This window comes from Streptomyces sp. NPDC030995 (assembly GCF_055571215.1).
Genome location: NZ_JBVIFS010000007.1, coordinates 233,306 through 290,684 on the forward strand (window position 1 = coordinate 233,306; position 57,379 = coordinate 290,684).

The 57,379-nt window shown below is 72.0% G+C and carries 49 protein-coding genes (2 of these 49 cut by a window edge); 32 read left to right on the forward strand and 17 right to left on the reverse strand.

Features of this window, described 5'->3' with window-relative positions:
• Positions 1-550, reverse strand: the start of a protein-coding gene (locus ACZ45T_RS14640; protein WP_468441023.1) for a type III PLP-dependent enzyme domain-containing protein. Its footprint begins 794 nt before the window's first position; only the first 550 of its 1,344 coding nucleotides appear in the window; it begins with the start codon at positions 548-550; its stop codon lies beyond the left edge, outside the window.
• A gap of 104 nt (positions 551-654) precedes the next feature.
• Between ACZ45T_RS14640 and hutU the strand changes: the two genes are divergently transcribed.
• The 8 genes from hutU to ACZ45T_RS14680 all read left to right on the forward strand — a co-directional run bounded on the left by hutU (position 655) and on the right by ACZ45T_RS14680 (position 10,579).
• Positions 655-2,319, forward strand: a complete 1,665-nt coding sequence (hutU, locus tag ACZ45T_RS14645) for a urocanate hydratase (protein WP_468441025.1) — start codon at positions 655-657, stop codon at positions 2,317-2,319.
• An 86-nt stretch (positions 2,320-2,405) separates the two neighbouring features.
• Positions 2,406-3,596: an allantoate amidohydrolase gene (locus tag ACZ45T_RS14650; protein ID WP_468441147.1), complete on the forward strand. Its 1,191-nt coding sequence runs from the start codon at positions 2,406-2,408 to the stop codon at positions 3,594-3,596.
• The gene (locus ACZ45T_RS14655; RefSeq protein WP_468441027.1) at positions 3,587-4,927 is read left to right on the forward strand and encodes a formimidoylglutamate deiminase; all 1,341 of its coding nucleotides are present in this window, start codon (positions 3,587-3,589) and stop codon (positions 4,925-4,927) included. The genes ACZ45T_RS14650 and ACZ45T_RS14655 overlap by 10 nt, the downstream gene beginning before the upstream one ends.
• A gap of 202 nt (positions 4,928-5,129) precedes the next feature.
• Positions 5,130-6,308, forward strand: a complete 1,179-nt coding sequence (gene hutI, locus ACZ45T_RS14660) for an imidazolonepropionase (protein ID WP_468441029.1) — start codon at positions 5,130-5,132, stop codon at positions 6,306-6,308.
• 113 nt (positions 6,309-6,421) lie between these two features.
• Positions 6,422-7,099: an LPXTG cell wall anchor domain-containing protein gene (locus tag ACZ45T_RS14665; RefSeq protein WP_468441031.1), complete on the forward strand. Its 678-nt coding sequence runs from the start codon at positions 6,422-6,424 to the stop codon at positions 7,097-7,099.
• 17 nt (positions 7,100-7,116) lie between these two features.
• Entirely contained in the window at positions 7,117-8,163 is a 1,047-nt protein-coding gene (locus ACZ45T_RS14670; protein WP_468441033.1) for a COG1470 family protein, read from the forward strand.
• Positions 8,160-9,269 carry a neocarzinostatin apoprotein domain-containing protein gene (locus tag ACZ45T_RS14675; RefSeq protein WP_468441035.1) on the forward strand — a complete coding sequence of 370 codons (1,110 nt, stop codon included), beginning with the start codon at positions 8,160-8,162 and terminating at the stop codon, positions 9,267-9,269. Before ACZ45T_RS14670 ends, ACZ45T_RS14675 begins: the two co-directional genes overlap by 4 nt.
• Before the next feature lie 14 nt (positions 9,270-9,283).
• The gene (locus tag ACZ45T_RS14680) at positions 9,284-10,579 is read left to right on the forward strand and encodes a hypothetical protein (RefSeq protein WP_468441036.1); all 1,296 of its coding nucleotides are present in this window, start codon (positions 9,284-9,286) and stop codon (positions 10,577-10,579) included.
• A gap of 97 nt (positions 10,580-10,676) precedes the next feature.
• Here ACZ45T_RS14680 and ACZ45T_RS14685 read toward each other — a convergent pair whose 3' ends face one another.
• Positions 10,677-12,194 carry a peptide MFS transporter gene (locus ACZ45T_RS14685; protein WP_468441037.1) on the reverse strand — a complete coding sequence of 506 codons (1,518 nt, stop codon included), beginning with the start codon at positions 12,192-12,194 and terminating at the stop codon, positions 10,677-10,679.
• 491 nt (positions 12,195-12,685) lie between these two features.
• On the opposite strand from ACZ45T_RS14685, the gene ACZ45T_RS14690 reads away from it, so the two are divergent.
• On the forward strand, positions 12,686-13,363 hold the full coding sequence (locus ACZ45T_RS14690) for a response regulator transcription factor (protein WP_468441039.1): 678 nt from the start codon (positions 12,686-12,688) through the stop codon (positions 13,361-13,363).
• 28 nt (positions 13,364-13,391) lie between these two features.
• Positions 13,392-14,663 carry an ATP-binding protein gene (locus ACZ45T_RS14695; RefSeq protein ID WP_468441041.1) on the forward strand — a complete coding sequence of 424 codons (1,272 nt, stop codon included), beginning with the start codon at positions 13,392-13,394 and terminating at the stop codon, positions 14,661-14,663.
• A 190-nt stretch (positions 14,664-14,853) separates the two neighbouring features.
• On the opposite strand, the gene ACZ45T_RS14700 is transcribed toward ACZ45T_RS14695, so the two are convergent.
• On the reverse strand, positions 14,854-15,399 hold the full coding sequence (locus tag ACZ45T_RS14700) for a GtrA family protein (protein WP_468441042.1): 546 nt from the start codon (positions 15,397-15,399) through the stop codon (positions 14,854-14,856).
• Positions 15,400-15,607: 208 nt separating this feature from the next.
• On the opposite strand from ACZ45T_RS14700, the gene ACZ45T_RS14705 reads away from it, so the two are divergent.
• From ACZ45T_RS14705 to ACZ45T_RS14720, 4 genes are all read left to right on the forward strand, one after another.
• Complete coding sequence (locus ACZ45T_RS14705) at positions 15,608-16,726, forward strand: 5-(carboxyamino)imidazole ribonucleotide synthase (RefSeq protein ID WP_468441149.1); 1,119 nt, start codon at positions 15,608-15,610, stop codon at positions 16,724-16,726.
• Positions 16,723-17,259, forward strand: a complete 537-nt coding sequence (purE, locus tag ACZ45T_RS14710) for a 5-(carboxyamino)imidazole ribonucleotide mutase (RefSeq protein WP_468441044.1) — start codon at positions 16,723-16,725, stop codon at positions 17,257-17,259. Before ACZ45T_RS14705 ends, purE begins: the two co-directional genes overlap by 4 nt.
• Positions 17,256-18,467, forward strand: coding sequence for a dipeptidase (locus tag ACZ45T_RS14715; RefSeq protein ID WP_468441046.1), 1,212 nt, complete (start codon positions 17,256-17,258; stop codon positions 18,465-18,467). The genes purE and ACZ45T_RS14715 overlap by 4 nt, the downstream gene beginning before the upstream one ends.
• A 130-nt stretch (positions 18,468-18,597) precedes the next feature.
• Positions 18,598-19,650, forward strand: coding sequence for a membrane dipeptidase (locus ACZ45T_RS14720; protein ID WP_468441048.1), 1,053 nt, complete (start codon positions 18,598-18,600; stop codon positions 19,648-19,650).
• Positions 19,651-19,976: 326 nt separating this feature from the next.
• Here the strand turns inward: ACZ45T_RS14720 and ACZ45T_RS14725 are convergent, their stop codons facing one another.
• The gene (locus tag ACZ45T_RS14725) at positions 19,977-21,320 is read right to left on the reverse strand and encodes a UDP-glucose dehydrogenase family protein (protein WP_468441050.1); all 1,344 of its coding nucleotides are present in this window, start codon (positions 21,318-21,320) and stop codon (positions 19,977-19,979) included.
• A 207-nt stretch (positions 21,321-21,527) separates the two neighbouring features.
• Between ACZ45T_RS14725 and ACZ45T_RS14730 the strand changes: the two genes are divergently transcribed.
• The 3 genes from ACZ45T_RS14730 (at position 21,528) to manB (ending at position 24,782) form a co-directional block, all read left to right on the forward strand.
• Positions 21,528-22,685, forward strand: a complete 1,158-nt coding sequence (locus tag ACZ45T_RS14730; RefSeq protein ID WP_468441052.1) for an acyl-CoA dehydrogenase family protein — start codon at positions 21,528-21,530, stop codon at positions 22,683-22,685.
• 292 nt (positions 22,686-22,977) lie between these two features.
• Complete coding sequence (locus tag ACZ45T_RS14735) at positions 22,978-23,622, forward strand: hypothetical protein (protein WP_468441054.1); 645 nt, start codon at positions 22,978-22,980, stop codon at positions 23,620-23,622.
• Between the two features lie 77 nt (positions 23,623-23,699).
• Complete coding sequence (manB, locus tag ACZ45T_RS14740) at positions 23,700-24,782, forward strand: mannose-1-phosphate guanylyltransferase (RefSeq protein ID WP_468441056.1); 1,083 nt, start codon at positions 23,700-23,702, stop codon at positions 24,780-24,782.
• Positions 24,783-24,847: 65 nt separating this feature from the next.
• Here the strand turns inward: manB and ACZ45T_RS14745 are convergent, their stop codons facing one another.
• Positions 24,848-26,143: an LCP family protein gene (locus tag ACZ45T_RS14745; protein WP_468441058.1), complete on the reverse strand. Its 1,296-nt coding sequence runs from the start codon at positions 26,141-26,143 to the stop codon at positions 24,848-24,850.
• 106 nt (positions 26,144-26,249) lie between these two features.
• Between ACZ45T_RS14745 and ACZ45T_RS14750 the strand changes: the two genes are divergently transcribed.
• Entirely contained in the window at positions 26,250-26,786 is a 537-nt protein-coding gene (locus tag ACZ45T_RS14750; RefSeq protein ID WP_468441060.1) for an acyl-CoA thioesterase, read from the forward strand.
• A gap of 42 nt (positions 26,787-26,828) precedes the next feature.
• On the opposite strand, the gene ACZ45T_RS14755 is transcribed toward ACZ45T_RS14750, so the two are convergent.
• Complete coding sequence (locus tag ACZ45T_RS14755) at positions 26,829-28,298, reverse strand: LCP family protein (RefSeq protein WP_468441062.1); 1,470 nt, start codon at positions 28,296-28,298, stop codon at positions 26,829-26,831.
• A gap of 153 nt (positions 28,299-28,451) precedes the next feature.
• On the opposite strand from ACZ45T_RS14755, the gene ACZ45T_RS14760 reads away from it, so the two are divergent.
• Complete coding sequence (locus ACZ45T_RS14760) at positions 28,452-29,477, forward strand: glycosyltransferase family 2 protein (protein ID WP_468441063.1); 1,026 nt, start codon at positions 28,452-28,454, stop codon at positions 29,475-29,477.
• 78 nt (positions 29,478-29,555) lie between these two features.
• Here ACZ45T_RS14760 and ACZ45T_RS14765 read toward each other — a convergent pair whose 3' ends face one another.
• The 4 genes from ACZ45T_RS14765 to ACZ45T_RS14780 form a co-directional block, all read right to left on the reverse strand.
• A complete protein-coding gene (locus ACZ45T_RS14765) occupies positions 29,556-31,271 on the reverse strand; it encodes an LCP family protein (RefSeq protein WP_468441065.1) in 1,716 nt (571 codons plus the stop codon).
• Positions 31,272-31,331: 60 nt separating this feature from the next.
• Positions 31,332-33,053: an LCP family protein gene (locus ACZ45T_RS14770; protein WP_468441067.1), complete on the reverse strand. Its 1,722-nt coding sequence runs from the start codon at positions 33,051-33,053 to the stop codon at positions 31,332-31,334.
• Positions 33,054-33,276: 223 nt separating this feature from the next.
• Positions 33,277-34,542 (reverse strand): LCP family protein, encoded by a 1,266-nt coding sequence (locus tag ACZ45T_RS14775; protein ID WP_468441069.1) that lies wholly within the window; start codon positions 34,540-34,542, stop codon positions 33,277-33,279.
• Positions 34,543-34,742: 200 nt separating this feature from the next.
• A complete protein-coding gene (locus tag ACZ45T_RS14780) occupies positions 34,743-35,492 on the reverse strand; it encodes a TIGR03089 family protein (RefSeq protein WP_468441071.1) in 750 nt (249 codons plus the stop codon).
• A gap of 139 nt (positions 35,493-35,631) precedes the next feature.
• On the opposite strand from ACZ45T_RS14780, the gene ACZ45T_RS14785 reads away from it, so the two are divergent.
• Positions 35,632-37,062, forward strand: coding sequence for a peptidoglycan recognition protein family protein (locus ACZ45T_RS14785; RefSeq protein ID WP_468441073.1), 1,431 nt, complete (start codon positions 35,632-35,634; stop codon positions 37,060-37,062).
• Positions 37,063-37,194: 132 nt separating this feature from the next.
• Here ACZ45T_RS14785 and ACZ45T_RS14790 read toward each other — a convergent pair whose 3' ends face one another.
• From ACZ45T_RS14790 to ACZ45T_RS14800, 3 genes are all read right to left on the reverse strand, one after another.
• Complete coding sequence (locus tag ACZ45T_RS14790; RefSeq protein ID WP_468441151.1) at positions 37,195-38,379, reverse strand: RNA-guided endonuclease InsQ/TnpB family protein; 1,185 nt, start codon at positions 38,377-38,379, stop codon at positions 37,195-37,197.
• 194 nt (positions 38,380-38,573) lie between these two features.
• Complete coding sequence (locus ACZ45T_RS14795; protein ID WP_468441075.1) at positions 38,574-39,044, reverse strand: NUDIX domain-containing protein; 471 nt, start codon at positions 39,042-39,044, stop codon at positions 38,574-38,576.
• A 2-nt stretch (positions 39,045-39,046) separates the two neighbouring features.
• Positions 39,047-39,787 carry an XRE family transcriptional regulator gene (locus ACZ45T_RS14800; protein WP_468441077.1) on the reverse strand — a complete coding sequence of 247 codons (741 nt, stop codon included), beginning with the start codon at positions 39,785-39,787 and terminating at the stop codon, positions 39,047-39,049.
• A 211-nt stretch (positions 39,788-39,998) separates the two neighbouring features.
• Between ACZ45T_RS14800 and ACZ45T_RS14805 the strand changes: the two genes are divergently transcribed.
• The 3 genes from ACZ45T_RS14805 to ACZ45T_RS14815 all read left to right on the forward strand — a co-directional run bounded on the left by ACZ45T_RS14805 (position 39,999) and on the right by ACZ45T_RS14815 (position 42,289).
• Positions 39,999-40,280 (forward strand): hypothetical protein, encoded by a 282-nt coding sequence (locus ACZ45T_RS14805; protein ID WP_468441079.1) that lies wholly within the window; start codon positions 39,999-40,001, stop codon positions 40,278-40,280.
• A gap of 235 nt (positions 40,281-40,515) precedes the next feature.
• Positions 40,516-40,719: a hypothetical protein gene (locus tag ACZ45T_RS14810; protein WP_468441081.1), complete on the forward strand. Its 204-nt coding sequence runs from the start codon at positions 40,516-40,518 to the stop codon at positions 40,717-40,719.
• Positions 40,720-41,287: 568 nt separating this feature from the next.
• Complete coding sequence (locus ACZ45T_RS14815; protein ID WP_468441083.1) at positions 41,288-42,289, forward strand: DNA-3-methyladenine glycosylase family protein; 1,002 nt, start codon at positions 41,288-41,290, stop codon at positions 42,287-42,289.
• Positions 42,290-42,484: 195 nt separating this feature from the next.
• On the opposite strand, the gene ACZ45T_RS14820 is transcribed toward ACZ45T_RS14815, so the two are convergent.
• The 3 genes from ACZ45T_RS14820 to ACZ45T_RS14830 form a co-directional block, all read right to left on the reverse strand.
• Complete coding sequence (locus ACZ45T_RS14820; protein ID WP_468441085.1) at positions 42,485-43,810, reverse strand: coenzyme F420-0:L-glutamate ligase; 1,326 nt, start codon at positions 43,808-43,810, stop codon at positions 42,485-42,487.
• Positions 43,807-44,766, reverse strand: coding sequence for a 2-phospho-L-lactate transferase (cofD, locus tag ACZ45T_RS14825; protein WP_468441086.1), 960 nt, complete (start codon positions 44,764-44,766; stop codon positions 43,807-43,809). Before cofD ends, ACZ45T_RS14820 begins: the two co-directional genes overlap by 4 nt.
• 78 nt (positions 44,767-44,844) lie before the next feature.
• Complete coding sequence (locus tag ACZ45T_RS14830) at positions 44,845-45,339, reverse strand: cysteine dioxygenase (RefSeq protein ID WP_468441088.1); 495 nt, start codon at positions 45,337-45,339, stop codon at positions 44,845-44,847.
• Between the two features lie 645 nt (positions 45,340-45,984).
• Here ACZ45T_RS14830 and ACZ45T_RS14835 point away from each other — a divergent pair.
• From ACZ45T_RS14835 to ACZ45T_RS14845, 3 genes are all read left to right on the forward strand, one after another.
• The gene (locus tag ACZ45T_RS14835) at positions 45,985-46,248 is read left to right on the forward strand and encodes a WhiB family transcriptional regulator (protein ID WP_003983763.1); all 264 of its coding nucleotides are present in this window, start codon (positions 45,985-45,987) and stop codon (positions 46,246-46,248) included.
• A gap of 270 nt (positions 46,249-46,518) precedes the next feature.
• The gene (locus ACZ45T_RS14840; RefSeq protein ID WP_468441090.1) at positions 46,519-50,223 is read left to right on the forward strand and encodes a glycosyltransferase family 2 protein; all 3,705 of its coding nucleotides are present in this window, start codon (positions 46,519-46,521) and stop codon (positions 50,221-50,223) included.
• A complete protein-coding gene (locus ACZ45T_RS14845) occupies positions 50,220-51,704 on the forward strand; it encodes a DUF5719 family protein (protein ID WP_468441092.1) in 1,485 nt (494 codons plus the stop codon). Before ACZ45T_RS14840 ends, ACZ45T_RS14845 begins: the two co-directional genes overlap by 4 nt.
• A gap of 122 nt (positions 51,705-51,826) precedes the next feature.
• Here the strand turns inward: ACZ45T_RS14845 and ACZ45T_RS14850 are convergent, their stop codons facing one another.
• Positions 51,827-52,303 carry a metallopeptidase family protein gene (locus ACZ45T_RS14850; protein WP_468441153.1) on the reverse strand — a complete coding sequence of 159 codons (477 nt, stop codon included), beginning with the start codon at positions 52,301-52,303 and terminating at the stop codon, positions 51,827-51,829.
• A gap of 93 nt (positions 52,304-52,396) precedes the next feature.
• Between ACZ45T_RS14850 and ACZ45T_RS14855 the strand changes: the two genes are divergently transcribed.
• The 6 genes from ACZ45T_RS14855 to ACZ45T_RS14880 all read left to right on the forward strand — a co-directional run.
• A complete protein-coding gene (locus ACZ45T_RS14855; protein WP_468441094.1) occupies positions 52,397-52,771 on the forward strand; it encodes a DUF3499 domain-containing protein in 375 nt (124 codons plus the stop codon).
• A gap of 78 nt (positions 52,772-52,849) precedes the next feature.
• A complete protein-coding gene (locus tag ACZ45T_RS14860) occupies positions 52,850-54,220 on the forward strand; it encodes a phosphomannomutase/phosphoglucomutase (RefSeq protein ID WP_468441096.1) in 1,371 nt (456 codons plus the stop codon).
• A gap of 244 nt (positions 54,221-54,464) precedes the next feature.
• Positions 54,465-54,650, forward strand: a complete 186-nt coding sequence (locus ACZ45T_RS14865; RefSeq protein WP_319733427.1) for a Trm112 family protein — start codon at positions 54,465-54,467, stop codon at positions 54,648-54,650.
• 59 nt (positions 54,651-54,709) lie between these two features.
• The gene (locus ACZ45T_RS14870) at positions 54,710-55,843 is read left to right on the forward strand and encodes an SIS domain-containing protein (RefSeq protein WP_468441098.1); all 1,134 of its coding nucleotides are present in this window, start codon (positions 54,710-54,712) and stop codon (positions 55,841-55,843) included.
• Positions 55,844-55,883: 40 nt separating this feature from the next.
• Positions 55,884-57,041 (forward strand): mannose-6-phosphate isomerase, class I, encoded by a 1,158-nt coding sequence (manA, locus tag ACZ45T_RS14875; RefSeq protein WP_468441100.1) that lies wholly within the window; start codon positions 55,884-55,886, stop codon positions 57,039-57,041.
• A gap of 72 nt (positions 57,042-57,113) precedes the next feature.
• Positions 57,114-57,379: the 5' end (the start) of a cation diffusion facilitator family transporter gene (locus tag ACZ45T_RS14880; protein WP_468441102.1), read on the forward strand. The gene runs 664 nt beyond the window's last position; 266 of the gene's 930 nt are visible here — the first part of the coding sequence; its start codon is at positions 57,114-57,116; its stop codon lies off the right edge, out of view.

The window sequence follows — 57,379 nt, forward strand, 5'->3', positions numbered from 1 at the left end:
GGGCGATCCCGAACTTCGAGGTCGCCGTGGCCGTGGACAGGGCGCCGATGGTCCCCGCGCCGGTCTGCGGGTTGATCCGGACGCCGAGCGGGCTCGAGGTGGGGCCGGCGCCGACGAGCGCGTCGAGGCGGGCCAGCTCCTGCGGGTTGTCGGCGTTGACGGCGATGCCCAGCGCCAGGGCCTCCCGCAGCTCGGCCGCCGTCTTGGCGGGGGAGTCCAGGACCGTCCGCGCGGCGGGGACGCCCGCGGCCCGGGCCAGTGCCAGCTCGCCGGGGCTGGCGACCTCGCAGCCGAGCCCGGCGTCGGCGAGCAGCCGCAGCACCGGGACGAGCGGGGCGGCCTTCACGGCGAAGGCGTGCAGGACGGGGGTGCCGGGGGCCAGGGCGGCCGCGAAGGCGCTGGTCAGGGCGGCGGCCGAGGCCCGGATCCCGGCGACGTCCAGGAGGCAGGCCACGGGCTCGGCGTCCAGCAGCCCCTGCTCGACGGCGGCGCGTACGGCCAGATCCCGGCGCGCGGCGGCGCCCTCTCCCGCGTGCGTGATGGCAGCCATGTCCGCCATCCCATCATCCGACGGGGCCGCCCGCAGGTGTTGACTGAATCTATTCAGGACGCGAGGATGTGAATAGATTGACCAACATCGGAGGAGGCACCGCCATGTCAGGACCCCGCCCCGTACGTGCCGCGCGAGGCACCGAGCTCAGCACCCTGGGATGGCAGCAGGAGGCCGCGCTGCGGATGCTCCAGAACAACCTCGACCCCGAGGTCGCCGAGCACCCCGACAAGCTCGTCGTCTACGGCGGCACCGGCAAGGCCGCCCGCGACTGGCGCTCGTACGACGCGATGGTCCGCACCCTCCAGACCCTCAAGCAGGACGAGACGATGCTCGTCCAGTCCGGCCGCCCGGTCGGCGTCATGCAGACCCACGAGTGGGCGCCGCGCGTCCTGCTCGCCAACTCCAACCTCGTCGGCGACTGGGCCAACTGGGAGGAGTTCCGCCGCCTGGAGAACCTGGGCCTGACCATGTACGGCCAGATGACGGCCGGTTCGTGGATCTACATCGGCACGCAGGGCATCCTCCAGGGCACCTACGAGACCTTCGCCGCGGTCGCCGCCAAGAAGTTCAATGGGACCCTCGCCGGCACCATCACCCTCACCGCCGGCCTCGGCGGCATGGGCGGCGCCCAGCCGCTGGCCGTGACGATGAACGACGGCGTCGCCATCTGCATCGACGTCGACCCGCGCGCCATCGAGCGCCGCATCGAGCACCGCTACCTGGACGTGAAGGCCGACAACCTGCGGCACGCGCTCCAGCTGGCCGTCGAGGCCCGCGACGCCCGCAAGCCGCTCTCCATCGGCCTGCTCGGCAACGCCGCCGAACTGCTCCCGCAGATGCTGGCCGAGGGCGCCCCGATCGACATCGTCACCGACCAGACGAGCGCCCACGACCCGCTCGCCTACCTGCCCGTCGGCGTCGACTTCGAGGACATGGCCTCCTACGCCGCCAAGGACCCGGCGGGCTTCACCACCCGCGCCCGCGAGTCCATGGCCAAGCACGTCGAGGCCATGGTCGGCTTCATGGACGCGGGCGCCGAGGTCTTCGACTACGGCAACTCCATCCGCGGCGAGGCCCAGCTGGCCGGCTACGACCGCGCCTTCGCCTTCCCCGGCTTCGTCCCGGCCTACATCCGCCCGCTGTTCTGCGAGGGCAAGGGCCCCTTCCGCTGGGCGGCCCTGTCGGGCGAGGCCTCGGACATCCACAAGACCGACAAGGCGATGCTGGAGCTCTTCCCCGAGAACGAGTCCCTGCACCGCTGGATCAAGATGGCGGGCGAGCGGGTCCACTTCCAGGGCCTGCCCGCGCGCATCTGCTGGCTCGGCTACGGCGAGCGCGACAAGGCCGGCGAGCGCTTCAACGAGATGGTCGCCGACGGCACCCTCGCCGCCCCGCTGGTCATCGGCCGCGACCACCTCGACTGCGGCTCGGTAGCCTCCCCGTACCGCGAGACCGAGGCCATGCTCGACGGCTCCGACGCCATCGCCGACTGGCCGCTGCTCAACGCCATGGTCAACGTGGCCTCCGGCGCCTCCTGGGTCTCCATCCACCACGGCGGCGGCGTCGGCATGGGCCGCTCCATCCACGCGGGCCAGGTCACGGTCGCCGACGGCACCCCGCTGGCCGGCGAGAAGATCCGCCGCGTCCTCACCAACGACCCGGGCATGGGCGTCATCCGCCACGTCGACGCCGGCTACGACATCGCGGAGTCCGTGGCGGACGACCGGGGTGTGCGGGTTCCCATGCGCGAGGGTGGCTCCGCGTGAGCGAGGCGAATTCAGCCTCGCCGGCGTTCGAGGCGCGGGGGGCTGGGGGCGGAGCCCCCGGGAACGGGGGCAGCTCGTTCCACGCCATGTGGGCGGACCTCGCGCCCATCGGCCGCCACGCGGACTCCGGCGGCTATCGCCGGTACGCCTGGAGCGGGGCCGACGCCGACTGCCGGACCTGGTTCCAGGAGCAGGCGCAGGCCCGCGGGCTGACGTACGAGACCGACCGCAACGGCAACCAGTGGGCCTGGCTCGGCGACCCCCTCGCGGGGGACGCCGTGGTCACCGGCTCCCACCTGGACTCCGTCCCCGACGGCGGGGCCTTCGACGGCCCCCTCGGGGTGGTGTCCTCCTTCGCGGCCCTGGACGAACTCCGCAGGAGGGGCGCGGAGTTCTCCAGGCCTCTTGCCATCACCAACTTCGGTGACGAGGAAGGCGCCCGCTTCGGCCTCGCCTGCGTCGGCTCCCGGCTCGCCGCCGGGCAGCTGACCAAGGAGAAGGCGTACGAGCTGCGCGACGCCGACGGCATCAGCCTGCCCCAGGCCATGGAGGCCGCCGGCTACGACCCGGACGCCATCGGGGCCGACCCCGAACGCCTGGCCCGCATCGGCGCGTTCGTCGAGCTCCACGTGGAACAGGGCCGGGCCCTCGACCTCAGCGGGGACTCCGTCGGCATCGCCTCCGCGATCTGGCCGCACGGCCGCTGGCGGTTCGACTTCCACGGCGAGGCCAACCACGCGGGCACCACCCGCCTGGTCGACCGCCGCGACCCGATGCTCACGTACGCGGCGACCGTCCTGGCCGCCCGTACGGAGGCGGCCCTCGCCGGGGCCGTCGCCACCTTCGGGAAGATCTCGGTCGAGCCCAACGGGGTCAACGCGATCCCGTCCCTGGTGCGCGGCTGGCTCGACTCCCGCGCCGCCGACCAGGCCACCCTCGACACGGTGGTCACCGCCATCGAGAAGGCCGCCCGCGAGCGCGCCGACCACGACGGCATCGACCTCGGAGTCGTCCGGGAGTCCTTCACCCCGGTCGTCGAGTTCGAGCACGCCCTGCGCGACGAGCTCAACCGGATCCTGGGCGGGGCCGTCCCCGTCCTCGGCACGGGGGCGGGACACGACGCCGGAATCCTCTCCGCCGCCGTCCCGACCGCGATGCTGTTCGTACGGAACCCGACCGGCGTCTCCCACTCCCCGCGGGAGTTCGCCGCCGAGGACGACTGCGTGGCCGGTGTCCTCGCCCTCGCCGACGTACTGGAAGGACTCGCGTGCCGGTGACGACGACGTACTGGCTGGAGCACGCCTGGCTCGACACCCATGTCGAGCCGGGCGTGGCCCTGGACGTGCAGGACGGGCGGATCGCCTCGTTGCGGACCGGGGTCCCGACCCCGCCCCCGGGCGCCGAGGTGCTGCGCGGCCTGACGATCCCCGGCCTGGCCAACGCGCACTCCCACGCGTTCCACCGGGCCCTGCGCGGCACGGTCCAGGTGGGCTCCGGCACCTTCTGGACCTGGCGCGAGGTCATGTACTCCGTCGCGCAGAACCTCACCCCCGACTCGTACTTCGCGCTCGCCCGGGCCGTGTACGCGGAGATGGCGCTGGCCGGCATCACGTCCGTCGGCGAGTTCCACTACGTCCACCACGCCCCCGGCGGCGCCGCGTACGCGGACCCCAACGCCATGGGCGAGGCCCTGATCGCGGCCGCCGCCGAAGCCGGCATCCGCATCACCCTCCTCGACACGGCCTACCTCTCGGCCGGCTTCGGAGAGGCCCCCAACCGGCACCAGCTGCGCTTCTCCGACGGCACCGCCGAGGCCTGGGCCGAGCGGGTGTCCACCCTCAAGGAGCGCGAGCACGCCCGGATCGGCGCCGCGATCCACTCCGTGCGCGCCGTCCCCGCGGACCAGCTCGCCACGGTCGCGCAGTGGGCCGAGGCCCGCCGCGCCCCCCTGCACGTCCACCTCTCCGAGCAGACAGCGGAGAACGACGCCTGCCGGGCCGCGCACGGCCGCACCCCGACCGAGCTCCTGGCCGACCACGGGGTGCTCGGCCCGCGCACCACCGGCGTCCACAACACGCACCTCACCGACGCGGACATCGCCCTCCTCGGCGGCACCACCACCGGCACCTGCATGTGCCCCACCACCGAACGCGACCTCGCCGACGGCATCGGCCCGGCGGTCCGGCTCCAGCGGGCCGGCAGCCCGCTGTCGCTGGGCAGCGACAGCCACGCGGTGATCGACCTGCTCGAAGAGGCCCGGGCGATGGAGCTCAACGAGCGGCTGGCCAGTCGCACGCGGGGGCACTGGACGGCCGCGGCGCTGCTGCGGGCGGCCACGGCCGACGGCCATGCGGCGCTGGGCTGGGCCGACGCGGGCACCCTGTCGGTGGGCGCGCTGGCCGACTTCACCACGATCGCCCTGGACTCCGTGCGGACGGCGGGTCCTGTACCCCGCCTCGGCGCGGAGGCAGTGGTCTTCGCCGCGACGGCCTCGGACGTCCGCCACACGGTGGTGGCGGGCCGCCACATCGTCCGCGACGGCGCCCACACCCTGGTCCCCGACGTCCCGTCGGCCCTGGCCGAATCCATCGCGGCCCTCCGCGCCTGACGGGGCGCCTGCAGCGGGCCCTTCCCCCACCCCGCCCCTTCCCGAAACCGGGGGCTCCGCCCCCGGACCCCCGCGCCTCAAACGCCGGCGAGGCTGAATATCCAGCCCCTCCGGCGTTTGAGGAGCGGGGTCTGGGGCGGAGCCCCAGGAAACGGAGAAGGGGCGGGGCGGGGGAACAACAACTCGACGATCGCGAGGAACCATGACCACCACCGCAATCACCAACATCGGCAGCCTCGTCACCAACGACCCCGCCCTCGGCGACGGCACCCCCCTCGGCCTCATCCAGGACGCCGCGGTCGTCATCGACGGCGACCGCATCGCCTGGGTCGGCCCCGCCGCCAAGGCACCGTCGGCAGACGGAGCCTTCGACGCGCAGGGTCGGGCCCTGATCCCCGGCTTCGTCGACTCGCACTCGCACCTCGTCTTCGCCGGCGACCGCACCGCCGAGTTCAACGCCCGGATGTCCGGCCGCAGCTACTCCGCCGGAGGCATCCGCACCACCGTCGCCGCCACCCGCGCCGCGACCGACGCCGCACTCGAAGCCAACCTGGTGCGCCACCTGGACGAGGCCCGCCGGCAGGGCACCACCACCTTCGAGACCAAGTCCGGCTACGGCCTCACCGTCGCCGACGAGGCCCGCGCCCTGCGCATCGCCGCCGCGCACACCGAGGAAGTCACCTACCTCGGCGCGCACATCGTCTCCCCGGACTACGCCGAGGACCCGGCCGGCTACGTCGACCTCGTCACCGGCGAGATGCTGGAGGCCTGCGCCCCGTACGCCCGCTGGGTCGACGTCTTCTGCGAGAAGGGCGCCTTCGACGGCGACCAGGCCCGTACGATCCTCACCGCGGGCGCCGCCGCCGGGCTGATCCCGCGCGTCCACGCCAACCAGCTCTCCTACGGCCCCGGCGTGCAGCTCGCCGTCGAGCTCGAAGCGGCCTCCGCCGACCACTGCACCCACCTCACCGACGCCGACGTGGACGCCCTGGCCCAGGCGGCCGCGACCACGGTGGCCACCCTGCTGCCCGGAGCCGAGTTCTCCACCCGTGCCCAGTGGCCCGACGCCCGGCGCCTGATCGACGCGGGTGCGACCGTCGCCCTGTCGACGGACTGCAACCCCGGCTCCTCCTACACGAGTTCCGTGCCGTTCTGCATCGCGCTCGCCGTCCGCGACATGGGGATGACCCCCGACGAGGCGCTCTGGTCGGCCACCGCCGGCGGCGCCCGCGCCCTGCGCCGCGCGGACATCGGCCTCGTGTCCCCCGGAGCCCGCGCGGACCTGGCCCTGCTGGACGCCCCGAGCCATGTCCACCTGGCCTACCGTCCCGGTGTCCCGCTCGTTTCCGCGGTGTGGCAGAAGGGCGTCCGCGTCCACTGACGAACGGTCAATCCGGGCCTGTCCTTTGTCTTCCCTCCGTAAGGCCCCGGGCGTACCTTGAGCCACCAATCTGATGTGTCGTCAGTTGTCTGTGGCCCGAGGGGAAGACGAAGGTGTCCGACAGGAAACGCTCCACCGCGCTCGCGCTGGCCTCCGCGCTGGCGGCCGGATCGGCGGTCCTGCTGGCCGCCCCCGCGGCCCAGGCCGCCGTCGTCGACGTCGCCTACGACTGCAAGACCCCGATCGGGGACAAGTCGGCGGTATCGCCCATCGACATCAAGGCCGTCAAGGACGGCGACGCGTACAAGCTCACGATGTCCTTCCAGAAGGGCGTCTCGTCCAGCCCCATCGAGCTCGGCAAGGGCGCGATGACCCCCAGCGCCGTGATCCTCGTCGGCGGCGCCGAGAAGGTGTCGGTACCGGTCTCCGGTCCGCCCAACCCCGAGGCCGCGCCCGCCGACACACCCATCAAGATCACCGACCTCTCGGGCACCTACACGCCCAAGAAGAGCGGCAAGGTCACCTTCACCGCCGGCGTGCTCACCATCAAGGCGATGGGCACCACGACCACCTGCACCCCCGGCAACAGCCCGGGCCCGTCCCTGGAGCTGGACGTCACGGCTCCCGGCGGCGGTACGCAGTCCGGCGGCGACACCCAGGACGACACCCTCCCGCAGACCGGACCCACCGACTCCGCCCTCGCCCTCGGCACCCTCGGCGGCACCGTGCTGCTCTCCGGCGTCGCCGGGGTGCTCTGGCTGACCCGGCGCGGCCAGCGGGCCCGGTCCTGAACGGAGCGCCCCCGGCCATGCCCGTGCTCCACACCCTCAAGCGCGCCGGTGTCCTCCTGCTCGCCGCCGCCGCGCTGTACGCGACCCCCGCGACGCCCGCGTACTCCGCCTACTCCGCGGCCGCCGACGAGCCGGGCTGGACCGCCGAGCCCGCCGCCGGAACCAGGGCCGCCCGCCCGTACTTCTACCTCGCGGGCACCGCCGGCACCGTGCTGGAGGACCGCCTGGCCCTCGCCAACACCACGGACCGGGAACGCACCGTCACCCTGCGCGGAGCCGACGCGTACAACACCCCCGACGGGGCCTTCGCCGTGCGCCCGGCGCGACCCGTGGCCGGAGGTGGCCCGGAGGGGCCCGGGACCGGCGCCGGCGCCTGGATCAGCTTCGGCGCGAGCACCACCGTGAAGATCCCGCCCCGCACCCGCGCGGTGGTCCCCTTCACGGTCACCGTGCCGCCCGCCTCCCCGCCCGGCGACCATCCCGCCGCCGTGGTCGCCACCGAGGCGGGCCGCGAGGTGGGCGTACGGGTCCACCTGCGGGTCAGCGGCCCCACACTGGCCGCCCTCACCGTCGAGGAGGTCGCCGTGCACGGCCGGGGCGCGGCCGCGGAGGTCGCGTACACCCTGGTCAACCGGGGCAACGTGGCGCTCGCCCCCGAGCTCGCGGTCAAGGCCGAGGGGCGCTTCGGCCGTGTCCGGGGCGCGGGCCCCCGCACCCTGCCCGTCGAGCTGCTCCCGGGCCAGCGGGTCCGGCTGACCGAACCATGGCCCGGAGCCCCCGCCCTGGACCGGGTCGCCTTCACCCTCACGGTGACCGCCCCCGGCGCGGCCCCGGCCACGGGCTCCGCCTCGGCGTGGTTCGTGCCCTGGGGGACCGCCGGGTGGACGGGGGCCGGGCTGCTCATGCTCGGCGGGACCACGACGGCCGCACTGCTCCTCGTACGGCGCAGGCGGCCCCGGAACGAAGAGGCGCTCGAGTCCGAGTCCGAGTCCGAGTCCGGGCCCGAGCCCGGGCCGGGACGCGATGCCGTACGGGACCACGAACTGACGGGAGCAGCCAGGTGAGCGGCAGGATCGAACGGCTCGCCGCGGCGGCGCCGGCGGCGCTGGCGGCCGCGGCCCTCGCGCTGTTCCCCGCGGCCCCGGCCGCCGCCGACGAGGGCAAGCCCACCGCGGCGCTCTCGCTCCAGGAGGCCGCCAAGGGCACCGAGATCACCGTCACCGGCACCGGCTGGCGGGCCAAGACGCTGGTGATGCTGCTGGTCTGCGGGCAGAACATGATCGGCGGCACCAACAGCTGCGCCAACGCCGACGGCGCCGCCGTCTCGGTCGGCGACGACGGGCGCTTCACCGCCCAGCTGGCGGTGGTGGAGCCGCCCAAGCCCTGCCCCTGCATCGTCAACGTCACCTCCGTCAACGGCGACCAGTCCACCGTCGCGGCCCCCCTGAAGATCACCGGCCACCCGGTGGCCGAGCTGCCCGCCGAATCCGGGACGGCCCGCCTCGCCCTGCTCACCGGGGTCCGGCTGGAGGGCGAGGACGGGGTGCTGACCTGGTTCGGCGCTCCGCCCGGCCGAAAGTTCAAGGTCACCGTCGGCAATCTCGGCTCGGCCCCGGTCAAGGACCCGGTCTTCCAGCTCGGCACGGCCCACGGGGTGTTCGCCCCCCTGTGGGAGGAGGTCCGCTGGAAGGGCACCATCCCGCCCGGCGGCAAGGCGGAGATCGCGCTCGACGTCAGCCTCGCCGCGGGCGCGTACGGGGACTACACGATCTCCCTCAAGTACGGCGAGACCGTCGTGGCCACCCAGCCCTGGGGCGTGGAGCGGCCGTACGGGGTGCTGCTCTTCTGGGGCCTGCTCCTGCTGGTGATCCCGGCCGCGGTCTTCCGCATCGGCATGGCCGTCGTCGACAAGGTCCGGCCCCGCGAGGCGCTCGCGGCGGGCCGCCACCGGGGAGCCCGGCCCCCCGAGGCGGCGTCGGCCGTCACGGCCCGGCTCCCCAGGTTCCCCGCCCTGCGGGGAACCGCGCCCGCCCGCTCGGAGCAGGCGGCCGGGCCCCCTGAGACCACCACGGCGGTCCTGCCGTGGTTCACCCCGGACAGCGCGCCGGAGACAGCACCACAGACGTCCGCACCGTCTGAGAACCGTTCGACGACGAAGGGACACCAGTGAAGACCCAACGGAGGGTGAGCGCGGCCGTGGTCGCGCTGCTGCTCGGCGGCGCGGGCATTGCCATGGCGGCTTCTCCCGCTCAGGCCGCCGACGCCACGTACAAGGTCAAATGCGTGCCGCCGGCCGGCGGTGGCGACCCGGTGGAGGGCGAGACCACCGCCAAGGTCACGGCCCCGGCCACGGCGAAGGTCGGTGACGAGGTCGACGTGTCCTGGGAGACGGTCAAGCCGGCCTCGAACAACACGGACCTGATGGACATCCCGAAGGACGCGGTCCAGCCCACCGGCTGGATCACGGTGGGCGGCGGTGGCGGCGAGCTGAAGGTCGTCGGGGAGAAGAAGAACCCGCCGATCCCCAAGAAGGCCCCGATGCAGATGTCCACCATGAAGGGCAAGCTGAAGCTGACCAAGGCCGGCAAGATCACCCTGACTCCCGGCAAGTACGAGGTCGCCGTCACCTTCTCCTTCGGCACCTTCGTCACCAAGTGCGCGCCGATGGGGGAGGTGACGGGCGGGGCCACCATCGACGTGTCCGCCGGCTCCAGTGGCGGTACGACGAACGGCGGGACCACGAGCGGCGGTACGACGAACGGCGGGTCCACGAGCGGCGGGTCCACCAGCGGCGGGTCCACGAGCGGTGGCACCGCCTCCGGCGGGTCCACCGGCGGAAGCGGCGGCCAGACCGACTTCCCGGGCAAGGCCGTCGAGGTGGCCTTCGACTGCGGGCCGGTCGTCCCGGGGGGCATCAAGACCCCGGTCACGATCAACGCCAAGAAGAACGGCGGCAGCTACGACCTGACGGTCAAGACGGCCAAGGGCGCGATGGCCGCGCCCATGGCCCTGCCCGCGGGAGCCCTCAAGCCCTCGATGAACGTGAAGCTCGGCGGGGCGGACAGCGGCACGGTCAAGGTCGCCGGCCCCGCCAACGCGGAGCCGATCCCCGACAAGGCTCCGGTCAGCCTCAGCGACATGACCGGCACCTACAAGCCGGGGAAGACCGGCAAGGTCACGCTGAGCCCGGACCAGCTGACGATCGACGTCACGATGGCCCCGGGCTCCACACCGATCAACGTCCCCTGCAAGGCCACCAGCAGCGGCGTCTCGCTGGAACTGGACACCACCGCTCAGGCGGGCGGATCCGGTTCCTCGACCTCCGGCACCGGCAGCACCACCTCGGGCAACCTCGCCGAGACCGGCGCGGAGGACGAGGGCGGCATCAAGGCCCTGGCCCTGGTCGCCGGCACGGTGATCCTGCTCGGCGGCGCGGTGTTCACCTTCACCCCGTGGCGCCGCCTGCGCGGCACCCGGTAACCCGCGGAGAACACCGGCACGAGCACGAGCGGAAACGCAAAGGGACGGCCCGGCACACCTCGCGGTGTGCCGGGCCGTCCCGTCGTGAGGGGGTGCGTCAGCGGACGTCGCCCATCATCGTCTGGACCTTCTTGCGGTACATGTAGATCGCGAAGCCCGCGAGCGCCGCCAGCGCGGCCTGCGCGGCGATGATCGTGGTGCCGTTCAGGTCCACACCGGCGATCGACAGGAGGCTGGTGGTGCAGTCACCCGCGGTGACCGCGAGGAACCAGACACCCATCATCTGGCTCGCGTACTTCTGCGGAGCCATCTTCGTGGTGACGGACAGACCCACCGGGGACAGGCACAACTCGGCGATCGTCTGGATCATGTAGATCGAGACGAGCCACATCGGGCTGACCTTGCCGCCGTCGCCCGCCATGCCCATCGGCACGACGAAGACGAAGAACGAGCCGCCGACCAGGACCAGGGCCATCGCGAACTTCACGATGGTCGTCGGCTCCTGGTTCTTGCGCGCCAGCCAGATCCACAGCCAGGCGAAGACCGGGGCCAGGGACATCACGAAGAGCGGGTTCAGCGACTGGAACCAGGTCGACGGGAAGTCGAAGCCGAAGAGCGTGTTCGCGGACTTGGTCTCGGCGAACGCGGCCAGCGTGGAACCACCCTGGTCGTAGATCATCCAGAAGACGGCGGCGGCGACGAAGAACCAGATGTAGCCGGTCATCTTCGACTGCTCGGGCGCCGAGAGGTCCTTGTCGCGCTTGATGCGGACGAGCACGCCGATCGGGATCAGCAGACCCGCGATCGTCAGCGGGACCATGGCCCAGTTCAGCGTGAACATGCCGGCGTAGGCGACGACCGCGTAGAAGAGGGCGATGATGCCGACGGCCGCGGCCAGCTTGACGATGATCGCGTTGCGCTCCTGGACGGAGAGCGGGTTCGGGACCAGGCTGCTCGTGGGGCTCAGGTGCTTGGTGCCCACCAGGAACTGGGCCAGACCCAGCGCCATGCCCAGGCCGGCCATGGCGAAGCCCAGGTGCCAGTTGACGGTCTGGCCGACCGTGCCGATGGCGAGCGGAGCGACGAAGGCGCCGAGGTTGATGCCCACGTAGAAGAGCGTGAAGCCACTGTCACGGCGCGGGTCCTGCGGACCGTCGTAGAGGTGGCCGACCATCGTGGAGATGTTGGCCTTCAGCAGGCCGGAACCGATCGCCACCAGCGCGAGGCCGACGAAGAACATCGCCTGGCCGGGGACGGCGAGCGCGAAGTGGCCCGCCATGATCACGCCGCCGGCGATGGTGACCGTCTTGCGGGCACCCCAGACGCGGTCGCCGAACCAGCCGCCGGGCAGGGCCATGAGGTACACCATGGCCACGTAGACGGAGTAGATCGCCGTCGCGACGGCGGTCCGCATGGCGAGGCCGCCGGCCTGGCTGCCCTCCGCCGCGTCGGGACCGCCCGACAGGATGTAAACGACGAGAAGTGCGCGCATGCCGTAGTAGGAGAAGCGCTCCCACATCTCGGTCATGAACAGAGTGGCCAGGCCACGGGGGTGTCCGAAGAAGGTCTTCTCGGCGGACGGATCCGCCGGGTCCCTCGTCAGGCTGGAAGCCATGGTCGATCCTTGCTTGCTCGGGACGCTTCGCTTTGTGAGCTCATCCGCGCCCGGTGGGGGGTGGCCGGCACCGGCGACGGATCTCCCACCCCACGCCTGGGGGTCTCGCCCCCGTGGGGTGGGAGCGAAGGAACATCCGTAACCGGGATCCACGCCCGCCCGCGCACATCGCGCGAGGGGCCCGGCCCATAGGTCATTCACTGTCATCAAGCCCGGACAGAGGAGTCCATCAAGACTGCTTGCCCGGTCAGGACAGAAATGGAGACCTTCGGCGCGCTTTTCGGCACAAAGGTCCCCGAGGTAGTGCATCAGGCGTCTCGCCACCATACGACACGACACTGCGGCATTTGAAAGGACTTGAGAGATGGATCACAGGCGAGCCGGGAACCGTTCGACCGTATTCGAAGGCGGTTAGTGGTTCATAAGCCCAGATAGAGAGGGCGCTGACGGCAGGCCTATCGATCCGGTCACTGCGGACTACCATCACCCACATGACGCGTGTACTGCTCGCCGAGGACGACGCATCCATCTCGGAACCCCTGGCCCGCGCCCTGCGCCGGGAGGGGTACGAGGTCGAGGTGCGGGAGGACGGCCCCACCGCCCTGGACGCGGGACTGCAGGGCGGCGTCGATCTCGTCGTCCTGGACCTGGGCCTGCCGGGCATGGACGGGCTGGAGGTCGCCCGCCGGCTGCGCGCGGAGGGTCACGGCTTCCCGATCCTGGTCCTCACCGCCCGCGCGGACGAGGTCGACACGGTCGTCGGACTGGACGCCGGCGCCGACGACTACGTGACCAAGCCCTTCCGGCTGGCCGAGCTGCTGGCCCGGGTCCGGGCCCTGCTGCGGCGCGGCGCCGCCGAGAACTCCCAGGCCCCCGCCACCCACGGTGTGCGGATCGACGTCGAATCGCACCGCGCCTGGATGGGGGAGGAGGAGCTCCAGCTCACGGCCAAGGAATTCGACCTGCTGCGGGTCCTGGTGCGCGACGCCGGCCGGGTCGTCACCCGTGACCAGCTCATGCGCGAGGTCTGGGACACCACCTGGTGGTCCTCCACCAAGACCCTCGACATGCACATCTCCTGGCTGCGCAAGAAGCTGGGCGACGACGCCGCCAACCCCCGCTACATCGCCACCGTCCGGGGCGTCGGCTTCCGCTTCGAGAAGAGCTGAACCGACTCCCTAAGGCATCCTCTGAGCCATGCGCCGCCGCCTGATCAACTCCACGCTCGCCGTGGTGCTCGTCGTGATCGCCGTCTTCGGCGTCTCCCTCGTCATCGTGGAGACCCGGACGATCACCAGCAGCGCCCAGGACCGGATCGAGTCCGAGGCGCTGCGCCTGGTGGGCATCGTCGAGGCGAACGTCCTGGAGAAGAAGCCGGTCGACCCCGTCGCCCTCGCCGAACAGCTGGACGCCGGCCACTACGCGCGGATCACGATCCCCGGACAGCCGACCGTCGAGGTGGGCGCAGCCATCCCCGACAGCGTCATCCGGGGCACCGCCCGCGGCGAGCAGGGCGAGGTCGTGGTCGTCGAGGAGTCCCGCTCCACCGTCACCAAGGAGGTCGGGCGGACCCTGGCCGTGGTCGGCGCGGTGGCGCTGCTGGCCGTCGTGGCCGCCGTACTGCTCGCCGTACGGCAGGCGAACCGGCTGGCCTCCCCGCTCACCGACCTGGCCGAGACTGCCGAGCGGCTCGGATCGGGCGACCCGCGGCCCCGGCACCGGCGCTACGGGGTCCCCGAGCTCGACCGGGTCGCGGACGTACTGGACTCCAGCGCCGAGCGGATCGGCCGGATGCTCACCGCCGAGCGGCGGCTGGCCGCGGACGCCTCGCACCAGCTGCGCACCCCGCTCACGGCGCTGTCCATGCGGCTGGAGGAGATCACGGTCACCGACGACCTGGAGACCGTGCGGGAGGAGGCGACGATCGCCCTGACCCAGGTGGAGCGGCTCACGGACGTGGTGCAGCGGCTGCTCACGAACTCGCGGGACCCGCGGACGGGCTCGGCGGTCCCCTTCGACTTGGACGAGGTCGTCAAACAGCAGGTGGAGGAGTGGCGGCCGGCCTACCGCAGCGCGGGCCGGGCCATCGTGCGCTCCGGAAAGCAGGGCGTACGGGCCGTGGGCACCCCGGGAGCGGTCTCGCAGGTCCTGGCCACCCTGGTGGAGAACGCCCTGATGCACGGGGGCGGCACGGTCGCGCTGCGCACCCGGGTGATCGGCAACCAGGCGGTGCTGGAGGTCACGGACGAGGGGCCGGGGGTCCCGCCGGACCTCGGCAACCGGATCTTCGAGCGGGCCATCAGCGGCCGCAACTCCACCGGCATCGGCCTCGCGGTCGCCCGGGACCTCGCGGAGGCGGACGGCGGGCGCCTGGAGCTGCTCCAGACGCAGCCGCCGGTTTTCGCGCTGTTCCTCAGCCGGACGGCGCCGGAGCGGTCCGAGCCCGAGACCGAGACCACGGTGCGCTAGCGCTGGCGCTGGCGGTGCGGTGGGGCCGGTTGTGGCGGGGGCCGGTTGCGGCGGGGCCGGGCGCGCGCCGGGGCGTCTCCTCGGGCGCCGAACGTGCGAGGGGTCGGGGAGTGCGGCGGTGGTGCGTTCGGCGCCCTGCGGGGACGCCCCGCCGCACACCCGGCCCCGCCACAACCGGCGGGCACCGGACCTAGTTGTTCGCGGGCTCCGGCTCCGGCTCGGGCGCCGGTTCGGGGTGGCGCTCCGGCTTGGGCAGCGGCGCCGGCTCGGGCATCGGCTCGGCTGCGGTGAGGGGCACGGGCAGGGCCTTGAAGACCCAGGTCCGGTACGACCAGAAGCGGAAGACGGTGGCGGTGCCGATGCCGATGAACTTGAAGACGTTGCTCGCGACCGGGCCGTCCCAGCCGAAGCCGTAGGTGGCCGTGTAGAGCACGCCGTTCTCGATGACCAGCCCGATCGCGCTGAAGGCCACGAACAGGGCCAGCTCGCGGGTGCGGCCGCTCTGGGCGCGGTCCCGGTAGGCGAAGTAGCGGAAGCCGAGGTAGTTCGTGGCGATGGCCACGACCGTGGCTATCACGCTCGCACGGACCACCTGGAGCTCGGTCGTGCTGCGGATCAGGTTGAAGACACCCAGGTTGACCAGCACACCCAGACCGCCGACCGCCCCGAACTTCGCGACCTCCCGCACGAGGCCGCGTACGCGTTCGAGGACAGATCCGTTCCCCGGCGTGCTCATCAGTAGGCCAGTCCTGTCGGTCACCGCCCCTGCACGGGGCGTCCGGTCTTTCCGTCAACCCACCCATGTTAAGTGTCCCCCCTGTGACCCGTCTGTGCCTTTGGACACCGTGCGACGCACGGCACACCGGCACGTCCGAGCCAGGGTCACGTCCGGATGGCGGAATACCGGCGGATACCCTGGAGGAGTGACGTTCCCGGTAGTCGGCATGGTCGGCGGCGGTCAGCTCGCCCGCATGACCCACGAGGCGGGTATCCCCCTCGGCATCAGATTCAAGCTCCTCAGTGACACCCCGCAGGACTCGGCGGCCCAGGTGGTGAGCGACGTCGTCATCGGCGACTATCGCGACCTGGAGACGTTGCGTGCCTTCGCGCGCGGCTGCGACGTGATCACTTTCGACCACGAGCATGTACCCACGGAGCACCTGCGGGCCCTGGAAGCGGACGGCATCCCCGTCCGCCCGGGGCCCGATGCTTTGGTGCATGCCCAGGACAAGGGGGTGATGCGCGCCAAGCTCGACGAGATCGGCGCGCCCAGCCCCCGCCACCGGATCGTGAGCGATCCGGTCGACGTGGCGGCCTTCGCGGACGAGGTGGGCGGGTTCCCCGTGATCCTCAAGACCGTGCGCGGCGGCTACGACGGCAAGGGCGTGTGGTTCGTCCGCGCCCCCGAGGACGCGGAGGCCCCCTTCAAGGCGGGCGTCCCGGTCCTCGCGGAGGAGAAGGTCGACTACGTCCGCGAGCTCGCGGCCAACATCGTCCGCTCTCCGCACGGCCAGGCCGTGGCCTATCCCGTCGTGGAGTCCGTCCAGGTGGACGGGGTCTGCGACACGGTGATCGCCCCCGCCCCGAACCTCTCGGAGGCCCTGGCGGGCGAGGCGCAGGCCCTGGCCCTGCGCATCGCCCAGGAACTCGGCGTGACCGGCCACCTGGCCGTGGAGCTGTTCGAGACCACCGACGGCCGGATCCTGGTCAACGAGCTGGCCATGCGCCCGCACAACAGCGGCCACTGGACCCAGGACGGGGCCGTGACCTCCCAGTTCGCCAACCACGTACGGGCGGTCCTGGACCTCCCGCTGGGCGACCCGCGCCCCCGCGCCAAGTGGACGGTCATGGCGAACGTGCTGGGCGGGGACTACCCCGACATGTACGCGGCGTACCTGCACTGCATGGCCCACGACCCGCAACTCAAGATCCACATGTACGGCAAGGACGTGAAACACGGTCGCAAGGTCGGCCACGTCAACACCTACGGCGACGACCTGGACGATGTGCTGGAGCGCGCACGCCACGCTGCCGACTACCTCAGAGGAACGGTCACGGAATGAGCACCTCCACCGCAGCCCCCGTCATCGGGATCGTCATGGGTTCCGACTCGGACTGGTCCGTCATGGAGGCCGCCGCCCAGGCCCTCGACGAGTTCGAGATCCCCTACGAGGTCGACGTCGTCTCCGCGCACCGGATGCCGCGCGAGATGATCGCGTACGGGGAGCAGGCCGCCGACCGCGGCCTGAAGGCGATCATCGCGGGCGCGGGCGGGGCCGCCCACCTGCCCGGCATGCTCGCCTCGGTGTCCCCGCTGCCGGTCATCGGCGTGCCGGTGCCGCTGAAGTACCTCGACGGCATGGACTCGCTGCTGTCGATCGTCCAGATGCCCGCCGGGGTTCCCGTCGCCACCGTCTCCGTGGCCGGGGCGCGCAACGCCGGGCTGCTGGCGGTACGGATGCTGGCCGCGCACGACACGGAGCTGCTGGCCCGGATGCGCGAATTCCAGCAGGAGCTCAACGACCAGGCCACCGAGAAGGGCAAGCGGCTGCGTACGAAGGTCGCGAGCGCGGATTCCTTCGGATTCGGCAAGTGAGCGCGGCGCAGCGCCTGGACGAGGCGCGCGAGCTGCTGGCCGAGCACCCCGTCGTGGACGGCCACAACGACCTGCCCTGGGCGCTGCGTCAGCAGGTGCGCTACGACCTGGCGCAACGGGACATCGGCGGCGACCAGTCCGCCCACCTGCACACCGACATCCCCCGGCTGCGCGCCGGCGGGGTCGGCGCGCAGTTCTGGTCCGTCTACGTCCGCTCCGACTACGCCGGTGACCAGGCGGTCAGCGCCACCCTGGAGCAGATCGACGTCGTCGCCCAGCTGATCGACCGTTACCCCGGCGACCTCGTACGGGCGCTGACGGCGGACGACATGGAGGCGGCCCGCGCCGACGGCCGGATCGCCTCGCTGATGGGCGCCGAGGGCGGCCACTCCATCAACAACTCGCTCGCCACGCTGCGCGCCCTGCACCAGCTGGGCGTGCGGTACATGACGCTCACGCACAACGACACCATCGACTGGGCGGATTCGGCGACCGACGAGGCCCGGCACGGCGGTCTGACGGACTTCGGCCGCGAGGTCGTCCGCGAGATGAACCGCGTCGGCATGCTGGTGGACCTCTCGCACGTGGCGGCGACGACGATGCGCGACGCGCTCGCCGTCTCGGCCGCGCCGGTGGTCTTCTCGCACTCCTCGGCGCGGGCGGTGTGCGACCACCCGCGCAACATCCCGGACGACGTGCTGGCGATGCTGCCGGCCAACGGCGGGGTGGCGATGGCCACCTTCGTCCCGAAGTTCATCCTCCCGGCGGCGGTCGAGTGGACCCTGGCCGCGGACGAGAACCTGCGGGCGCACGGCTTCCACCACCTGGACACCACGCCCGAGGCGATGGCCCTGCACCGGGCCTTCGAGGCGGAGCGTCCGCGCCCGATGGCGACGGCCGCCACGGTGGCCGACCACCTGGACCACATGCGCGAGGTGGCCGGGGTCGACCACATCGGCATCGGCGGGGACTACGACGGCACGGCCTTCACCCCGTCCGGCCTGGACGACGTGGCCGGCTACCCGAACCTGGTCGCCGAGCTGCTGGCGCGCGGCTGGTCCAAGGCCGACCTGGCGAAGCTGACCTGGTCCAACGCGGTACGGGTGCTGCGCGACGCGGAAGCGGTGGCGCGGGAGCTGTCGGCGTCCCGGGGCCCGTCGAACGCGGTGATCCAGGGCCTTCCGGCCGGGTGCGACGAACCGGTGTGACGACCGGGTGTGGCGTTCGGGTGCGACCTGCGGGTTACACCCGAATGCCACACCTGCCGGGCGGCCCCCGAGTCCCACGTGTCACGGTGGCAGCATCTCTCCCTGCTGCCGCCGAGACGGAGCCAAAGCCATGGCCGACCTGCAGGATGAACCCCACTCCGTGGGCATCGGAGCCGAAGACCTCCCTGCAACTGACCTCACGGCAGTGGTCGGCGCCCTCGACCGGGCCGCCGCGCTGCTGTCCGTCCATCCCGTCGCGGACGGGTGCAACACCCTCGTCTGGACCCTGCGCCAGAGCCCGTACCACGACATCGACACCCCCGACACCGGTGTCGACACCGACATCCCGCGGCTGCGCGCCGGGGGAGTGGGGGCCCAGTTCTGGTCCCTTCTCGTGCCGTCGAGTGATGACCAGGTGGTCTCCGACACCCTGGAACAGATCGACGTGGCGCTGGCCCTGCTCCGCCGCTACCCCGACAGCCTGAGCCTGGCGCTCAGCGCCGACGACATGGCGGACGCCCGCAACCGGGGCCGGATCGCCTCGTTCCTGGGCCCCGTGCCCGGCCGCACGCTGACGGACTCCCTGGGCGTCCTGCGCGCCTTCCACACGCTGGGCGTACGGATCCTCGCGCCCGCGGGAGCGCCCTGGGCGCGGGAGGAGCTGACCGCCTTCGGCCACGAGGTGGTCCGCGAGGCGAACCGGCTCGCGATGCTGCTGGACCTCACCGGCTGCCCCCCGGCGGTCGCCTGCCAGATCGCGGGGGCCTCCAAGACCCCGGTGGTCATCTCGAACACGGCCGCGGCCGCGCTGAACCCGCATCCGGGGAACGTGCCCGACGAGGTCCTGCTCGCGCTGCGCGAGGCGCACGGCCTCGCGATGGTCGCCTTCGACACCGCGCGCACCGGCGACTCCCTGCACACGGTCGCGGACCACCTCGACCACGTACGGGCCGTCGCGGGCCCGCACAGCGTCGGCCTCGGCGCCGCCTTCGGCATCGAGCCCCGCGCCCCCCGCCCCACCGGCCTGACCGACCCCTCGGGCTACCCCCGGCTGATCGCGGAGCTCCTGGAACGCGGCTGGCCGGAGTCCGACCTGGCCCTACTGACCTGGGGCAACGCCCAGCGAGTCCTGCGCGACGCGGAATTCACCTCCCGCGCCGCCCACCACAGGAACCCTGCCTAGGGGCTGCCCGCGAAGGCGGCCGACACGCACCGCGCCCCGTCCCGGTGATCCGGGACGGGGCGCGGCTCCGTTGTGGTGCCGGGCAGGGCCCGGCCGGGGTTCAGAAGCGGGGGCGGCCCATCGCGCGGTAGGTCCAGCCCGCCGACCGCCAGCGCGCGGCGTCTCCCTTTTTGACGCGGCCCTCGCACCGCTCGGCGCCGGGGCGCCTCCCGGGCTTCGGCCCGCTGCGCCGGACTCCGTCCGTCGGTGGTCGGCCCGGGCCGGACGGGCTGAATCCAACCCCGCCGGCGTGTGAGGCGCGGGTGCGGGCAGGGCCCGGCCGGGGTTCAGAAGCGGGGGCGGCCCATCGCGCGGTAGGTCCAGCCCGCCGACCGCCAGCGCGCGGCGTCGAGCGCGTTGCGGCCGTCCAGGACGAGGCGGTCCGTGACCACCGCGGCCAGTTCCGCCGGGTCGAGGTCGCGGAACTCGCGCCACTCGGTCAGGTGGAGGACGACCTCCGCGCCCCGGGCCGCCGCCAGCGCGGAGTCCGCGTACCCGAGGGTCGGGAAGACGCGCCGGGCGTTGTCCATGCCCTTGGGGTCGTAGACGGTGACCTGCCCGCCTTGGAGGTGGATCTGCCCGGCCACGTTCAGGGCGGGCGAGTCCCGTACGTCGTCCGAGTCCGGCTTGAAGGTGGCGCCGAGGACGGCCACGCGCTTGCCGAGGAAGGAGCCGCCGACGGCCTCGCGGGCGAGCTCGACCATGTGCCCGCGGCGGCGCATGTTGATGGAGTCGACCTCGCGCAGGAAGGTCAGCGCCTGGTCGGCACCCAGCTCACCGGCCCGCGCCATGAAGGCCCGGATGTCCTTCGGCAGGCAGCCGCCGCCGAAGCCGATCCCGGCCCGCAGGAACTTCGCGCCGATGCGCTCGTCGTAGCCGATGGCCTCCGCCAGCTTGACCACGTCACCGCCGGCGGCCTCGCACACCTCCGCCATCGCGTTGATGAAGGAGATCTTCGTCGCGAGGAAGGAATTGGCGGCGGTCTTCACCAGCTCCGCCGTCGGGAAGTCCGTGACGACCAGCGGGGTGCCCTCCGACATCGGGGTCTCGTACACCTCCCGCAGCAGCTTCTCGCCGCGCTCGCCCTGTACGCCGATCACGATCCGGTCGGGGTGCAGGGTGTCCTGCACGGCGAAGCCCTCCCGCAGGAACTCCGGGTTCCAGGCCAGCTCCACGTCCGCGCCCGCCGGGGACAGCTCCGCCAGCTTCGCCGCGAGCCGCTCCGCCGAGCCCACCGGCACCGTCGACTTGCCGACGACCAGGACCGGCCGCGTCAGGTGCGGGGCCAGCGAGGCCATGGCCGCGTCCACGTAACTCATGTCGCACGCGTACTCGCCGTGCTTCTGCGGGGTGTTCACGCACACGAAGTGGACGTCGCCGAACGCGCCGACCTCCTCCCAGGAGGTCGTGAACCGCAGCCGCCCCGTCGACCCGGGCAGCCCGGCCACGTGCTGCGCCAGCAATTCCTCCAGCCCGGGCTCGTACATCGGCACCCGGCCCGACGCCAGCATCTCGATCTTCTCCGGGACCACGTCCAGCCCCAGCACCTCGAACCCCAGCTCCGCCATCGCCGCGGCGTGGGTCGCGCCGAGGTATCCGGTGCCGATCACAGTGATCCTGAGGGGGGCCATGGGTGCTCCAGAGGTGCGGGGCCGTTTGCGGCCACTGAGCATAGTCGGGCCCACCAGCGGGGACGGTCCCCAGGAGCACCACGGCTCTCACCACTGCTGTCACGCAACTCACGTGGGCCGTCCATATCGCCATCCGTGACCGGCCCACTAAGCTTGGGTTACTTAACGGTAGTTAGCATCACGCATCACCCTGGGGAGTGAGAGATCTTGGCGGGTTCTGCCGACTTCGACCTGTACCGCCCGGCCGAGGAGCACGACATGCTCCGCGAGTCCGTCCGCTCGCTCGCCGAGGCGAAGATCCTGCCGTTCGCGGCCGCGGTCGACGAGGAAGCCCGCTTCCCGCAGGAGGCCCTCGACGCCCTGGTCGCCAACGACCTGCACGCCGTCCACGTGCCGGAGACCTACGGCGGCGCCGGCGCCGACGCCCTCGCCACCGTGATCGTGATCGAGGAGGTGGCCCGCGTCTGCGCGTCCTCCTCCCTCATCCCGGCCGTGAACAAGCTCGGCTCCCTCCCGGTGATCCTCTCCGGCTCCGAGGAGCTCAAGGCCAAGTACCTCGGCCCCCTGGCCAAGGGCGACGCGATGTTCTCGTACGCGCTCTCCGAGCCGGACGCGGGCTCCGACGCCGCGGGCATGAAGACCCGCGCCGTGCGCGACGGGGACTTCTGGGTCCTCAACGGCGTCAAGCGCTGGATCACCAACGCGGGCGTCTCCGAGTTCTACACGGTCATGGCCGTCACCGACCCTTCGATGCGCTCCAAGGGCATCAGCGCCTTCGTCGTCGAGAAGAGCGACGAGGGCGTGTCCTTCGGCGCCCCGGAGAAGAAGCTCGGCATCAAGGGCTCCCCGACGTGCGAGGTCTACCTCGACAACGTCCGCATCCCGGCCGACCGCATGATCGGCGCCGAGGGCACCGGCTTCGCCACCGCGATGAAGACCCTGGACCACACCCGCATCACCATCGCGGCCCAGGCGCTCGGCATCGCGCAGGGCGCCCTGGACTACGCCAAGGGCTACGTCCAGGAGCGCAAGCAGTTCGGCAAGCCGATCGGCGACTTCCAGGGCGTGCAGTTCATGCTCGCGGACATGGCCATGAAGATCGAGGCCGCCCGCCAGCTGACGTACGCGGCCGCTGCCAAGTCCGAGCGCCTCGACGGCGACCTCACCTTCTTCGGTGCCGCGGCCAAGTGCTTCGCCTCCGACGTGGCCATGGAGGTCACCACGGACGCCGTCCAGCTCCTCGGCGGCTACGGCTACACCCGCGACTACCCGGTGGAGCGCATGATGCGCGACGCCAAGATCACCCAGATCTACGAGGGCACCAACCAGGTCCAGCGCATCGTCATGGCGCGCAACCTCCCGTAGTGACAGGGCTCTGACCTGCACGAACACGGACGACCCCCGGCCGCGGCCGGGGGTCGTCCGAATGCCTCGCCCGGGTGGCTAGTGCTGTGGCCGGAAAGGTTTGCCGGGTCGCGGCGTCCGGTGCGGGGCATCGCAAGGCGGAGGGCCGCGGCTCGTACTGGACGTACCGGCGCGGTCCGACAACGCGGCGAGGTGCCGTGCCGGGGGCCGTGACCCGGTGAACCTTTCCGGTCACAGCACTAGGCTGTGCGCCGGTCAGTCGTCGGCGCGCGGGTTGGGGCGGGTACAAGAGATGTCCGTAGATCGTGAGATATCGGGACTGCTCCGGCAGATCGCCCGCCAGGACGTCGTCGAGATCGGCCCCGGTTCGGCCGTGGGACGCATCGCGGCCCTCGCCCACGTGGCGGAGCACTACGGATTCGAGTACGGGCAGTCGTACCGGACCGGGCACAAGAAGTCGCTCGTCCTGGTCCGGATGTACCGGGACCCGCGCCCCGAGGCGCGTGCCCGCGAGGCCGCCACCATCGCCGCGTACCCGCAGGCGGGGAACGGCGGAGCGGTGCCCGGGATGCGGCAGGGGTCGCTGAAGCCGCTCCCCGGCGCGGCGCGGTCCTTCGCGGCCATGAAGGACCGGATCATGTTCGACGTCATGGCCGCGGCCGCGGACAAGCGCCAGAAGGCGGTCGGCTACGGCATGTGCGTCGTCCTGACCCTCGTCCTGCTCGTCTCCGGGAAGCCGGTCGTCGCGCTGGCCGGCGGCGGCGCGCTCGCCGCGTTCCTGACGGGCGCCTTCAAACTGGGTGAGATCCGCCGCCGGCGGATCGCGCAGCGGCTGACCGACGCCGGGTTCGCCGAGGTGCGCGACGAGCACGGCCGGCAGCGCTTCCTGCGGCCCGGCCAGCAACTGCCGGGCCACGCCAACCCGTTCGCGTCCTGACGGCTGCGGCCTTGGGAGGCCCGTCGGATGGGCTAAATTTGGACCTTCGTACGCCGGAATCGGTTGGGGAGAACGCAATGACGGAAGCGATCCTGCTGGTCGGCGGACAGGGCACACGGTTGCGTCCCGTGACGGTGAACACGCCCAAGCCGATGGTTCCCACGGCAGGCGTCCCGTTCCTCGCCCACCAGATAGCCAGGGCCGCCGCCGCCGGTGTCACGCACATCGTGATGGCCACCTGCTACCTCGCCGAGGTCTTCGAGCCGTACTTCGGCGACGGGTCCGACTTCGGCCTCACCCTCGAATACGTGGTCGAGGACGAGCCCCTCGGGACCGGCGGCGCCATCCGCAACGCCGGGCAGCGCCTGACCGGCGGCCCGGACTCCTCCGTGCTCGTCTTCAACGGCGACATCCTCACCGGCCTGGACATCGCCGGCCTCGTCGAATCGCACGAGGCGGCCGACGCCGACGTCTCCCTGCACCTGGTCCGGGTCGAGGACCCGCGCGCCTTCGGCCTGGTCCCCACCGACTCCGAGGGGCGGGTGCTGGCCTTCACCGAGAAGCCGCAGACCCCCGAAGAGATCATCACGGACCAGATCAACGCCGGCTGCTACGTCTTCCGCCGCAGCGTGATCGACTCCATCCCGGCCGGCCGCCCGGTCTCCGTGGAGCGCGAGACGTTCCCCGGCCTGCTCGCCTCCGGGGCCAAGCTGCACGGGGTCACCGAGAACACGTACTGGATGGACCTCGGCAAGCCGGAGTCCATCATCCAGGCCTCCGCCGACCTGGTCCGCGGGGTCGTCTCCTCCCCGGCGGTCCCCGGCCGCCGCGGCGAGTCCCTGGTCCTGCCCGGCGCCCAGGTGGCGCCCGGGGCCAAGCTCTCGGGCGGCACCGTGGTCGGCGCCGGAGCCCGGATCGAGGCCGGAGCGGTCGTCCAGGGCTGCATCGTCCTCGACGACGCCGTCATCGGCCCGGACGCGCAGCTGAGCGCCAGCCTGATCGGAGCCCGCGCCTCCGTGGGCGCGCGGACCGTGCTCGACGGCACGGTCATCGGTGACGGGGCCGTCGTGGGGGCCGACAACGAACTGCGCGCCGGAGCCCGGGTGTGGTGCGAGGCGCAGCTGCCCGCCGCCGCCATCCGCTTCTCCCCGGACGCCTGATACAGGTCACCGGTCACCGGCCACGGGTGACCGGTCACGGGTCCGGGGAGCGGGCACCGCCGCGGTCAGTTCCCGCGGACGGTGACCTTCTCGTCGTTCTGGATCTGCTTCACCAGCTGCTGCACCTTCGCCTTGTCCCAGACGAGGTTGCCGCCGCGCTGCCCGGAGATCGGCATGTTCATCGAGACGCCGTCCCCGCCGTTGACGCCCTTCATCGCGAAGAACATCTGGCCCATGTCGTACAGGCCCATGTCCTTGTCCACGATGAGGGTGTCCAGGCCGGCGCCCAGCAGCGGGTAGAGCTCGAACGGGTTGAGGACGGTGGACGGGGTCGCCGCCTGACTGGCGAGCGCCGACAGGAACTTCTGCTGGTTCTTCGTCCGCTGGAGGTCCGACTCGGCGAAGGCGTACCGGGTGCGCACGAAGGCCAGCGACTGCTCGCCGTTCAGCGTCTGCTTGCCCGCCTTGAAGTCGGCGCCCGACTTCTCGTCCTTGAAGCCCTCCTCGATGTCGAGCTCGACACCGCCCAGCGCGTCCACGATGTTCGCGAAGCCGGCGAAGCCGATCTCGGCGTAGTGGTCGATGCGCAGCCCGGTGTTGAACTCCACCGTCCGCACCAGCAGCTCGGGGCCGTCCTCCGCGTACGCCGCGTTGAGCTTGACCCGCCGCCCCTGGGCGGGGAACTTCTTGCCGGACTGGGAGCCGACGAAGGACGGGATCTCCACGTCCGAGTCGCGCGGCAGCGAGATCATGGTGTTCCCGCTGGAGCACTTCGCCAGGATCATCATCGAGTCGGTCCGCTTGCCCTCGGCCGAGCCCGTGTGGAGCTTCTTCTTCTCCTCGTCGGACATGCCCTCGCGGCTGTCGGAGCCCACGATCAGGTACGTCGTGCAGTCGCCCTCCTTGGGGCGCTCGATGACCTTGGAGAGGTCCACCTCGCGGCGCACCTTGGAGTCGGCCCAGAAGTAGGTGGCGACCGAGGTCACCAGCAGCGCGGAGACCAGCACGATCGAGCCGACCTTGATCCGCTTGCGCCAGTCCGGGGCCGGGCCGGGCGTCCGCCCGGGACCCGAGGGCCCGCCGGGACCCGCCGGGCCGCCCGGGGCGCCGCCGGCGGGCGATCCGTAGACCTGGCCGGTGTTGTAACCACTGTCGTAGCCGCCGTACGTGTCGTGGCCCTGCGCCTGCTGCGGAGGCACCGACGGACGCGCCGGCTGCGCGGGGCGCTGGGGCTGCGGGGGCCGCTGCGGCTGGGGCTGCTGCTGCCGCTGGATGTGCCGCATCCGCTGCGCACCCTCGGGCTGCGGCTGCGCACTGCCGCGCCCGTACCCGCCGTCACGACCTTCTGGCCAGTCATTCATGCGCACAAGGATGCCTGCCCGCGCGCGTCGTCCGACAGCCCGGGGGCCGATCCGTTCCGGGGCTGTTGCGAAGCTGATGCCTCTGATACGGCTCTAAGGTATCTGTATGACTCAGATACCGGGCGAGCTGCCCGGGAAGCCGACCGCGGCCTCCCGTACGACCCTCAGCCACATCATGACCGCGAACGACACCAACCTCCTCGGCACGGTGCACGGTGGCGTGATCATGAAGCTGGTGGACGACGCGGCCGGCGCGGTGGCCGGCCGTCACTCCGGCGGCCCGGCCGTCACCGCGTCCATGGACGAGATGGTCTTCCTCGCGCCCGTGCGCGTGGGCGACCTGGTGCACGTGAAGGCCCAGTGCAACTGGACCGGCCGCTCCTCGATGGAGATCGGCGTACGCGTCCTCGCGGAGCGGTGGAACGAGTCCACCCCCGCCACCCAGGTCGGCACCGCCTACCTCGTCTTCGCCGCGGTGGACGCCGACGGCAAGCCCCGCCCGGTCCCGCCCGTCGTCCCGGAGACGGAACAGGACGAGCGGCGCTACCAGGAAGCCCAGATCCGCCGCACCCACCGGCTCGCCCGCCGCCAGGCGATCAAGGCGCTGCGCGAGGAGCGCGCGGCCCAGGGCTTCGACGACTAGACCCCTGGTCCCCGCAGGCCACCTGTGTTTCCGGCAGACCACCTAGGTCCCGCAGACCACCTGGTCGCCGGAGACGACCCCGACGGCGCCGCCCTGGTACGGGTCCTCCGCGCGCACCGGCACCACCTTGCGGTAGTCCGAGCCCGCGATCACCTGCACCGTCCGCCCCTGGCCCGCCACCGCCCGCAGCTCGCTGCCCGGCAGCGCGGTCGCCACCGACCGGGCCGAGCGGTCCCAGCGCGGGTCGTAGGTGACCACCGTGCGCTTGACCTCGCGGCTGGCGCCGTTGCCCGGGGCCCGCGTGGTGTCGAAGCCGGTGGCGCGCAGCGCCGCGTCGACGCGGCCGCCCAGCCCGTCGATCCGGGTCCCGTTCTCCACCTGGACCCGGATCTGCTGCGGGGGCACGTCCACCGGGACCGCCGCGGGCCGGGCGGCGCTCTTCCCGGGCCGGGCGGGGGCGAGCGGCCGGTCCTGGCGCAGGGCCTCGAACAGCCTGGCCGCCTTGGGCTCGTCCCACTTCACGGTGGAGCCGATGCCCTTGACCGGGAACGACGGGCTGCCGAGGGGCACCGAGGCGAATTCCGAGGACGACGGGGTGAAGTCCCGCATCGCCTGGCCGAGCGCGAGCATCTGCTCCGAGCCGAAGCCCCGGTCGGCCCGGACCGAGCCGAGCAGGGTGGAGCTGAGCTCCTTGAACTTCACCGGGTTCAGCAGCACCCCGCCGCCGGTCGCCTGCTTGATCAGCGCGGCGACGAACCGCTGCTGGCGCTGCATCCGGCCCAGGTCGGAGGCCCCGTCGACATGGCGCGAGCGCACGTACTGCAGGGCCTGTCCGCCGCTGAGGCGGTGGGTGCCGGGCAGCAGGTCGAGGCCGGTGTTCGGGTCGCGCATGGTCTTGGCCGTGCAGATGTCCACACCGCCCATCGCGTCGACCGTCTTCATGAAGCTGGTGAAATCGACCTCCAGGTAGTGGTCGATCTTCACCCGGGTCATGTTCTCGACGGTCCGCACGGTCAGATTGGGCCCGCCCTCCGCGTACGCGGCGTTCAGTTTCAGGGGGTGCGGCTTGTGCGCCTTGCCGGTGACCAGGTCCCGGTGCGCGGGCACCTCGGCGTAGCTGTCGCGGGGCAGGCTGATCACGCTCGCCCGTTCCTTGTCCGCCGACAGGTGCACCAGCATGATCGTGTCCGTGCAGTGGCACGGCGCCCCGCCCAGGCGGTACTCGCGCTTCTCCTCCGGGCTGATCTTCTCCCGGCCGTCGGTGCCCACCAGCAGGAAGTTGACGCCGTGCCCGGCCTGCGGGCGGTTCTTCATGTCCTTGAAGGGGTCCACCCGCTCGATCCCGGTGTCCAGGCCCGTCATCACGGCGTGCCCGATGGCCCCGGAGCCCAGCACCACCGCCGACACCCCCGCGGCGATCCGCACCCCCCACCGGGGGCGATCGCCCCGGCGCAGTGCTGGGCGCGCCCTGGCAGGACGGGGGGGACGGTGCGGCTGGGGCACGGTGGACACCTCCGCGGGCAGCAGGGGACGGTGGGCGGATCAGCTGATTCGCCCGAACAGTAGGCCCATACGATCAGCATCTGTCCGTACTGCTCACTCGGCGCGCACCCGGTTCCCCCGTACGCGGTAACGTGACACCGATACCCGACCTTGAAGGACCACATGCCCGCCCAGCAGCCCGCAGTCTCGGTGATCATGCCGGTGCTCAATGAGGAGCACTACCTCCGCGATTCCGTCCGCCACATCCTGCAACAGGAGTACGCGGGCGAGATGGAGGTGGTGATCGCACTCGGGCCCTCCACGGACCGCACCGACGAGATCGCCGCCGAACTCGTCGCCGAGGATCCCCGAGTCCACACCGTCCCGAACCCCACCGGCCGGACCCCGGCGGCGCTCAACGCCGCCATCAAGGCCTCGCGTCACCCGATCGTGGTACGCGTAGACGGCCACGGCATGCTCTCGCCGAACTACATCGCCACCGCCGTCCGCCTCCTGGAGGAGACCGGCGCGCAGAACGTCGGCGGCATCATGCACGCCGAGGGCGAGAACGCCTGGGAAGAGGCCGTCGCCGCCGCGATGACCTCGAAGATCGGCGTCGGCAACGCGCCCTTCCACACCGGGGGCCAGGCGGGACCGGCCGAGACCGTCTACCTCGGTGTCTTCCGCCGCGAGGCGCTGGAGCAGCAGGGCGGTTACAACGAGGAGTTCATCCGCGCCCAGGACTGGGAGCTGAACTTCCGCATCCGCGAGGCCGGCGGCCTGATCTGGTTCTCGCCGGAGCTGAAGGTCCAGTACCGCCCGCGGCGCTCCGTACGGGCCCTGGCCAAGCAGTACAAGGACTACGGGCGCTGGCGCCACGTGGTGGCCCGCTACCACTCCGGCTCCATCAACGTGCGCTACCTGGCCCCGCCGACCCTCGTCTGCGCCCTCGCCGCGGGCGTGGTGGTGGGCGCGACCGTCAGCCCGCTGGGCTTCGCCGTCCCGGCCGGCTACCTCGCGGCGATCGCCGTGGGCTCCGTCCCGGCGGGCAAGGGCCTCCCGCTGAAGGCCCGGGCGCAGATCCCCGTCGCCCTGGCCACCATGCACCTGTGCTGGGGCTTCGGCTTCCTGACCAGCCCGCGCGCGCTGGCGAACAAGCTCATCGCGAGCCGCCGCCCGGCCGCGCACCAAGGCGCCTCGCAGGTCTGACACGTACGAAGGGGCCCGGCGCGGTGGCTGTGACCTGCACAGCCGCCGCACCGGGCCCCTTTCGCGTGCCTGCTGCCGCTACCAGGTGAAGCCGGGCTGGATCGCCATGCAGGCCTTGTCGTTGTCGCCGTTGAGCGCGTGGGCCGACGTCGGGGCCACGGTCGGGGCGGGCGGCGGCGGGGTCGGCGCGGTGCCGGTCCGCCAGTCCTTGCCGACGAACAGGACGATCCCGGTGACCTCGTCGGACTTCTGCACGGCGGTGGCCGGCAGGCCGAGCGCGGTGGCCACGGCCGTGGCGTCGGCGGCCTGGGCGTCAGTGGCGAAGCGGACCACCGTGGTGTCCTCGGCCCCCGTCTGGGTTTCGGCGGTGGCCTTGGTGAAGCCCTTGCCGGTCAGCAGGGCCGCGACGTCGGTCGCCCGGTTCTTGACCCTGGTCTCGGCGCCCGCCTTGCCGCTGGTGGCGTTGCGGACGGAGACCGCGATCTTCGCGGGCGGCGCGGCCGGCGCGAGGGACGGCTGGGCCGGGGAGCTCGCGGCGTTCGGGGCGCCCGGGCTCGCGGAGGCGCCCGGCGAGGGTGAGGCACCGTCCGTCGGGGTCCCGGAGCCCTTGCCGTCCAGCGCGATGTCCTCGCGGACCATCCGGAACAGGTCCTCGGCCTCGCCCGGCAGCGGCTCGACGCGTCCGTCCATGCCGGGCCGCGTGCTGTAGAACCACGGCATGGTGGTCATGGTGATCCGGCCCGGCGGGACCTTCTTGAGCTCCATACTGAGGTCGAACAGCTTGTCGATCTTGTTCAGGCCGTCGTCCACGACCATGGCCTTGATGGCGGCCTGCGCCAGGCTGTTGAGCTTGCCCGGGTTGGTGAGCTTCGCGTTCTTGCGGAACTCGCGGGCCATCGAGTTCATGTACTGGTGCTGGGCGTGGGTGCGGCCGATGTCCGTGCCGTCCTCGAAGCCGTAGCGGGTGCGCAGCCACTGCAGGGCCTGCTCGCCCTGGATGACGCTCTCGCCCTTCGGCAGCTTGAGGCCGGAGCCCCTGCCCTCGCGGTCGCGGGACTCCACGTTCTGCTCGACGCAGACGGGGACGCCGCCGATGGCGTCCGCCATCGAGACGACACCCTTGAAGTCGATCATCATGAAGTGATCGATGGGGATCTTGGTCAGCTCGATCCAGGTGGCGACCGTGCAGCCCGGTCCGCCGCGCTGGAGCGACTCGTTCGTCTGGACGAGGCCCTTGCTGGCGGGATGCACCTTGCCGCCCGGCTCGGTGCACTTGGGCATCATCAGGATCGTGTCGCGGGGCATGGACACCACGGACATGTTGCTGCGGTCCGCGGACAGGTGCAGCAGCATCTGCACATCCGCCAGCGGCGGGCCGCCGAAGGTGTTCTTGGCCCCGCCGAGGGACTGGTTCGCCTCGTCGTCGCGCGCGTCGGAGCCGATGAGCAGGATGTTCAGCGGGGTCTGCCCGAAGGCGTTGGGCTTGGAGCCGCCCAGTTTGGTCTCGCCGAGGTTCAGCGCGTCCGTCTTGATGCTGCCGTTGAGATGGCGGTAGTACAGGTAGCCGGCCGCGCCCGTCCCGAGTATGAGCAGGGACAGTACGGAGGCCACCCAGCGCAGCACGCGCCGCCGGCCCCGCCTGTTCGAACGGCCGCCCGCTGCCGCCCGGCGGCGGGCGGCCCGGGAGCCGGCCCGTTGTGCGGGCACCGAGCCGGGCGCGTCCGCGCCGCCGCCGGAGGTGTCCCCGGCGGCCTGGGCGGTCGCCCCCTCCCCTCGCACGCTGCTGTGCCTCACACGTCCCCCTCAAGATCCTTCTTGGTCGATGATCTGCCGGTAATGACCGGCCATGCCCCGTTACTTGGCGCAGACGGCCTTGTCGGCCTGGGCCTGCTGCACGTCCTCGGGCAGCTCCTGCGGAGCCGGGGCCGCCAGCGGGGCGCCCGGCTGCTGGAAGTCCGGACCCAGCGTCAGCTTCATCGGCGTCTTCGCCGCAGCGTCCGCAGTCCCCATCTTCAGCGCGGTGACCGGCAGCCCCAATGCGTCCGCCAGCGCCCGGGCCTGGTCGGCCTGGTTGGGCGCGAACTCCAGCTGCGTGGCGCCGACCTTCGCCGGCGCGTTGCCGCGGTTGCTGGCCTTGTTCATGCCCTTGGTGTTCTGGAGCCAGCTCAGCGTGGTGGAGGCGGCGCCCTTGGGGCCACCGCCGTTGTAGACGTCCACGCGTACGTCCGCCGCGGGGGCCCGGTTGCCCTGGAGCAGCGCGTCCTGCTTGGCCTTCGCGTCGGCGTCGGCCGCCTCCTTCTGCGCCTGCTCCTTCTTCTCGACCTCGGTGAGCGAGACATCCCCCCGGATCATCTGCAGCAGCGGGTCGGCCAGAGCCGGGTTGATCACGACCGTCGCCTTGACCTTCTCGGCCGGGTTGTCGAGCACCGGCAGGGTGGTGAAGGTGATGTTCTTGAGGTCGATGTCCTTCAACTCGCCTGCGAGATCGGTGAGTTTGTTGATGGATCCCAGACCCTGGTCCACGGTCAGCGACTTGGTGGCCGCCTCCGCGAGCGAGAAGAACTTCTTCGGACTGGTCAGCGTTTCCTTCGACTTCATCTCGCGCATCATCGAGCCGAGGAACTGCTGCTGGGTCTTGATCCGGTCCAGGTCGCTCTCGTTGCCGAAGGCGTGCCGGGTCCGTACGAAGGCGAGGGCCTCCTCACCCGCCAGCTTGTGCTCGCCCTTGGTCAGCTTGAGCTTGGAGTCCTCGTCGTCGACGTCCTTGTCCAGGCAGACGGGCACCCCGCCGACCGCGGTGCTCAGGGTCTTCACCGCGTTGAAGTCGACCATCATGAAGTTGTCGATCTCTATTCCGGTGATGCCCTTGACCGTGCGCATCGTGCAGCCCGCGTCGCGCCCCTCCTGACCCAGGCTGGTGTTGAAGCGCGTGCCCTTCGTGCCGCGGATCTCCTTCGTCGATCCGTCGGGCTGCTTCGTCGGGCAGGACGGGATGTCGGTGATCAGGTCGCGCGGAATGGACAGCGCGGTGGCGTTGCTGCGGTCCTTGGCGATGTGGAACAGGATCGTGGTGTCGGCGTGGCCGACGCTGTCCTTGTCCCCGTAACCCTCGTTGCCGGCGCCGCTGCGCTTGTCGGTGCCGATGACCAGGATGTTGATGGCCTGGTCCTTCTTGAACCCGCCGGTGCCCGCGCCCGCGACATCGGTGACGCTGAGGTTGCCGTTCAGGTGGTCGTAGTAGAGGTACGCCGCGGTGGCGCCGCCGGCCAGCAGGAACGCCAGCGTCAGGCTGGTGATGACCAGCGCCTTCTTGCGGCGTCCGCCGCCTCCGCCCTTGCGGGGGCGGCCGCCGCGCCGGCCGGGCGGGCCGTCGCCGCGCCGCGGCTTCGGTACGGCCGGGGAAGGGCTGGTGGGGGCGGTGGGGGTCGACCTGGATCTGCGCGGCGCGGCGACCGTGGGCCGTTGCTGCGCTGCGGAGTCACCCAGTCGCAGTTCGTAGTTGCCGGTGCGGGGGTTGAGCACCCACTGGTCTGCGGGGTCGATTTCGTCTGCTCGCCCACGGCTTTGCGCATCCACGGTTGCTCGAGTCCTCCGTCGGGTGCCTCGCGACGCGCCTCCCCCAGGCGCACGGTCAACGATCCGGCTGCTGGCGCCCGGTCTCTGGTCCGGCCGGGCACCGGATCGCTCACCTTATCCGCCCTGTTCGGCCGCAAACCATGCTGGTGACAAATTCCACTCCCCTTATAACGGGGCGAAGCGCCCATCCCACTCGGTTCGGTCACCGGCTTTTGGGATTGCTTTACCGGCAGTCGGCGTTGCCCGCCGTGGTCCCGGTAAAGGTGGGGACGGGTGCGGGGGGCGTGGTGGTTCCCGCGCCGGCCGGGTCCGGTGTCGCGGCCGTCGCCGTGGCGGTCGGCGTGCCGGTCGGCGTGCCGGTGGGCGTGCCGGTGGGCGTGCCGGTCGCCGGACCGGTCGACGGACCGGCCGGGAGCGCGGGCTTCGGCGGGGCGACCGTCACCGGCTTGTCCGTCCGCAGTTGATCGAACAGCCGCGCCGCGTCCGGCTCCGCCAGCTCGTCCCGGTTCGGGTCGGCGGCGTACGGCCGCCGGGGCACGGTCAGGAACTTGACCTGATCGGTCGGTATGTCCCTGATGCCCCGTACGAGTTCGTACAGGTCGCGCAGCGAGGCCAGCCCCGGGTCCGTGGTCACGGAGGAGGTCGCCGCGTCCAGCAGCGGGTACAGCCGGGCCGGATTGAGCAGAACCCCGTTGCTCTGCACCTTGTCGACGAGCGAGCCCAGGAACTGCTGCTGGCGCTCCATCCGTTCGGTGTCACTGCCGTTCCCCAGGCTGTAACGGGCCCGGACGAAGCCGAGGGCCTCCTCGCCCCGGAGGGTCTGGCGCCCGGCGGCCAGCTTCAGCTTGGCCTCGGCGTCGTCCATCGGCTCCTTGAGGCAGACCTCCACCCCGCCGATGGCATCGACCATCTTCTTGAACCCGCCGAAGTCGATCACCATGTGGTGGTCGATCCGGATCCCCGTGAGCCGCTCCACGGTACGGATCGTGCAGGCGGCCCCGCCCCACTGGAACGCCCAGTTGAACTGCGCGAACCGCTCCTCGGTGCGGCTCCCGTCCGTCGTCAGGCAGGCGGGGATGTCCGCCATCAGGTCCCGGGGTATCGACACGGCGGTCGCGCTCCTGCGGTCCCGCGGCAGGTGCAGCAGGATCGTGGTGTCCGAGCGCTGGGTGCCCCTGTCCTGCCCGTAGCGGGCGTTGTCCTTGCCGGAGCGCGAGTCCGAGCCGATCAGCAGGATGTTCTGGGCGCCGGTGGCGACGTACGCCGGGCGGTCGCGCTCGTAGCGCCGCAGCTCGGCCGACGCCGAGGTGTCCTCGGTGATGTTCCCGTCGAGCTTGGTGTAGAGCCACCAGCCGGTCGCCGCCCCCGCCAGCACCAGGAAGGCGGCCCCGAGCCCGAGCCAGCGCAGCAGCCGACGCCTGCGGCTCCGCCGGGGCCGCTTGGAGCGTGCCGCCTCGGTCCCGCCCGGTATGCCCGCGCTGTCCCTCACTGGCGTCCGTCCCCTCGCCGCTGTGACTTCGGGTCGCCTCTTTCGGATCAGGCAGCCGTACGGGTGAGCACGGCCACTGCCGATCCTGCCCCCGGGCCGCCGGAGCAGCCTGGGGGCAGGGGTGTGTCTAGGGCCATATGGGTGACAAATCGCCGGTTACCGCGATTGAGCAGTGTGGGTGACGGGGGACCGCACGGACATCAGACCGTGTGGGTGACCCGCTCGCTCTCGATCCGCTGCGCCAGCGCGTCCGCCGACAGCTGGTCCAGGTTCCGGCACAGCACCACGGACGCGCCCGCGGCCAGCGGAGCGTAGAGCCCGGCCGAGAGTCCCTCCCAGGTGTCGTAGCCGAGCCCGGTCAGCACCCGCGAGCCCTCGCCGATGCCGAGCTTCGCCGCGTCCTCCCGGGCGCGGGTGGTGAGCGATGCGTACGAGAGCTCCTCGCCGCCGACGACCAGCCCGGGGCCGTCCGCGTCGACCGGGACGAAGGGCGCGAAGCGGTCGCCCTGCCCGGGCACCTCCACCGCGTAGTCCGCGTATCCGGCCGGCGCGTGCGGGAAGCGCCCGCCCAGCGGCCGCAGCGCGAGCGCCACGCGCTCGCCGTCGCACGCCAGGCCCCGCTCCAGGCCGTCCGGCCCGCTGACGACGAGATCCGCGCCGGCCGGATCGCCGTCCACCTCGGCGACGACCCCGACCGAGGCGCAGGCCAGCAGCCAGGCGGCGCTCTGCCAGTGCGCCGGGAGCAGCAGCGCGAGCCGTTCCCCGGGCTCGGCGCCCAGGTCGCCCTGGAGCAGATTGGCGGTCTTGGCCACCCAATTGGCGAAGGTCGCGACGGACAATTCGACGCGCTCGCCGGTGGCGTCGTCGTAGAAGGTGACGAGCGGGCGGCCCGGATCGGCGGCGAGCGCGGATCGCAGCAGGTCGGCAGGGGTGCGGTCAGTGGCGTTCACCCGGCACAGGGTACGCGGGCCCGTCCCCCGTACGGCGGCCCCCGGCTCCGCCGTACGGGGGAGGGGTACGTGGGGGACGCCGGACGGAGCGTCAGTTCTCGGATGGCGCCGGGTGGTGCGGGTGCTCACCATCCTTTTCATGCGTGGATTCCTTGCTTCCTCGATCGGCGTCGCGACGGCTGCCGCACTGGCCCTGCCCCTCGCGCTCCCCACTCCGGCCCTGGCCGCCCCCGCCCCGGGCGCGGTCGCCCCCGTCACCCCAGCCGGGTCCACCCAGTCCCTGCCGCTCGTCCCCCTGGGACCCGTGGCGGACCGCAGCCCCGGTGTCCCCGGCACGAGCGCCTCGCCCCGCGTCCCCGAAACGCAGGGCCTGGCCGCCCGCGAGGTCAAGACGTTCTCGCTGGTCGGCGTCGTCTGGGACGACGTCGCCACCGAACTCCACGGCCGGGTCCAGGTCCGTACCCGCTCGACCAGGACCGGGACCTGGTCCGACTGGCAGGACGTCGAGATCCACAACAGCGAGCACGCGGCCGACCTCGACGCGGCGGAACGCGACTCCGGCCGGGTCCGCGGAGCCACCGCCCCGCTGTGGGTCGGCGAGTCCGACGGAGTGGAGGTCCGCGTCCAGGCGGAACCGGGCACCCCGGCCGCCCCGGGCACTTCGGCCAATCCGGCCACCCGCGCGCCGGCCCGGCTGCCCTCGGGCCTGCGGATCGAACTCGTCGACCCGGGCGCGGAACGGCCCGCCGGGCCGGCGGACGGCAAGAACAGCGGACCCGAGGGCGACGACAAGGGCGAGGTGGTGGCGCCGGGCATGACGATGGAGATGGCCGAGTCCTCCGCCGCGAACGTGCCCCACGCCCCGCTCGGCGCGAACGAGATCACCGAGCTGAACAAGGCCGACTCCACCGCCGACGCGATCTTCGCGAGCGACGGAGAGCTGACCGCGGCGGCCGCCCCGTACATCGGCCCGCGCCCGCGGATCGTCACCCGCAAGGGGTGGGGCGCGGACGAGTCACTGCGCGAGAGGGCCTTCGTCTACACGAACACGGTGAAGGCGGCCTTCGTCCACCACAGCGCCTCCGGCAACAACTACGCCTGCAAGGACGCCCCGGCGGTGATCCGCAGCCTGTACCGCTACCACGTGCTCAGCAGCGGCTGGCGCGACCTCGGCTACAACTTCGCCGTCGACAAGTGCGGCACGGTCTACGAGGGCCGCGCGGGCGGAGTCTCCAAGCCCGTGCTCGGCGCGCACACCATGGGCTTCAACACGGACAGCATGGGCATCGCGGTGCTCGGCTCCTACTCCTCCACGGCCCCGCCGGCGGTGGCGGTCGACGCGGTCGCCCGCCTCACGGCCTGGAAGCTCGGCCTCTTCGGCCGGGACCCGCGCGCGAAGACGACCCTGAAGTCGGGTGGCGGCAACCTCTACGCCAAGGGCACGAACGTCAAGATGAACGTCATCTCGGGCCACCGGGACGGCTTCGCGACGGAATGCCCCGGCAAGCGCCTGTACGGCAAACTCCCCCCGACCCGCACGGCGTCGGCGAAGCTCCAGGGCCGCCCTTGACCTCCTCGCCCCCATGAATGAGGGCGATTCTCTCCCTGCCCTCCGCTTGTGATGGTGGGGCTTGAGATGGGTTCCTGCTTCGACACGCGCGCCCTGATTGCCGACCAGGGTCTTACCGCGCTCCACAGGCGTTTACCCGGAGTGCTTGCTCTCCGGGGCCCCCGGTCCGGGGGTGGATGGTGACTGGGCCGCCGCTGTGATGCGGCGGCCCTCGGACCGGACGTTCTTGCCGGCGTTCCAGTCCCGGTCGTGGATCCTGCCGCACGCGTCGCATGTCCATGTGCGGACGTGAAGGGGCTTGGGGCCGTCACGGAATCCGCAGGCCGAGCAGATCTGGGAGGAGGGGAAGAAGCGGTCCACCGTGGTGAACGTGCGTCCGCGCCGGGTGGACTTGTACGCGCAGAACATCAGGAACTGTGCCCACCCGGCGTCGTGGACGCTCTTGGAGTGCAGACCGCGCGCCAGTCCACGCACGTTCAGGTCCTCGGCGAACACAGCTTGGTTTTCGCTGGTCAGCTTGTGAGACCACTGGTGGTGGAAGTTGCGGCGAGCGTTAGCGACCTCGGCGTGAGCACGGGCGACCTTGATGCGGGCCTTATCCCGGTTCTTACTTCCCTTCTGCTTACGTGACAGTTCCCGCTGTCGTTTCTTCAGCTTCTTCTCGGCCCGCCGCAGGTACTTCGGCGAGTGGATGTGCGTGCCGTCGGCGAGGACGGCGAAGCGGGTCAGCCCGAGGTCAATTCCCTGATCCGAATCGGCTGGCGTGAGGATGTCAGCGGCCGGGTCTGTCTGAACCACGAACGAGGCGAAGTACCTGCCCGACGCGTCCTTGATGACCGTCACGGTGGATGGCGTGGACGGAAGCGGACGGGACCAGCGCACCTTCACCGGTCCGATCTTGGGAAGGCTCAGCTTCCCGTCTTCGGTGATCGACCAGCGGGCATTGGCGGTGAAACGGATCGACTGTCGGCTGTCCTTACGAGACTTGAACCGGGGCTCGGCGATCTTGGGCCCCTTGCGGGTGCCCTTCAGCGAAGCAAAGAAGTTGGAGTACGCGGTGTCCAGGTCCCGCAACGACTGCTGGAGTACGACGGCCGATGCCTCGGCCAGCCACGCGCGGGCCCCGGACTTCTTCGCCTCGGTGATGACCTGCTTGGACAGCTCCCCTGCCTTTGGATATGGCCTGCCCTGCTCGTGGGCCTCCTTCCGGACACGAAGGGCATCGTTGAAGACGACCCTCGCGCAGCCGAACGACCGGGCCAGCGCAATGCGCTGACCAGGCGTCGGCTCAATCCGGAATGAGTATCTGAGCTGCACGAGAATCACCGTACGTATGCAGGCTATGACTGACATGCGAAATATCGAAATTGGTCGCCACTGCGCATTTGCTTTCACCGACGCTCGGCTTGTGACGAAGTACCGGCACAATCAGACTCCGCCAGGAGTCCCCCCGAACTGGTCCGGCACCACTGGCGCGCGCAGCGCCGTGATCCGGTTCCCACTTCGGAAGCTCAACTGATCCTGGGGGTCGGTGAGTCGCGGAAGCCTTCTTTGAGCCGCAACCGAGTAGTCGGTGACATGTCGAGGGATTCCACCTCCGGTCGGGGAACCCAGCGCACCTCGATCGATTCCGCGCTGACCCTGATTTCGCTGGTGAGAGGTCGGGCACGGAAGCAAAGTGAGAACTCCTGTCGCACCTCGCCGTCCGAGAACGCGATGACATGTCCGGGGTCCGTGAAGACGCCCACCAGCCCGACGACCTCGACCTTGATGCCGGTCTCTTCCAGGACTTCTCGGATGACCGTCCCAGTGATGGTTTCGCCGATCTCCTGCACGCCGCCCGGCATCCCCCAAAGCTCGTTGTCGGATCGCCGCTCCAACAGGATCTGATCGTCTTCGTTGACAACGAAGGCCGTCACTGCAGGGACGATGCTGTTTGCCCTCGGTGCGGAGGGGTTGTTGAAGTAGTCGGTACGACTCATGCTCACCCTTCGATGGAAACGGCTTCGCTCCAGACCTTCTCGAAGCTCTGCTGATACGTCGAGACGAGCTCGGCGCCGGCAACCCGCCTCAGGTGCAGGACAGGGGCCATTGGGGCGCTCACTCCGTAGACCTGCGGGTTGACCAGCCACTCGTCGTCCGATCGGTAGAGCGAGTTGTGCAGCGTCGACCGGTGCAGGCGGAATTCGATTCCGGGAACCGAGTAGAGCGGGCGGTAGAGCTTCATCACCTCCCGCACCTTGTAGGCGACTCCTTCGCCGATCTCCTCTTCCTCGCCGCGACGCTGGACCTCCGGGCCATTGGGGTCGCCGAGGAGGATGCGCGCCCGGACACCTGAAGCCGCTTTCCGCTTGAGCAGCTGTGTCCACCGCGGGTTCTCGGCCAAGAACGCGCCGGCGTGCACCAGTACGCCAATCTCGCGCTCAGCCCGGCCGAAGAGCTGAAGCCAGAGGTCTGCCGGCACGTAGGAGCGGTGTGGGTAGATCCTCAGCACTTCCGCGTCAGCCGCGTCCTTGCGCTGCCCGTCAGGGAGACCGTCCGGCCACAGATATGCCTCATCTTCGCGCAGGAACGCCGCGATGGTGAGGCGGTGCCGTCGGTACGGTGTGCGGCCTTGCGTGATCCAGCGTTCTACGGTCTTCGGGTCGACCTCGACGTGCCCTGCCATGGCGTCGACGGTGACACCAAGCGTCATCATCGCCGACCGCAGTCGTTCGTTCGACATCCAAACCCCCAGGGACGTCCAGGGACGTGTTCGCCCTCCGGAACGCTACAGAGGACGTCCCAAGCCGTCCAGTGGCGTGGTCTCTAAGTCCCGGTGTGTGGAAGCACTCTGATTGTGCACCAGTTGATGCGTCCAACCGGAACGGGGTGGGACGCCGGAACTGTCTGCGCTTCCCCTGCACGAACACGACACACCCAGGGCGGCGACGATCATGACGCAGCGACAGGACCACGAGAACCACGTCCCCCGCGCCATCGCGCTGCCGCGCTCCCTGTGGCCTGAGCCGGGCACGATAGTCCGCGCCATGGAGGCGCCCGAACAACTGGCCGTCGGCGTCCTCACCCGGTACGGCACCCCCGCCGACGCCTTCCCCGGCTTCGCGTACGTACGCCCGCTCAGCGGCGGTCGCGAGTGGATCGCGAGTAACGAGTACCTGCGTCCCGCGTACCCGATGGAGATCAGCGCCGTCCGGATCCAGGAGTGGGCCCGGTGACCGGCCACCCGGTCCTGGGACCGGTCCGCGACCACGAACGCCGTACCGTCAATCACCCGCTCACGGGCACGCAGGTACGCGATATCGCCTCAGGTCAATGCGGCGAGCTGAGGGAGGTGACCGAGGAGTGGGCAGTCGGCCGGACAATCCGCATCGCTCACATCCGCCTCGCCGGCGGGGGTGTCGAGTGGTCTACGGCTCTGGACAACATCAGCCCCGTCCCCAGAACTACCTCATGAGCCGTGCACAGATCGGCGACCTGGTCGAAGACGGCCCCGGTGGCGGCCACTGGATCTACACCGACCGGCGTGGAGCCACGATCATCCTGCGCCCCGTGTACGGAGGCACCTGCTTAACCAGACCGGCCGTCAACCCCGAGGCGCTGCGCGTGGTCAAGAGCCGACGCCAGCTCACAGACGAATTCCCGTACTTCGTATAACCCCGCTCCGGTACCTGTCGGTAGGCAAGTACCGCTCGAAGATCTGGAAGCATGCAGGCGCGAACCCGGAGCCGATCCTCCTGCTGAAACAGTCACAGTGGGGTCAAAGATGACGCCAGGTCGTAATCGGCATGGGTCGGCTCTCTTAATGGGTCCGGATGCACGCCGGAATCGACGTCCCCAATGGGCGCCCCCTTCCCGAGTGCCGTCTCTGGTGCACGTAGCGGATCGAAGGCCCTCACCGAAAAGGACCCCCAGGCCCGGCTGTTCCGTTCTGACCGATTCGAACGCCTGCGTCGACCCTTCGTTCTCCTACTGACCACCGCTGTCGGGTGCGGCCTCACAATCCTGCTGCCAACACCACTTACTCCACAGCGGATGACCATCGGAGGGGCATTGGGATTCGGAGCCGGCTTGGCTTTGATCCTCGTTGCCGGAGCCCCACGTCGCTACCGCGGGCACAATCGATCATGATGTGTCTTCGACCGGAACTCTCCCGAACCGCCTTGAAGGTCTCGCCACTCTTAACGCCCTCTGATCTGACAGCCCGCAGGGCTACGCTCGACGCATGGCCGGCCGCTTCGATCCCCCGCTCACCCGCACCGCCGCCCGCGGCGGCCGCACCGCCGTCCCCCACGGGCAGGGCCAAGCGGCAGGCGCCGGCGCCAAGGCCCGGGTATGGGCGCCGGGAGGCCCCGTGGACCTCGGCCTCACCCTCGGCCCCCTCAGGCGAGGACCGGCCGACCCCACCTTCCGCACCACCCCCGACGGGTCGATCTGGAAGGCCAGCCAGACCCCCCTCGGCCCCGCCACCCTCAGGGTCTCCCACCCGGGGACGGAGGTGCACGCCGAAGCCTGGGGCCCCGGCGCCGACTGGTTCCTCGAACAACTGCCCGCACTGCTCGGCGCCGACGACGACCCCGCCGCCTTCGTCCCCCGCCACCGCCTCCTGCACGCCAGCCACCGCCGCCGCCCCGGCCTGCGCCTCACCCGTACCGGCCTGGTCCTGGAATCGCTCGTCCCGACCATCCTGGAGCAGAAGGTCACCGCCGACGAGGCCTACCGAGCCTGGCGCCTCCTCGTACGGCAGTACGGCGAGGCGGCCCCCGGCCCGCTGGGCCAGGAGCTCTACGTCATGCCCACCCCCCGCACCTGGGCCCTGATCCCGTCCTGGGACTGGCACAAGGCCGGGGTCGACGCCAAGCGCTCCGCCACCATCGTCCGGGCCGCCCGCGTCGCGAACCGCATGGAGGAGGCCGCCGCCATGGAGCCGGCGCAGGCCGCCGCCCGGCTGGAGGCCGTCCCCGGCATCGGCCCGTGGACCTCCGCCGAAACCCTCCAGCGCAGCAACGGCGACCCGGACGCCGTCACCACCGGCGACCTCCACCTCCCCGGCATCGTCGGCTACGCCCTCGCCGGCGACCGCGACGCCGACGACGCCGCCATGCTGGAGCTGCTCGCCCCGTACGCCGGCCAGCGTCACCGCGCCGCCCGCCTCATCCTCCTCGCGGGCCACGCCCCGCCCCGCCGCACACCCCGCATGCCGCGCGGCGACATCGGCCGCCTCTAGGTCGTGTCGTCAAAGTCCCGTCTGGCTGGCGGGGTCTGGCACGCACGCTCGCCGCGTTGTCGTCGGTCGCCGACGCTCCGCGTCGCCTCCCTCCTCCGCCTTGCGATCGCACGCACCAGACCCCGCCAGCCCCGCCCTTCGGGCGGCCGACGCGACTTTGACGACACTCCCTAGAGGGTGTCTTGGGCTCAGGGCTCAGCGGACCTCGATGAAGTCCTCCGGGTCCCGCCCCGCCCGCTCCGACGGAGGCGACGCGGGGCGTCCCACCGCCACCGCCCCCATCGGGTCCCAGTCCTCCGGCAGCCCCAGCACCTTCCGCACCACGTCCCGGCAGAACATCGTCGAGGACACCCACGCCGAGCCCAGCCGCTCCGCGGCCAGCGCGACCAGCAGGTTCTGCACGCCCGCGCCCATCGCGACCACGAACATCTCCCGCTCCGCCGCGTCCCGCCGGGCGTGCCCGTAGTCGTGCGCGCCGTCCGTCACCAGACACGGCACCACCAGGTACGGGGCGCCCCGCAGCACGTCCCCGCGCCGCACCCGCTTCGCGATGGACTCCTCGGACTTCCCGTCGGCCCGCAGGTCCGCGATCCACGCGTCCCGCATCGCGTCCAGCAGTTCCAGCCGCGCCGACGCCGACTCCAGCAGCACGAAGCGCCACGGAGTGGTGTGGTGCGGAGCCGGTGCCGTCACGGCCGCCGCCACCGCGCGCCGTACCGCGCCCGGGTCCACCGGGTCGTCGGTGAAGGCCCGTACCGTACGGCGCTGCGTCACGGCTTCCCGTACCGCCTCCGAGGTGCCCAGCCGGAACATGTCGTCGGCCGGGGCCCGGACCAGGTCCCGCGCCGACGAGCCCTCGCCCACCACGTGGGCCAGCCCGCGCACGACGGCCACCGGCAGCCCGTTCGCCTTGCCCTTGACCAGGTCGCCCGCGGCGGCCAGTTCGTCCGCCGTCGCCACCACCGTCGCGCTCAGCGGATTGCCGTGCGCGTCCGTGCCCCCGCGCAGGTCGTCCAGGACCCGTACGCCGGCCGCGCCGATCGCCACGTCGGTGAGCCCGGAGCGCCACGGCCGCCCGAAGGTGTCCGTCACGACCACGCCCACGTCCACGGACAGGACGTCGCGCACCCCGGCGCGGATCGCCGCGGCCGAGGCGTCCGGGTCCTCGGGCAGCAGCAGCACCGTGCCGGGCGTGGTGTTGGAGGCGTCCACCCCGGCCGCGGCCATCACCAGTCCCTGCCGGTTCTCGACGATCCGCAGCGGACCCCGGCGCGCGACCACCCGTACGGTCTCCGCGTCTATCGCCTCCTCGCGCGAGTCCGCCTCCACGATCCGGCCCTCGGCCTTGGAGACGATCTTCGAGGTGACGAGCAGGACGTCCCCGTCGCGCAGATCGGGCGCGGCCGTGGTGATCAGCTTCACCAGGTCGTCGCCCGGCCTGACCTCGGGTATCCCGTCGACGGCCCGCACCTCGTACGAGGGCGCGCGGACGGGCGTCGCCGCAGCCGTCGGTGCCGTCACCGGGACGCCTCCGCCAGCTCCAGCGCGGCCCGGGCCATCTCCGCGGTGGCGGCCAGGTCGGTCATCATCAGCGGCACCGCGCGGCAGGCGATCCCGGCGGCCTCCACCTCGGCGACGGCGTCCGCGTCGGCGGTGTCCACCAGCCAGCCGTCGAGCAGCCCGGTCCCGTAGTGCAGGGCGACCGCCGCCGCCGTGGACTCGACGCCCACCGCGGCCAGCACCTTGTCGGCCATGCCGCGCACCGGCGCGCCCCCGACGATGGGGGAGAGGCCCACGACCGGCGCCCCGGCGGCGGCGACGGCCTCCCGGATGCCGGGCACGGCGAGGATGGTGCCCACCGAGACCACCGGGTTGGACGGCGGGAAGATGATCACGTCGGCGGCGGCGATGGCCTCCAGCACGCCGGGCGCGGGCTTGGCCTGCTCGGCCCCGACGGGGACCACGGCCTCCGCGTCCACCGCGGCGCGCAGCCGGACCCAGTACTCCTGGAAGTGGATGACCCGGCGCTCGCCGGTGCCCGCCTCGGTGATCGCGACGTGGGTCTCGACCCGGTCGTCGGTCATGGGCAGCAGTCGCACCCCGGGCTGCCAGCGGTCGCAGAGGGCCTCGGTGACGGCGCTCAGCGGGTAGCCCGCGCCGAGCATCTGCGTACGGACGATGTGGGTGGCGAAGTCGCGGTCGCCGAGGCCGAACCAGGTGGGCCCGACCCCGTACGCCGCGAGTTCCTCCTTGACGGTGAAGGACTCGTCGGCACGGCCCCAGCCCTGGTCCTCGTTGATGCCACCGCCGAGGGTGTACATCACCGTGTCCAGATCGGGGCACACCTTGAGCCCGAACAGGTGAATGTCGTCACCGGTGTTGCCGATGACCGTGATGTCCGCGTCGGGCACTGCCGACTTGAGTCCGGAGAGGAACCGGGCGCCGCCTATACCGCCGGCCAGAACAACAATGCGCATGCAGACAGTTTGTCAGCCGCAGGCCGTCGCTGAGGGGTGGTGGTCGGGCGACGGGCGGGGCCGTCGGGCCGATCGGGGTCAGGCGGTCACGGACGCCGGTTCGGCCGGGGCGCAGGTGTGCATCGGCATCTCGGTCAGGCCGGGGAAGTAGACGTGCAGGCTGACGGCGCCTTCGAGGGCGTCGTTGACGACCTCGTGGGCGTAGCCGGGGGCGAAGACGCGCTGGGAGCCGGGGCGGTGGGTGAGCCGTCCGCGGCCGGTGTGCTCGGTCAGCTCGCCCTCGAGCACGGTCAGGACGCCGGAGGAGGCGCCGTGGTCGTGCAGGCCGCTGCCCTGGCCGGGGACCCAGCTGAGCAGCCAGACCTCGTAGCCGGGGCCGGTGCGCAGCCGGTGGTACCAGCGGGTGGTGGCGTCGTACTGGACGAGGTGCTCCCAGGAGGTGCGGTCCTCGGCGATGGAGCGGGCGAGGCCGGCGAATTCGGCGACGGTGACCGGATGTTCGCGGGCGGGCTGGAGGAGGTGCTGGACGGCGAGGATGTCGCCGGCGATCTGGAGGTCGCTGTCCTGGTTCATCGGGGTGTTCCTCGACGGGTGTCAGTCGCTCAGGGCGGTTGCTGTGGGGAGTGGCCGGAGCTCACGGGAGCCGGAGCTCCACGGGCATCAACAGCAACAACAGCAACAGCGAACCTGGGCAGCGCACAGGAACCCACGAATGGGGGTCCGGGTGGCGGCTGCGGGCGCTGACATGCGAACAAGGAGAACGGGTCGTAGGCCGGACTGTCAACCCAATGTCCGGTTTGGGGGAAAACTTTCACCTCATCCGGTTACGTAGTGCGGAGAAAGGTTTGTGCAGTCCGGGGCGGGGCAAGTGGCGCTGCGTCAGGGATCGCACCGGACGGTATCTAAACCAAGACGCGCCATCTCGTAACCGGAATGTGATCTGCGCCGCTTCTGTGGCCGGATCGCAACCCCATCTGAGAGTGGCGCGTCGATTGTGAGTGAGGCGGGTGTCTTGCGACGCCCGTGGCATGTGTCATGGTTTTTGGCGATATGAACACTTTCTGCATAGGCTTGGTTCCGCAGAGTGAATAAGGGGCCCAATAGCAGATCTCGGCTTGACTGCGCCGGAGCCGCCCACTTGTAATTTCACTCGTGTCGTTACGTAGCGATCAGTGACGACATGACCACGGGGACGCACAGACAGAGCGAGGGGCGCACATGACCGAGCTGTTTCAGGAACTGCTGGTCGAGGAGGCGGACGAGGAGCTCGGATGGCAGGAGCGCGCACTGTGCGCCCAGACCGACCCCGAGTCCTTCTTTCCCGAGAAGGGCGGCTCCACCCGCGAGGCCAAGAAGGTCTGCCTCGCCTGCGAAGTCCGCTCCGAATGCCTTGAGTACGCCCTCGCCAACGACGAGCGATTCGGCATCTGGGGCGGTCTGTCCGAGCGCGAGCGCCGCCGTCTGAAAAAGGCAGCGGTCTGAGACGGCCGAGGCGTCACCGACCGGGCATCCACCACACATCGCACGACATATCGAGCAGCACAACACGTACACACAGAGCACCGCACACGGTCCGCCTCCTGCACCTTCCCCGCAGGAGGCGGACCGCTGTCTTGCCAGCCGTTAGGGTGGGGCGCTGTCCAGCAGCCTCCGAGGGCACACCACCCCCGGAACCTCCCCCCGACTGCTCCCCCGGCTCTCGCCGGGAGGGGCTCCCAGGGGGACTCCCCAGGCCGGAGGGCCAGTAGCGCGATGTCCCTGCACAGCCAGTCGACGGCCTCCCACCAGGCCCCAGCCACACCCGAGTTCCCCCGGCACGTCGTCACCGCGGTCCTCGTCGCCCACGACGGCGCCCGCTGGCTGCCCCGGACACTCGCCGGCCTCCTGGGCCAGGAACGCCCCGCGCAGAACCACATCGCCGCCGACACCGGCAGCGCCGACGAATCCGCGCGACTGCTCACCGACGCCCTGGGCGACGACCGCGTCCTGCACCTCGCCCGCCGCACCGGATTCGGCACCGCCGTGGACGAGTCCGCCCGCACCGCGGGCACCCTGACCCCCGAGGACCTCCCGTACCTCAAGCGCCCCAGCGGCTGGGACCCCGTCAGCCGCACCTGGCGCGACGACGCGTACGACCTCCCCGACCTCCCCCACGGCGAGCCCGTCCAGTGGCTCTGGCTGCTCCACGACGACAGCGCCCCCGAACCCGACGCCCTCGCCGAACTGCTCCGCGTCGCCGAGGAGAACCCCGACGCCGCCGTCATCGGTCCCAAACTGCGCGGCTGGTACGACAAGAAGCAGCTCCTCGAAGCCGGCGTCACCATCGCCCGCAGCGGCCGCCGCTGGACCGGCCTCGACCGCCGCGAGCAGGACCAGGGCCAGCACGACCAGGTCCGCCCCGTCCTGTCCGTCTCCACCGCCGGCATGCTGGTCCGCCGCGACGTCTACGACGCCCTCGGCGGCTTCGACCGGCGCCTGCCCCTGATGCGCGACGACGTCGACCTGTGCTGGCGAGCCCAGAGCGCCGGCCACACCGTCCTCGTCGCCCCCGACGCCGTCCTGCGCCACGCCGAGGCCTCCGCCCGCGAACGCCGCACCGTCGACTGCGCCGGCCGCACCAGCTCCAGCCCGCACCGCGTCGACAAGGCCGGCGCCGTCTACACGATCCTCGCCAACAGCTCCGGCCGCGCCCTGCCCTACGTCCTGCTGCGCGTCCTGTTCGGCACCGTGCTCCGCACCCTCGCCTACCTCGTCGGCAAGGCCCCCGGCCAGGCCGTGGACGAGCTCACCGGCCTGCTCGCCACCCTGCTCCGCCCCGGCCGCCTCCTCGCCGCCCGCAAGGCCCGCAGCCGCCCCGCCGTCCCCGCCGCCGAACTGCGCCCGCTGTTCCCCCCGCCGGGCGCCTCCCTGCGGGCCAACGCGGAACAGCTGGCCGGCTACTTCGGCGACGCCCGCGACACCGACGCCGCGCCCGCGGGCCGGCACGGCGGCGGCAGCATCCTCACCGCGCCCGGCGAAGACGGCGACTACCAGCAGGCCGAGCGCTTCGCCCGCCTCAAGCGGATCGCCGGCAACCCCGCGCCCCTCCTCTTCGCCGTCCTCCTGCTGGTCTCCCTCGCCGCCTGCCGCGGCCTGATCGGCGGCGGCTCCCTCATGGGCGGCGCCCTGCTGCCCGCCCCCGACGGCGGCCTCGACCTCTGGCGCGCCTACACCGACGGCTGGCAGCCCATCGGCACCGGCTCCACCGCCTCCGCACCCCCCCACCTCGCCGTCCTCGGAGCCTTCGCCACCCTGCTGTTCGGCTCCACCCAGGCCGCCCTGACCCTGCTCCTCGTCGGGTCCGTCCCGCTCGCCGGCCTCACCGCCTACTTCGCCTCCCGGCCGCTCGTCGCCTCCCGGCTGCTGCGCGCCTGGGCCGCCATCGCCTACGCCTTCCTGCCCGCCGTGACCGGAGCCCTCGCCGGCGGCCGCCTCGGCACCGCCGTCCTCGCCGTGGTCCTCCCGCTCATCGCCCGCGCCGCCGTCGCCGCCTTCGCCCTCGGCGAGAGCGAGCCGGGCGCGGGCAAGCGGGGCAGCTGGCGCGCGGTGTGGACGTACACGCTCCTGCTGACCCTGACCACCGCCTTCACCCCGGTCGTCTGGCCGCTCGCCGCCGCCCTCGGCGCCGCCGCGCTCGTCTTGCGACGGGCGCAGTGGAAGGCGTACGGGCTGCGGCTGCTCGCCACCCTCGCCGTCCCGCTCCTCGTGCTCGCCCCCTGGTCGCTCGGCCTGCTCACGCACCCCGGCCGCTTCCTGCACGAGGCCGGACTGCCCTACGGAACCGGCTCCGCGAGCGCCCTCGACCTGCTCGGCATCAGCCCCGGCGGCCCCGGCGCCGCCGCCGGACTGCTGCTCATCGGCATCGTCCTGGCCGCCCTGGCCGCCCTGCTCCGCACCGACCGCCGGTTCGCCGTCCGCACCGCCTGGGCCGTCGCCCTGGCCGCGCTGCTCCTCGCCGTCGTCCTCAACCGGACCGCCTGGGCCGGGCCCGCCACCGTCGTCTACGGACTCGCCCTCCTCGCAGCCGCAGCAGTCGGCGCGGAAGGCGCGAAGGACCGGGTCGCCGCCCGCAGCTTCGGCTGGCGCCAGCCGCTGGCCGCGCTCATCGCCCTGGCCGCCGCCGCGGGCCCGCTGCTCGCCGCGGCCGCCTGGCTGGCCGCCGGCGCCGACGGCCCGCTGGAGCGCCGCGACCCGGTGCAGGTCCCGGCCTTCGTCGCCGACGCAGGCGGGGACGACAACCAGACCCGCACCCTGATCCTCGACCTGGACGCGCCCGCCACCGTCTCCTACAGCCTCGTCCGCGGCTCCGGCGGCCGCCTCGGCGACGCCGATATCACCGCACGGACCGGCGGCGACCCCCGCCTCGACAAGGTCGTCTCCAACCTCGTCGCCGGCTCCGGCGCCGACCAGTCCAGCCAGCTCAGCGCCTACGCCATCCGCTTCGTCATGTTCCGCCCCGGCGGCCCCGAGGAGATCCGCCGGGTCCTCGACGCCACCCCGGGTCTGAGCCGGCGCCACCAGCAGGACGGCACCGCGCTGTGGGGCGTGGAGCCCTGGCTGCCGCGCGCCGTCATCGTCTCCGGCAAGCAGGGCGAGGCTCCGATCCCCGTCGCCGCCGGACCCGTCGAGGCCCACGGCAAGATCCCCGCGGGTGAGGCGGGCCGCGTCCTGCGCCTCGCCGACCGGGCCGACGACGGCTGGCGGGCCACCCTCGACGGCAAGCCCCTCAAGCCCAAGACCCTGGACGACTGGGCGCAGGGCTTCGAACTGCCCGCCGACGGCGGCCGCCTCGACCTCGTCCACGAGGACTCGCTGCTGCGCACCGCCTGGCACTGGGCGCAGGGCCTGCTCGCCCTGGTCCTGCTGGTGATGGCCCTGCCGGGCCGCCGCGCCCGGCTCGACGACGACCTGCCCGAGGAGGAGGCCGTCCTCCCGGCCCAGCCCGGCCCGGGCGAGGCCGGCGAGGGCCGCCGCGCCCGCCGCCTGCGCGCCGAGGCCGAGCCCGCCCCCGTACCGGTGGAGGCCGCGGCGGCCGCCGACCCGTACGCACAGATCCCGGCGCAGCCGGTGTACGGGGAGGAGACGTACGCCTACCAGGCCTACGGCGAGCAGGACGGCTACGCGTACGAGCAGCAGCAGCCGGTGCAGCCGGTGCAGCCGGTGCAGTACGACCAGTACGAGCAGTACCCCTCGTACGACCAGCAGGGCCAGCACGGCCAGGACCAGCAGGGCCAGCACGGCCAGGACCAGCAGGGCCAGCAGCACCAGCAGCACCAGCAGGGCCAGCAGGGCCAGGCCTACGAGGCCCCGTACCCGTACCAGGACCAGCAGCAGTACCCCTACCCGTACGAGCCCTACGAGCCGTACGACCCCCACGCACCGCACGACCCGCGTCCCGACGGGAGCCCCCAGCAGTGAAGCAGCGCGCACCCCTGACGCTGGCCGCCGTGACCGCGGCGCTGGCCGCCCTCACCGGCGTCGCCGCCCTCACCGCGCCCGCCGCCGACGGCAAGGCGGCCGAGGGCAAGGCGGCGGCCGCCGCCCGGATGCCCGTCGAGCGGTCCCTGCTGGTGTGCCCGGGGCCCAGCTCCTCGGACATCGCGGAGACCACGTACACGGCCTTCACCCCCGGCGCCCCCGCCGGGGAGGGCAAGGGCTCGGCCCGGCTGCTCGGCGCCACCAAGGACGCCAAGCCCGTACTGGAGCCCAAGGAGCCCGGCAAGCCCGTCGGGGCCACCGCCAACGGCGCCGACGCACCCGCCCTCACGGGCAGCGCCGACGGGGTCCTCGCCCCCGGCTGGACGGCCCAGCTGACCACCAAGGTCTCGGTCGGCCGGGCCCGCGGCCTGCTCGGCGTCGGCTGCACCGCGCCCGGCACCGACTTCTGGTTCCCCGCCGTCAGCACGGCCAAGGGCCGCGAGGACTACGTCCACCTCACCAACCCCGACGACGCCGCGGCCGTCGTCGACATCAAGCTCTTCGGCCCGGACGGGGTCGCCAAGGCCGACGCGAACGCCGGCGAGGGCATCAGGGTCGACCCCAAGTCCACCAAGACCGTCCTGCTCTCCTCCCTCGTCCCGGCGACCCAGCTCGCGGACGCCACCGCCCACGTGACGACCCGCGCGGGCCGCGTGGGCGCCTCGGTGCAGGTCGCCGAGGAGGGCGTGGGAGCCGACTGGCTGCCCGCCTCCACGGACCCGGCGGGCTCACTGGTGCTGCCGGGCATCCCGGCGGACGCCGCCAACGTACGGCTCGTCGTCTTCGCGCCCGGCGAGGAGGACGCGGACCTCAAGCTGCGCCTCGCCGGGCCGGGCGGCGCGATCAGCCCGGCGGGCAACGAACAGCTGCACGTCAAGGCCGGCATGACGGCCGGCGTGGACCTCAAGGACGTGACCCGCGGCGAGCCCGGCTCGCTGCTGCTGACCCCGTCGGACGCCAAGAAGGCCGCACCGGTGGTCGCGGCGGTACGGGTGGTCCGCGGCAGCGGCGCCAAGCAGGAACTGGGCTTCGTCCCGGGCAGCGGGCCGGTCGGGACGCGGGCGACCGTGGCCGACAACCGGCCCGAGGAGAACACCACCCTGCTGTCCCTGACGGCCCCGGACGCCGACGCGAAGGTCAAGGTGACGGCCTCGCCGGGCACCGGCGGCGGCGAGCCGGCCTCCCAGGAGGTCACGGTCAAGGCGGGCACCACGCAGACGCTGACCCTGGCCCCGGCGGGCGGCAAGGGCTCCTACGCCCTCACCGTCGAGACCCTCTCGGGCGGCCCGGTGCACGCGGCCCGCACCCTGTCCCTCCCGCACGAGGGCATCGCGATGTTCACCGTCCAGACCTTCTCGGACGACCGCTCGACGGTCGCGGTCCCCAAGGCCGCCCAGGACCTCTCGGTCCTGACCAGGTGAGTCAGCCCGGCGGGGCCCATCGGCCCGCCGGGCACAAACCAGCCCCGCCGGCGTTTGAGGCGCGGGGGTCCGGGGGCAGCGCCCCCGGCAACGGCGCCGCACCCTGCGACCGGCGGCTCGGGTCAGTCCTGCCCGTACCGCGGATCCACGGTCTCCGGCGACAGCCCCAGCAGCTCCGCCACCTGCTCCACCACGACCTCGTGGACCAGCATCGCCTTCTCGTCCCGCGTCTTGGTACGGATCTCCACCGGACGCCGAAACACCACGACCCGGGCCGGCCGCCCCTCGCGGGGCTCCGACACCGCGCCCAGCGGCACCGCCTCGTCGTTCCAGCCGGCGTCCGCACCACCCGGCGGGCCCGGCACGTCACCGACGAGGAACTCCACCTCGGCGAGCTGCGGCCAGCGCCGCTCCAGCCGCTCGACGGAATCCCGTACGAGGTCCCCGAACAGCTCCGCCCGGCTCGCGGCCAGGGGCACCTGCGGAGGGGCCACCGGACCGCGCATCCCGCGCCCGTGCCGGTCCCGACGGCGCGGACGCGGCTCGGCGGGGGCCCCGGCGGGGGGCTCGGCGGGGCGGGGAGGCAGGGGGCTGTCCATCACCCCCGCAGGGTAGCCCCGACCACGACACGGGGGAGTGAGGGGCGGTGGAGTCGTCGCGGCCCGGTCAAGAGTGCGGTACCGTCCAACGTCGTGAGCCTTGTACGTCGCTGTTCGCGCACCGCGTGCGGCCGCCCTGCCGTCGCGACACTGACGTACGTCTACGCCGATTCGACCGCAGTTCTCGGCCCGCTCGCCACCTACGCCGAACCACACTGCTACGACCTGTGCGCCGAGCACTCGGAGCGCCTGACCGCCCCCCGGGGCTGGGACGTCGTGCGCCTGTCCGACGGCTCCGGGCCGTCCCGCCCCAGCGGCGACGACCTCGAAGCCCTCGCCAACGCCGTCCGCGAGGCCGCCCGCCCGCCCGGGCGCGCGGCGGAGGCGGGGGGATCCGGCCAAGGTGGCCGGGTCGCCGGCGAGACGCGTCGCGGACACCTGCGCGTCCTGAGATCGCCGGATTCCTGACGCTTCGATCGTCTGAAAAGCCCCTCCGGGTTCAGGGTAGGTTTGCCGAACCGCACAGAACCTTCAGGAGGGCAGGCAGTGGCCGCAGATCTTTCGAACATCGTCAAGGCGTACGACGTACGTGGCGTCGTACCGGACGAGTGGGACGAGCCCCTGGCGGAGCTGTTCGGTGCCGCGTTCGTCGAGGTCACGGCCGCTTCGGCGATCGTCATCGGCCACGACATGCGTCCCTCCTCCCCGGGCCTGTCCGCCGCCTTCGCGCGCGGCGCGGCCGCCCGCGGTGTGGACGTCACGCTGATCGGGCTGTGCTCCACCGACCAGCTGTACTACGCCTCCGGGTCGCTGAACCTGCCCGGCGCCATGTTCACGGCCTCGCACAACCCGGCCCGGTACAACGGCATCAAGCTCTGCCGCGCGGGCGCCGCCCCGGTCGGCCAGGACACCGGCCTCTCGCAGATCCGCGAGCTGGTGGAGAAGTGGTCCGACGAGGGCACGCCCGCCATCCCCGCCGGCACCGTCCCGGGCACGATCACCGAGCAGGACACCCTGACCGGCTACTCCGACCACCTGCGCGGCCTGGTCGACCTGGCGGCGATCCGCCCGCTGAAGGTCGTCGTCGACGCGGGCAACGGCATGGGCGGCCACACCGTCCCCACGGTCTTCGAGGGCCTGCCGCTGGAGCTCGTCCCGATGTACTTCGAGCTGGACGGGACGTTCCCGAACCACGAGGCGAACCCGCTGGACCCGAAGAACATCGTCGACCTCCAGGCCCGCGTGCTGGCCGAGGGCGCCGACCTCGGCATCGCCTTCGACGGCGACGCGGACCGCTGCTTCATCGTCGACGAGCGCGGCGAGGGCGTCTCCCCGTCCGCGATCACCGCCCTGGTCGCGGCCCGCGAACTGGCCCGCAACGGCGGCACCGGCACCGTGATCCACAACCTGATCACCTCCTGGTCGGTCCCCGAGGTCGTCCGCGAGCACGGCGGCACGCCCGTCCGCACCCGCGTGGGCCACTCCTTCATCAAGGAGGAGATGGCCAAGACCGGCGCCATCTTCGGCGGCGAGCACTCGGCGCACTACTACTTCAAGGACTTCTGGAACGCGGACACGGGCATGCTCGCCGCGCTCCACGTCCTGGCGGCCCTGGGCGGCCAGGACGGCCCGCTGTCGGCCCTGACGGCCTCCTACGACCGCTACGAGGGCTCCGGGGAGATCAACTCCACGGTCGCCGACCAGGCGGGCCGCCTGGCCGCCGTCAAGGAGACCTACGGCGCCCGCGAGGGCGTCACCCTGGACGAGCTGGACGGCCTGACGGCCACGGGCACGGACTGGTGGTTCAACGTCCGCGCCTCCAACACCGAGCCCCTCCTGCGCCTGAACGTCGAAGCCCGCGACGCGGCGACCCTCGCCAAGGTCCGCGACGAGGTCCTCGCCCTCATCCGCGCGTGAGTGCCGGGGGCGGGCCGGACTGCGCTCCGCGCAAACTCCGGCCCGTCCCCCACATCCAGGCCCCGGCGGGTGACATCAGCCCCGCCGGCGTTTGAGGCGCGGGGTCCGGGGCGGAGCCCCGGCAACGGCGCCGCACCAGACTCAGGGCACCGCGCCGCACGGCACGTCACCTCCAAGCCGCAACGGAGTTGACTCGGCGGTAGGCTGACCCCGCCCGATCCACATCCCCGAAGGGACGCACCACATGCCGCTCGAAGCCGGACTTCTGCAGATCCTCGCCTGCCCCGCCTGCCACGCGCCCCTCGAGGACAAGTCGGCCGACGAGACGGCCCCCGAGCTGATCTGCACCGGCCAGGACTGCGGCCTCGCCTACCCGGTCCGTGACGGCATCCCGGTGCTCCTCGTGGACGAGGCCCGCCGCCCCGCCTGAGCCACCGCACGCCGCGAGACGCGCAGACTGGTTCCGTCACCCAACAGCCGGAGGCCGCCATGCTCGACGAGTCGCTCCTCGACGCCCCTGACGATCTCGCCCGCATCGACCGCCGGGGCCTGCTCCGCGGCGCGGCCGAGGCCGGGGCCCGGGTCCGTACCGCGGCCCGGCACTCGACCGAGGCGGGCCTCGCCGACCTGCGTCCCGACGGCCGTCCGCGCGCCGTCCTGATCGCCGGGCCCGGCACCGCCGCCACCGGCGTCGCCGACCTGCTGGGCGCCCTCGCCGGCGCCTCGGCGCCCGTCATCCGGCTGGACCCCACCGGCGTCGCCCACGCCGCCGGCGCGCTCCGCTGGGCCCTGCCCGGCTGGGCCGGCCCCGTCGACCTGCTGCTCATCGCCACCACCGACGGCACCGAGCCCGGGCTCGGTGTCCTCGCCGAGCAGGCCTACCGGCGCGGCTGCTCCGTCGTCGCCGTCGCCCCCGAGCGCTCACCGCTGAGCGAGGCGGTGGAGGGCGCGCACGGGCTCCTCGTACCGATGGCCAAGGCCCCGTACCAGGAGTACGACGAATCCGCAGCGGCCGGACCCGGCGCCCTCTGGGCCCTGCTGACGCCGCTGCTGCTGCTCCTCGACAGGGTCGGCCTGATCACCGCCGCCCCCGACACCCTCCAGCTCGTCGCCGACCGGCTCGACCGCACCGCCGAACGCTGCGGGCCGGCCATCGCCACCTACTCCAACCCGGCGAAGACCCTCGCCTCCGAGCTGGCCGACTCCCTCCCGCTCATCTGGAGCGAAGGCACCGGGGCCGCACCCGCCGGCCGCCGCTTCGCCGCCACCCTCGCCGAGCTCGCCGGCCGCCCCGCACTGGCCGCCGTGCTCCCCGAGGCGCTGCCCGCCCACGGCGTCCTGCTCGCCGGTGACTTCGCCGCCGGAGCCGATCCCGAAGACTTCTTCCGTGACCGGGTCGACGAGCCCCAGGCTCTCCGCGCCCGCATCGTCCTGCTGCGTGACCGGCCGGCCGGAGGCCTCACCGCCGCCCCCGCCGCACGCGAGCTCGCCCTCAGCCACGACACGGCCATCAGCGAGATCGAACCGGAGGAGGGGGTGGAGCTGGAGCAGCTCGCCGAACTCCTCGCCGTCACGGATTTCGCCACCGCCTACCTGGCGTTGGCTTCCGGGGGACACAGCTGAGGTAGAAACACGCTGCCCGGCTCTATCCAGGAAGACGACGATGGACCGCCTGACCAACACGATCCGCCCCTACGCCTGGGGATCCACCACGGCGCTCCCCACACTGCTCGGTGTCGAACCCACCGGTGAGCCCCAGGCCGAGCTGTGGATGGGAGCCCACCCGGGCGCCCCGTCCCGCCTCGACCGAGGCGCCGGCGAGAGGGCGCTCTCCGACGTCATCGCCGCCGACCCCGAAGGGGAGTTGGGCGCCGCGACCGTCGCCAAGTTCGGCCCCGGACTGCCCTTCCTCCTCAAGATCCTCGCCGCCGGCGCCCCGCTCTCCCTCCAGGTCCACCCCGACCTGGCCCAGGCCAAGGCGGGCTTCGAGGACGAGGAGCGCCGCGGCGTCCCCATCGACGCGGCCCACCGCAACTACAAGGACCCCAACCACAAGCCCGAAATGCTCTGCGCGCTCACCCCGTTCGACGGGCTGTGCGGTTTCCGCCACCCGCAGGAGGCCGCGGAGTTGATCGAAGGCCTGGGCGTCGACTCCCTCAAGCCGTACGCGGACCTGCTGCGGGCCCATCCCGAGGACGCCGCGCTGCGCGAGGTGCTGACCGCCGTACTGACCGCGGACCGTACCGAGATGGCCCACTCGGTCGCCGAGACCGCGGCCGCCGTCGACCGCCTCGGCGGCCCGTACACCCCGTACGCCTCCCTGGTCCACCACTACCCGGGCGACCCGGGAGTCATCGCGGCCATGCTCCTCAACCACTTCCGACTCCAGCCCGGCGAGGCCGTGTTCCTCGGCGCGGGCGTCCCGCACGCCTACATCGACGGCCTCGGCGTCGAGCTGCTCGCCAACTCCGACAACGTGCTGCGCGCCGGACTCACCCCCAAACACGTGGACGTCCCCGAGCTGCTGAAGATCACGAACTTCGAGTGGGGCGATCCGAACGTGCTGCGCCCGGAGGGCGACGGCGAGGAGGTCTACGAGGCCCCCATCGACGAGTTCCGGCTCTCCCGCTTCCTCCTCGCCCCCGGTGGCGCCTCCCGCATCCTCCCGGAGGGCTCCCCGCAGATCCTGCTCTGCACGGAAGGCGCGCCCCGCGCGGGCGAACTGACCCTGTCACCCGGCGAATCGGTCTTCGTACCGGCGGGCGAAAAGGTCGAACTGTCCGGAACCGGGACGATCTTCCGCGCGACGGTAGTCGTCTGACGTGGCGTCCGTCCCAGCGGCTGCAACAATGTGCGGCCGGACGTCAGCGGCTAGGAAGGACACTCAGCACCCATGAGCGCGTCGGGCGGTACCAAGGCGATCGTGGCGGCACTCGCTGCCAACCTCGCCATCGCTGTGGCCAAATTCGTGGCATTCCTCTTCAGCGGCTCCTCGTCGATGCTCGCGGAAAGCGTCCACTCGCTGGCCGACTCCGGGAACCAGGGACTGCTGCTCCTCGGCGGAAAGAAGGCCCAGCGCGAGGCGACCCCGCAGCACCCCTTCGGGTACGGGCGCGAGCGCTACATCTACGCCTTCCTCGTCTCCATCGTGCTCTTCAC

Excerpts from the sequence above, each read along its gene's own strand:
- hutU (WP_468441025.1), top strand. The coding sequence starts at position 655 with ATGTCAGGACCCCGCCCCGTACGTGCCGCGCGAGGCACCGAGCTCAGC.
- ACZ45T_RS14650 (WP_468441147.1), top strand. The coding sequence starts at position 2,406 with ATGTGGGCGGACCTCGCGCCCATCGGCCGCCACGCGGACTCCGGCGGC.
- hutI (WP_468441029.1), top strand. The coding sequence starts at position 5,130 with ATGACCACCACCGCAATCACCAACATCGGCAGCCTCGTCACCAACGAC.
- ACZ45T_RS14670 (WP_468441033.1), top strand. The coding sequence starts at position 7,117 with ATGCCCGTGCTCCACACCCTCAAGCGCGCCGGTGTCCTCCTGCTCGCC.
- ACZ45T_RS14685 (WP_468441037.1), bottom strand. The coding sequence starts at position 12,194 with ATGGCTTCCAGCCTGACGAGGGACCCGGCGGATCCGTCCGCCGAGAAG.
- ACZ45T_RS14690 (WP_468441039.1), top strand. The coding sequence starts at position 12,686 with ATGACGCGTGTACTGCTCGCCGAGGACGACGCATCCATCTCGGAACCC.
- ACZ45T_RS14695 (WP_468441041.1), top strand. The coding sequence starts at position 13,392 with ATGCGCCGCCGCCTGATCAACTCCACGCTCGCCGTGGTGCTCGTCGTG.
- ACZ45T_RS14700 (WP_468441042.1), bottom strand. The coding sequence starts at position 15,399 with ATGAGCACGCCGGGGAACGGATCTGTCCTCGAACGCGTACGCGGCCTC.
- ACZ45T_RS14705 (WP_468441149.1), top strand. The coding sequence starts at position 15,608 with ATGGTCGGCGGCGGTCAGCTCGCCCGCATGACCCACGAGGCGGGTATC.
- purE (WP_468441044.1), top strand. The coding sequence starts at position 16,723 with ATGAGCACCTCCACCGCAGCCCCCGTCATCGGGATCGTCATGGGTTCC.
- ACZ45T_RS14720 (WP_468441048.1), top strand. The coding sequence starts at position 18,598 with ATGGCCGACCTGCAGGATGAACCCCACTCCGTGGGCATCGGAGCCGAA.
- ACZ45T_RS14725 (WP_468441050.1), bottom strand. The coding sequence starts at position 21,320 with ATGGCCCCCCTCAGGATCACTGTGATCGGCACCGGATACCTCGGCGCG.
- ACZ45T_RS14735 (WP_468441054.1), top strand. The coding sequence starts at position 22,978 with ATGTCCGTAGATCGTGAGATATCGGGACTGCTCCGGCAGATCGCCCGC.
- manB (WP_468441056.1), top strand. The coding sequence starts at position 23,700 with ATGACGGAAGCGATCCTGCTGGTCGGCGGACAGGGCACACGGTTGCGT.
- ACZ45T_RS14745 (WP_468441058.1), bottom strand. The coding sequence starts at position 26,143 with ATGAATGACTGGCCAGAAGGTCGTGACGGCGGGTACGGGCGCGGCAGT.
- ACZ45T_RS14750 (WP_468441060.1), top strand. The coding sequence starts at position 26,250 with ATGACTCAGATACCGGGCGAGCTGCCCGGGAAGCCGACCGCGGCCTCC.
- ACZ45T_RS14760 (WP_468441063.1), top strand. The coding sequence starts at position 28,452 with ATGCCCGCCCAGCAGCCCGCAGTCTCGGTGATCATGCCGGTGCTCAAT.
- ACZ45T_RS14785 (WP_468441073.1), top strand. The coding sequence starts at position 35,632 with ATGCGTGGATTCCTTGCTTCCTCGATCGGCGTCGCGACGGCTGCCGCA.
- ACZ45T_RS14795 (WP_468441075.1), bottom strand. The coding sequence starts at position 39,044 with ATGAGTCGTACCGACTACTTCAACAACCCCTCCGCACCGAGGGCAAAC.
- ACZ45T_RS14800 (WP_468441077.1), bottom strand. The coding sequence starts at position 39,787 with ATGTCGAACGAACGACTGCGGTCGGCGATGATGACGCTTGGTGTCACC.
- ACZ45T_RS14805 (WP_468441079.1), top strand. The coding sequence starts at position 39,999 with ATGACGCAGCGACAGGACCACGAGAACCACGTCCCCCGCGCCATCGCG.
- ACZ45T_RS14810 (WP_468441081.1), top strand. The coding sequence starts at position 40,516 with ATGAGCCGTGCACAGATCGGCGACCTGGTCGAAGACGGCCCCGGTGGC.
- ACZ45T_RS14815 (WP_468441083.1), top strand. The coding sequence starts at position 41,288 with ATGGCCGGCCGCTTCGATCCCCCGCTCACCCGCACCGCCGCCCGCGGC.
- cofD (WP_468441086.1), bottom strand. The coding sequence starts at position 44,766 with ATGCGCATTGTTGTTCTGGCCGGCGGTATAGGCGGCGCCCGGTTCCTC.
- ACZ45T_RS14830 (WP_468441088.1), bottom strand. The coding sequence starts at position 45,339 with ATGAACCAGGACAGCGACCTCCAGATCGCCGGCGACATCCTCGCCGTC.
- ACZ45T_RS14835 (WP_003983763.1), top strand. The coding sequence starts at position 45,985 with ATGACCGAGCTGTTTCAGGAACTGCTGGTCGAGGAGGCGGACGAGGAG.
- ACZ45T_RS14840 (WP_468441090.1), top strand. The coding sequence starts at position 46,519 with ATGTCCCTGCACAGCCAGTCGACGGCCTCCCACCAGGCCCCAGCCACA.
- ACZ45T_RS14850 (WP_468441153.1), bottom strand. The coding sequence starts at position 52,303 with ATGGACAGCCCCCTGCCTCCCCGCCCCGCCGAGCCCCCCGCCGGGGCC.
- ACZ45T_RS14865 (WP_319733427.1), top strand. The coding sequence starts at position 54,465 with ATGCCGCTCGAAGCCGGACTTCTGCAGATCCTCGCCTGCCCCGCCTGC.
- ACZ45T_RS14870 (WP_468441098.1), top strand. The coding sequence starts at position 54,710 with ATGCTCGACGAGTCGCTCCTCGACGCCCCTGACGATCTCGCCCGCATC.
- manA (WP_468441100.1), top strand. The coding sequence starts at position 55,884 with ATGGACCGCCTGACCAACACGATCCGCCCCTACGCCTGGGGATCCACC.